The organism is Nocardioides sediminis, from assembly GCF_003047295.1.
In the GTDB taxonomy this organism is placed as follows: domain Bacteria; phylum Actinomycetota; class Actinomycetes; order Propionibacteriales; family Nocardioidaceae; genus Nocardioides; species Nocardioides sediminis.
This window is the reverse complement of sequence record NZ_PZYZ01000003.1, coordinates 1-57,671: the sequence shown is the minus strand read 5'-3', so window position 1 is coordinate 57,671 and position 57,671 is coordinate 1. Positions and strand designations below refer to the sequence as shown.

48 protein-coding genes (1 of these 48 running past the window's edge) are annotated in these 57,671 nt (G+C 72.8%); 27 read left to right on the top strand and 21 right to left on the bottom strand.

The annotated features are described in order from the left end of the window. On the top strand, nt 1–2,629 hold the 3' portion of the coding sequence (gene polA, locus DAI17_RS09170) for a DNA polymerase I (protein ID WP_107772630.1). It extends 68 nt beyond the left edge of the window; only the last 2,629 of its 2,697 coding nucleotides appear in the window; its start codon lies beyond the left edge, outside the window; the stop codon is at nt 2,627–2,629. A 31-nt stretch (nt 2,630–2,660) separates the two neighbouring features. Here polA and DAI17_RS09165 read toward each other — a convergent pair whose 3' ends face one another. Continuing rightward, complete coding sequence (locus DAI17_RS09165; protein ID WP_234412422.1) at nt 2,661–3,914, bottom strand: lipopolysaccharide biosynthesis protein; 1,254 nt, start codon at nt 3,912–3,914, stop codon at nt 2,661–2,663. A 108-nt stretch (nt 3,915–4,022) separates the two neighbouring features. Between DAI17_RS09165 and DAI17_RS09160 the strand changes: the two genes are divergently transcribed. After that, on the top strand, nt 4,023–5,753 hold the full coding sequence (locus DAI17_RS09160; protein ID WP_107772629.1) for a hypothetical protein: 1,731 nt from the start codon (nt 4,023–4,025) through the stop codon (nt 5,751–5,753). A gap of 58 nt (nt 5,754–5,811) precedes the next feature. Further along, nucleotides 5,812–5,970: a DUF2613 family protein gene (locus DAI17_RS09155; protein ID WP_107772628.1), complete on the top strand. Its 159-nt coding sequence runs from the start codon at nt 5,812–5,814 to the stop codon at nt 5,968–5,970. Nucleotides 5,971–6,004: 34 nt separating this feature from the next. Here DAI17_RS09155 and DAI17_RS09150 read toward each other — a convergent pair whose 3' ends face one another. Beyond that, nucleotides 6,005–7,162 carry a glycosyltransferase family 4 protein gene (locus DAI17_RS09150; protein WP_107772627.1) on the bottom strand — a complete coding sequence of 386 codons (1,158 nt, stop codon included), beginning with the start codon at nt 7,160–7,162 and terminating at the stop codon, nt 6,005–6,007. A gap of 40 nt (nt 7,163–7,202) precedes the next feature. On the opposite strand from DAI17_RS09150, the gene DAI17_RS09145 reads away from it, so the two are divergent. Further along, nucleotides 7,203–7,979, top strand: a complete 777-nt coding sequence (locus tag DAI17_RS09145) for a class I SAM-dependent methyltransferase (RefSeq protein ID WP_234412421.1) — start codon at nt 7,203–7,205, stop codon at nt 7,977–7,979. Further along, nucleotides 7,976–12,049 (top strand): DUF3367 domain-containing protein, encoded by a 4,074-nt coding sequence (locus DAI17_RS09140; RefSeq protein WP_107772625.1) that lies wholly within the window; start codon nt 7,976–7,978, stop codon nt 12,047–12,049. The genes DAI17_RS09145 and DAI17_RS09140 overlap by 4 nt, the downstream gene beginning before the upstream one ends. Here the strand turns inward: DAI17_RS09140 and DAI17_RS09135 are convergent. Both DAI17_RS09135 and DAI17_RS09130 read right to left on the bottom strand, forming a co-directional pair. Then, nucleotides 11,947–13,131, bottom strand: a complete 1,185-nt coding sequence (locus DAI17_RS09135; protein ID WP_107772624.1) for an acyltransferase family protein — start codon at nt 13,129–13,131, stop codon at nt 11,947–11,949. The two genes, DAI17_RS09140 and DAI17_RS09135, sit on opposite strands and share 103 nt — an antisense overlap. Further along, nucleotides 13,128–14,936 (bottom strand): hypothetical protein, encoded by a 1,809-nt coding sequence (locus tag DAI17_RS09130; protein ID WP_159081446.1) that lies wholly within the window; start codon nt 14,934–14,936, stop codon nt 13,128–13,130. The genes DAI17_RS09135 and DAI17_RS09130 overlap by 4 nt, the downstream gene beginning before the upstream one ends. A 186-nt stretch (nt 14,937–15,122) precedes the next feature. Between DAI17_RS09130 and DAI17_RS09125 the strand changes: the two genes are divergently transcribed. Continuing rightward, nucleotides 15,123–16,013, top strand: a complete 891-nt coding sequence (locus tag DAI17_RS09125; protein WP_159081445.1) for a DUF3068 domain-containing protein — start codon at nt 15,123–15,125, stop codon at nt 16,011–16,013. A 71-nt stretch (nt 16,014–16,084) separates the two neighbouring features. Here DAI17_RS09125 and DAI17_RS09120 read toward each other — a convergent pair whose 3' ends face one another. Beyond that, complete coding sequence (locus DAI17_RS09120) at nt 16,085–16,900, bottom strand: class I SAM-dependent methyltransferase (RefSeq protein ID WP_234412420.1); 816 nt, start codon at nt 16,898–16,900, stop codon at nt 16,085–16,087. Between the two features lie 213 nt (nt 16,901–17,113). On the opposite strand from DAI17_RS09120, the gene rpsA reads away from it, so the two are divergent. Next, nucleotides 17,114–18,592 (top strand): 30S ribosomal protein S1, encoded by a 1,479-nt coding sequence (rpsA, locus tag DAI17_RS09115; RefSeq protein ID WP_107772620.1) that lies wholly within the window; start codon nt 17,114–17,116, stop codon nt 18,590–18,592. A 95-nt stretch (nt 18,593–18,687) separates the two neighbouring features. Here the strand turns inward: rpsA and DAI17_RS20935 are convergent, their stop codons facing one another. After that, entirely contained in the window at nt 18,688–18,858 is a 171-nt protein-coding gene (locus DAI17_RS20935) for a hypothetical protein (RefSeq protein WP_159081444.1), read from the bottom strand. A gap of 93 nt (nt 18,859–18,951) precedes the next feature. Between DAI17_RS20935 and DAI17_RS09110 the strand changes: the two genes are divergently transcribed. The 5 genes from DAI17_RS09110 to DAI17_RS09090 all read left to right on the top strand — a co-directional run bounded on the left by DAI17_RS09110 (nt 18,952) and on the right by DAI17_RS09090 (nt 24,033). Next, nucleotides 18,952–19,902 carry a GlxA family transcriptional regulator gene (locus DAI17_RS09110; RefSeq protein WP_107772619.1) on the top strand — a complete coding sequence of 317 codons (951 nt, stop codon included), beginning with the start codon at nt 18,952–18,954 and terminating at the stop codon, nt 19,900–19,902. A 62-nt stretch (nt 19,903–19,964) separates the two neighbouring features. Then, nucleotides 19,965–21,248 (top strand): aminotransferase class I/II-fold pyridoxal phosphate-dependent enzyme, encoded by a 1,284-nt coding sequence (locus tag DAI17_RS09105; RefSeq protein WP_107772618.1) that lies wholly within the window; start codon nt 19,965–19,967, stop codon nt 21,246–21,248. After that, nucleotides 21,241–22,131: a sulfotransferase family protein gene (locus tag DAI17_RS09100; RefSeq protein ID WP_107772617.1), complete on the top strand. Its 891-nt coding sequence runs from the start codon at nt 21,241–21,243 to the stop codon at nt 22,129–22,131. Before DAI17_RS09105 ends, DAI17_RS09100 begins: the two co-directional genes overlap by 8 nt. A gap of 2 nt (nt 22,132–22,133) precedes the next feature. Beyond that, nucleotides 22,134–22,718, top strand: a complete 585-nt coding sequence (coaE, locus tag DAI17_RS09095; protein WP_107772616.1) for a dephospho-CoA kinase — start codon at nt 22,134–22,136, stop codon at nt 22,716–22,718. A gap of 10 nt (nt 22,719–22,728) precedes the next feature. Continuing rightward, the gene (locus DAI17_RS09090) at nt 22,729–24,033 is read left to right on the top strand and encodes a glycoside hydrolase family 3 N-terminal domain-containing protein (protein ID WP_234412419.1); all 1,305 of its coding nucleotides are present in this window, start codon (nt 22,729–22,731) and stop codon (nt 24,031–24,033) included. An 83-nt stretch (nt 24,034–24,116) separates the two neighbouring features. On the opposite strand, the gene DAI17_RS09085 is transcribed toward DAI17_RS09090, so the two are convergent. Both DAI17_RS09085 and DAI17_RS09080 read right to left on the bottom strand, forming a co-directional pair. Next, nucleotides 24,117–25,103: a sigma-70 family RNA polymerase sigma factor gene (locus tag DAI17_RS09085; RefSeq protein ID WP_107772614.1), complete on the bottom strand. Its 987-nt coding sequence runs from the start codon at nt 25,101–25,103 to the stop codon at nt 24,117–24,119. 280 nt (nt 25,104–25,383) lie between these two features. Then, nucleotides 25,384–26,688: a DNA polymerase IV gene (locus DAI17_RS09080; protein ID WP_107772613.1), complete on the bottom strand. Its 1,305-nt coding sequence runs from the start codon at nt 26,686–26,688 to the stop codon at nt 25,384–25,386. Between the two features lie 159 nt (nt 26,689–26,847). On the opposite strand from DAI17_RS09080, the gene DAI17_RS09075 reads away from it, so the two are divergent. Next, nucleotides 26,848–27,804, top strand: coding sequence for a DUF4192 domain-containing protein (locus tag DAI17_RS09075; RefSeq protein WP_159081443.1), 957 nt, complete (start codon nt 26,848–26,850; stop codon nt 27,802–27,804). A 71-nt stretch (nt 27,805–27,875) separates the two neighbouring features. Beyond that, nucleotides 27,876–29,342, top strand: coding sequence for a glutamate--cysteine ligase family protein (locus DAI17_RS09070; protein ID WP_107772612.1), 1,467 nt, complete (start codon nt 27,876–27,878; stop codon nt 29,340–29,342). 24 nt (nt 29,343–29,366) lie between these two features. Here the strand turns inward: DAI17_RS09070 and DAI17_RS09065 are convergent, their stop codons facing one another. Next, entirely contained in the window at nt 29,367–29,846 is a 480-nt protein-coding gene (locus DAI17_RS09065) for a hypothetical protein (RefSeq protein ID WP_107772904.1), read from the bottom strand. 134 nt (nt 29,847–29,980) lie between these two features. Here DAI17_RS09065 and DAI17_RS09060 point away from each other — a divergent pair, with 134 nt between their 5' ends. Continuing rightward, on the top strand, nt 29,981–30,382 hold the full coding sequence (locus DAI17_RS09060; protein WP_107772611.1) for a universal stress protein: 402 nt from the start codon (nt 29,981–29,983) through the stop codon (nt 30,380–30,382). On the opposite strand, the gene DAI17_RS09055 is transcribed toward DAI17_RS09060, so the two are convergent. The 7 genes from DAI17_RS09055 to DAI17_RS09025 form a co-directional block, all read right to left on the bottom strand. Next, nucleotides 30,369–31,406: a zinc-dependent alcohol dehydrogenase family protein gene (locus tag DAI17_RS09055; RefSeq protein WP_107772610.1), complete on the bottom strand. Its 1,038-nt coding sequence runs from the start codon at nt 31,404–31,406 to the stop codon at nt 30,369–30,371. The genes DAI17_RS09060 and DAI17_RS09055 overlap by 14 nt on opposite strands. A gap of 1 nt (nt 31,407) precedes the next feature. Then, nucleotides 31,408–32,943, bottom strand: coding sequence for a bifunctional aminoglycoside phosphotransferase/ATP-binding protein (locus DAI17_RS09050; protein WP_107772609.1), 1,536 nt, complete (start codon nt 32,941–32,943; stop codon nt 31,408–31,410). A gap of 111 nt (nt 32,944–33,054) precedes the next feature. Next, nucleotides 33,055–33,708: a phosphoribosyltransferase gene (locus DAI17_RS09045; RefSeq protein ID WP_107772608.1), complete on the bottom strand. Its 654-nt coding sequence runs from the start codon at nt 33,706–33,708 to the stop codon at nt 33,055–33,057. A gap of 3 nt (nt 33,709–33,711) precedes the next feature. After that, the gene (locus DAI17_RS09040) at nt 33,712–34,212 is read right to left on the bottom strand and encodes a GyrI-like domain-containing protein (protein ID WP_107772607.1); all 501 of its coding nucleotides are present in this window, start codon (nt 34,210–34,212) and stop codon (nt 33,712–33,714) included. Further along, nucleotides 34,187–34,453 carry a DUF1876 domain-containing protein gene (locus DAI17_RS09035; protein ID WP_107772606.1) on the bottom strand — a complete coding sequence of 89 codons (267 nt, stop codon included), beginning with the start codon at nt 34,451–34,453 and terminating at the stop codon, nt 34,187–34,189. The genes DAI17_RS09040 and DAI17_RS09035 overlap by 26 nt, the downstream gene beginning before the upstream one ends. Next, on the bottom strand, nt 34,417–36,888 hold the full coding sequence (ppsA, locus tag DAI17_RS09030; protein WP_107772605.1) for a phosphoenolpyruvate synthase: 2,472 nt from the start codon (nt 36,886–36,888) through the stop codon (nt 34,417–34,419). The genes DAI17_RS09035 and ppsA overlap by 37 nt, the downstream gene beginning before the upstream one ends. A gap of 33 nt (nt 36,889–36,921) precedes the next feature. Then, nucleotides 36,922–39,561 carry a cation-translocating P-type ATPase gene (locus tag DAI17_RS09025; protein ID WP_107772604.1) on the bottom strand — a complete coding sequence of 880 codons (2,640 nt, stop codon included), beginning with the start codon at nt 39,559–39,561 and terminating at the stop codon, nt 36,922–36,924. A gap of 197 nt (nt 39,562–39,758) precedes the next feature. Between DAI17_RS09025 and DAI17_RS09020 the strand changes: the two genes are divergently transcribed. The 5 genes from DAI17_RS09020 to DAI17_RS09000 all read left to right on the top strand — a co-directional run bounded on the left by DAI17_RS09020 (nt 39,759) and on the right by DAI17_RS09000 (nt 43,989). Further along, on the top strand, nt 39,759–42,266 hold the full coding sequence (locus tag DAI17_RS09020; protein ID WP_107772603.1) for a cation-translocating P-type ATPase: 2,508 nt from the start codon (nt 39,759–39,761) through the stop codon (nt 42,264–42,266). A gap of 121 nt (nt 42,267–42,387) precedes the next feature. Beyond that, nucleotides 42,388–42,798: an Hsp20/alpha crystallin family protein gene (locus DAI17_RS09015; RefSeq protein ID WP_107772602.1), complete on the top strand. Its 411-nt coding sequence runs from the start codon at nt 42,388–42,390 to the stop codon at nt 42,796–42,798. Between the two features lie 7 nt (nt 42,799–42,805). Further along, nucleotides 42,806–43,003 (top strand): DUF1918 domain-containing protein, encoded by a 198-nt coding sequence (locus DAI17_RS09010; protein WP_107772601.1) that lies wholly within the window; start codon nt 42,806–42,808, stop codon nt 43,001–43,003. Next, complete coding sequence (locus DAI17_RS09005; protein WP_199905036.1) at nt 43,000–43,404, top strand: hypothetical protein; 405 nt, start codon at nt 43,000–43,002, stop codon at nt 43,402–43,404. Before DAI17_RS09010 ends, DAI17_RS09005 begins: the two co-directional genes overlap by 4 nt. A 12-nt stretch (nt 43,405–43,416) precedes the next feature. Further along, entirely contained in the window at nt 43,417–43,989 is a 573-nt protein-coding gene (locus DAI17_RS09000) for an HhH-GPD-type base excision DNA repair protein (RefSeq protein WP_107772600.1), read from the top strand. 793 nt (nt 43,990–44,782) lie between these two features. On the opposite strand, the gene DAI17_RS08995 is transcribed toward DAI17_RS09000, so the two are convergent. Beyond that, nucleotides 44,783–45,793, bottom strand: a complete 1,011-nt coding sequence (locus DAI17_RS08995) for a TerC family protein (RefSeq protein ID WP_107772599.1) — start codon at nt 45,791–45,793, stop codon at nt 44,783–44,785. 308 nt (nt 45,794–46,101) lie between these two features. Between DAI17_RS08995 and DAI17_RS08990 the strand changes: the two genes are divergently transcribed. From DAI17_RS08990 to DAI17_RS08975, 4 genes are all read left to right on the top strand, one after another. Further along, complete coding sequence (locus DAI17_RS08990; RefSeq protein ID WP_107772598.1) at nt 46,102–47,583, top strand: RNA polymerase sigma factor; 1,482 nt, start codon at nt 46,102–46,104, stop codon at nt 47,581–47,583. A 197-nt stretch (nt 47,584–47,780) separates the two neighbouring features. After that, nucleotides 47,781–48,572: a M28 family metallopeptidase gene (locus DAI17_RS08985; protein WP_234412418.1), complete on the top strand. Its 792-nt coding sequence runs from the start codon at nt 47,781–47,783 to the stop codon at nt 48,570–48,572. A gap of 4 nt (nt 48,573–48,576) precedes the next feature. Next, nucleotides 48,577–50,121, top strand: coding sequence for an HD domain-containing phosphohydrolase (locus DAI17_RS08980; RefSeq protein WP_159081442.1), 1,545 nt, complete (start codon nt 48,577–48,579; stop codon nt 50,119–50,121). A 44-nt stretch (nt 50,122–50,165) separates the two neighbouring features. Further along, nucleotides 50,166–51,350 (top strand): MFS transporter, encoded by a 1,185-nt coding sequence (locus DAI17_RS08975; protein WP_159081441.1) that lies wholly within the window; start codon nt 50,166–50,168, stop codon nt 51,348–51,350. A gap of 5 nt (nt 51,351–51,355) precedes the next feature. On the opposite strand, the gene DAI17_RS08970 is transcribed toward DAI17_RS08975, so the two are convergent. Continuing rightward, nucleotides 51,356–52,462 (bottom strand): CapA family protein, encoded by a 1,107-nt coding sequence (locus DAI17_RS08970; protein ID WP_107772594.1) that lies wholly within the window; start codon nt 52,460–52,462, stop codon nt 51,356–51,358. A 109-nt stretch (nt 52,463–52,571) separates the two neighbouring features. On the opposite strand from DAI17_RS08970, the gene DAI17_RS08965 reads away from it, so the two are divergent. Further along, nucleotides 52,572–53,111 (top strand): hypothetical protein, encoded by a 540-nt coding sequence (locus DAI17_RS08965; protein WP_107772593.1) that lies wholly within the window; start codon nt 52,572–52,574, stop codon nt 53,109–53,111. A gap of 30 nt (nt 53,112–53,141) precedes the next feature. On the opposite strand, the gene DAI17_RS08960 is transcribed toward DAI17_RS08965, so the two are convergent. The 3 genes from DAI17_RS08960 to DAI17_RS08950 form a co-directional block, all read right to left on the bottom strand. Next, entirely contained in the window at nt 53,142–53,969 is an 828-nt protein-coding gene (locus DAI17_RS08960; protein ID WP_107772592.1) for a DMT family transporter, read from the bottom strand. Further along, nucleotides 53,969–54,448 carry a DUF456 domain-containing protein gene (locus DAI17_RS08955; RefSeq protein WP_107772591.1) on the bottom strand — a complete coding sequence of 160 codons (480 nt, stop codon included), beginning with the start codon at nt 54,446–54,448 and terminating at the stop codon, nt 53,969–53,971. Before DAI17_RS08955 ends, DAI17_RS08960 begins: the two co-directional genes overlap by 1 nt. 118 nt (nt 54,449–54,566) lie before the next feature. Then, the gene (locus DAI17_RS08950) at nt 54,567–54,809 is read right to left on the bottom strand and encodes a DUF7455 domain-containing protein (RefSeq protein ID WP_107772590.1); all 243 of its coding nucleotides are present in this window, start codon (nt 54,807–54,809) and stop codon (nt 54,567–54,569) included. Nucleotides 54,810–54,975: 166 nt separating this feature from the next. Between DAI17_RS08950 and DAI17_RS08945 the strand changes: the two genes are divergently transcribed. Beyond that, nucleotides 54,976–57,138: a DNA gyrase/topoisomerase IV subunit B gene (locus tag DAI17_RS08945; protein WP_407669707.1), complete on the top strand. Its 2,163-nt coding sequence runs from the start codon at nt 54,976–54,978 to the stop codon at nt 57,136–57,138. Then, nucleotides 57,135–57,515 carry a hypothetical protein gene (locus DAI17_RS08940; RefSeq protein WP_107772588.1) on the top strand — a complete coding sequence of 127 codons (381 nt, stop codon included), beginning with the start codon at nt 57,135–57,137 and terminating at the stop codon, nt 57,513–57,515. Before DAI17_RS08945 ends, DAI17_RS08940 begins: the two co-directional genes overlap by 4 nt. Nucleotides 57,516–57,671 lie beyond the last annotated feature (156 nt).

Below are 57,671 nucleotides of genomic sequence, written 5' to 3'. Positions count from 1 at the left end.
GTTCTTCGCCCTGCCGGTGGAGAACTTCGCCACCGCCGCCGGCCAGCACACCAACGCCGTCTACGGCTTCACCTCGATGCTGGTCAACGTGCTGCGTGACGAGCAGCCGACCCACGTCGGAGTCGCGTTCGACAAGTCTCGGCAGACCTTCCGCCTGGAGGAGTACTCCGAGTACAAGGCCAAGCGCAACAAGACCCCGGGCGAGTTCAGCAGCCAGCTGCCGTTGATCCGACGCGTGCTGGACGCGCTGCACATCCCGCACCTCGAGCTCGAGGGCTACGAGGCCGACGACATCATCGCCACGCTGACCACGCAGGCGGTGGCCGAGGGGATGGAGGTGCTGATCCTCACGGGCGACCGCGACTCCATCCAGCTGGTCACCGACACCTCCACGGTGCTCTACCCGATGCGGGGCGTCAGCGACCTGGCCCGGCTGACCCCCTCCTACGTGGAGGACAAGTACGGCGTCCCGCCGTACCGCTACCCCGAGCTGGCCGCGATCGTCGGCGAGACCTCCGACAACCTGCCCGGTGTTCCCGGGGTCGGCCAGGGCTACGCCGCGAAGTGGATCAACCAGTTCGACGGCCTCGACAACGTGATCGCCCGGGCCGACGAGATCACGGGCAAGAAGGGCGAGGCGCTGCGCGCGCACCTCGGCGACGTGATCCGCAACCGGCGCCTCAACGAGCTGGTCCGCGACCTCACGCTGCCCGTGCGTCCCGGCGAGCTGGCGCGCCAGCCGTGGGACCGCACGGCCGGGCTCGAGCTGCTCGACGAGCTGGAGTTCCGCGGGGAGCTGCGCACCCGCCTGATGGACACCATCGACCCCGACCCGGGCGCCGAGGTGTCCGAGGAGGGCTTCGAGCTCGAGGGCGAGCGCCTGGGCCCCGGCTCCGTCGCCGCCTGGCTCGACAGCCATGCCCCGAGAGGGGAGCGGGTCGGCGTGGCGGTGCAGGGGTCGTGGCGGGCCGGGACCGGCGAGGTGGTCTCCCTCGCCGTCGCGACGGCGGAAGGCGCAGCCGCCTGGATCGACGTGGCCGAGGCGTCACCCGAGGACGACGCGGCGCTGGCGGCCTGGCTCGCCGACCCCGAGCGGCCCAAGGTGCTCCACGACGCGAAGGGCCCGATCCTGGCCCTGGCCGCCCGAGGGTGGCAGCTCGACGGGCTCGCCGTCGACACCGCCCTCGCGGCGTACCTCGTCCAGCCCGACCAGCGCTCCTACGACCTCGCCGACCTCACCCTGCGCTACCTCAAGCGCGAGCTGCGCCAGGACACCGGGGACAGCGACCAGCTGACCCTCGACGCGATCGGTGACAACACCGCGAGCGACGTCGCGATGCTCACCGCCCGGGCGGTGCTCGACCTGGCCGGAGCCCTCGACGTCGCGGTCGAGGAGCACGGCGGCACCCAGCTGCTGGCCGACGTCGAGCTGCCGCTGATCGGCACGCTGGTCCGGATGGAGCAGACCGGCATCGCGGTCAACACCGACTACCTCGAGGGACTGGAGTCGGAGTTCGGCGACCAGGTCCGCGCGGCCGCCCAGGACGCTTACGACGTGATCGGCAAGGAGATCAACCTCGGCTCGCCCAAGCAGCTGCAGGTGGTGCTCTTCGACGAGCTCGACATGCCGAAGACCAAGCGCACCAAGACGGGCTACACCACTGACGCCGACGCGCTGCAGCAGCTCTTCGAGAAGACCGAGCACCCCTTCCTCCAGCACCTGCTGCGGCACCGTGACGTGATCCGGCTGCGACAGACCGTCGAGGGGCTGCTCAAGACCGTGGCCCCGGACGGTCGCATCCACACGACCTACAACCAGATCATCGCGGCGACCGGACGGCTCTCCAGCACCGACCCCAACCTCCAGAACATCCCGATCCGCACCGAGGCCGGTCGCCGGATCCGGGAGGGCTTCGTGGTGGGGGAGGACTACGAGTGCCTGATGACGGCCGACTACAGCCAGGTCGAGATGCGGATCATGGCCCACCTGTCCGAGGACGCACTCCTCATCGAGGCGTTCCGGTCGGGCCAGGACTTCCACTCCATGACCGCGGCCCGCGTGTTCGGCGTCGACGCCGACGCCGTCACCACCGAGCAGCGGGCCAAGATCAAGGCGATGAACTACGGCCTGGCCTACGGGTTGTCCGCCTTCGGCCTCTCCCAGCAGCTGCGCATCGACACCGGCGAGGCCCGGGGGCTGATGGACGAGTACTTCGAGACCTTCGGCGGGGTCCGCGACTACCTCGGCGGGATCGTCGACGAGGCGCGTCGCTCGGGCTTCACCGAGACCATCCTGGGCCGTCGCCGCTACCTGCCCGACCTGACCAGCGACAACCGCCAGCGCCGGGAGATGGCCGAGCGGATGGCGCTGAACGCGCCCATCCAGGGCTCGGCCGCCGACCTGGTCAAGGTCGCCATGCTCGGGGTCGAGCGGGCGCTGGGGGAGCAGGGGCTGCGGTCCCGGATGCTCCTGCAGGTCCACGACGAGCTCGTCTTCGAGGTGGCCACCGGCGAGCGCGACGCGCTGGCGGCGCTCGTGCGCGAGCAGATGGGTGCGGCAGCCGACCTCGCGGTCCCGCTCGACGTCTCCGTCGGCACGGGGCGCAGCTGGCACGAGGCCGCGCACTGAGGGACGGTCAGCGTGCCGGGCGGTCGACCGCTCAGGCGCGGGCTTCGACCGGGGCCGGTGGGTCCTGCACCGGTTCACGGACGAAGTACGCACTCACGCCGAGCAGCACGAGGAACAGCGCCAGGTCGACCAGCACCACCACGGTCACCAGGCCGACCAGGGACGTCGTGGCGAGGCCCAGTCCCACGACCAGGGCCAGCGCCACCCACACGACGTACACGGAGCGGCGTCCCTGCCGTGCCAGGACCGAGTAGACGAGCAGCTGGATCAGGGACAGCAGCGTGCCGAGCACGGCGAACATCCAGAGCAGGGGCTCGACCTCCCCGAACGCCTCCCCGCCGGTGAACCGCATGGCCAGGCCCGACAGCAGCCACGCCGCCAGGCTCCCCATGACGCCCAGGGCGGTCACGAGACTCAGGCTCAGGACGAGCGCGCGACGCCGCTCGCGTCCCGTGGACATGGACGGGAAGGCCACCACGACCACGAACTGCGGGAGGAAGAGCATGGCCTTGGTGAGGATCAGGCCTGCCGCGTAGAGGCCGGCATCGTGGTCGGAGAGCACGTTGCGGGCCAGGATGATGTCGACGTTCGTCAGGGCGAAGAACGCGAGCAGGGCCTGCCCGTTGTGCACGCTCTCCTTGAGGATGGCCCGTCCACTGTGCTCGGCGCTGGTGCGACCGGCCTTCCGCTTGTGCCGCAGGGCCCACCAGCCGACCGCGACCGGCACGCACATGCCCAGCACGACGCCCACCAGTGCCGAGAACGCGGTCGGACGCAGGAGGATGAGGGCCGTCCCCAGGACGAGGCGCGGCACCCCTGCCGCCACGTACACCAGGCCGAGCGCTGCCCAGCGCCGTTCGCCCTGCAGGATGCCGGCCTGCCCACCCATGATGGTGAGCGGGACGGCGGCCAACGGCACCATGAGGGCGGTGGCGAGGCTGTCGAGTCGGAGGACCGTGTTGATGAGCGGTGCGCAGACCAGGAGCACCAGGCCGAGGGCGAGCGCAGCGCGGTAGGTGACCCCCAGGATCGCCCGTTCGATCTGGGCGGTGTGCTCGGGTGTGGTGGAGATCCGGCGCGCAGCGGTGGCCTGGAGCCCCAGGGAACCGACGCTGACCACCATCAACACGTTGAGCACCGCGATGAGGGCGCCGTAGTTGCTGGTTCCCAGCCGGGGGGCGGCGAGGATCGTGAAGCCGTAGGTGGCGACGTTCATGATCCCCATCGACACGGCCATGCCGGTACTGCTGTCGAAGAGGGTGCGAACGCGCTGCTTGACTGCCACGGGGGCGAGCCTAAGGGGTGGTCAGCCAGTAGGGTCTCAACGCCCGTGCGCTCCGCGCCAGCGTCGCGAGGCGGCGCCGTCGGGCAGCGAGGAGGGGAGGTGCCAGGAGTGACCCGAGCCACCGACGTGCGTCGCACCCCTCTCGTCGCCGCGCTGCCCGCCGTGTGGACCTTCCTCTTCTCGGTGGTGCTGCTCGGGCCCGCTCTCGGCTGGGGCTACGTGCTCACCTACGACATGGTGTGGGTGCCGCAGCTGGACCTCCGCGCCGACACCCTCGGGCTGGGGAGCGCCTTGCCCCGGGCGGTGCCGTCGGACGCTGTCGTCGCCGTCCTGGACGAGGTGGTCCCCGCGGTGCTGCTGCAGAAGGTGGTGCTGCTCGGCAGCCTGCTGGCGGCCGGCACGGGGGCGGCGGCCCTGGTGGCCGAGCGGTCGACGGCGGCCCGCCTCGTCGCGGCCACCGTCGCGGTCTGGAACCCGTTCGTCGTCGAGCGCCTGCTGATCGGCCACTGGCCGCTGCTGGTCGGGTACGCCGTGCTGCCCTGGCTCGTCGTGTCGCTGCGACGTGGCCGGAGGGAGGACCGGTTGCCTCTCGTGCTGCCGCTCCTGCTCGTCCTCGGCAGCCTGAGCGCGAGCGCCGGACTGGCGACGGCGGTCGCGACCCTGGCCTGCGGGGCCGACCGCGACCGTCCACGGCGCACCCTCGCGCTCCTGGCCCTGGTCCTGGCCGCCAACGCCCCCTGGCTGGTGGCCGGCCTGGTGCAGTCCGGGGGCGGCACCTCCGACCCCGTCGGCGCCACCCTGTTCGCCACGGGGGACGAGGGGCTGCTGCCGGCGCCCTGGGCCGCGCTGTCCCTGGGCGGCATCTGGAACGCCGAGCTCGTCCCGGTGTCGCGCACCGGCTGGGCGGGCGTGGCCACGACGGTCCTGGTCGTCGTCGCCGCGGCCGTGGCGCTGGTCCGGGTCGGCCGTGGGCGGGCGCGGGTGGATGGTCTCGGGGGCCTCGTCGTGTGCTGGGGGGTCGGGTTCGGGCTGGCGCTGGTCAGCTGGGCAGCGCCCGACACGCTGGGCCGGCTGGCCGCCACGGTGCCCGGCGGGGGTCTGGTCCGGGACGGCTCGCGGCTGCTCGGCCTGACCGTCCCGCTCGTGGTGGTGCTCGTGGCCGTCTCTGTGGACGCGTTGCTCGCCCGCCTGCCGGACCTCGCGGGTCGCGTGATGGTCGGCGGCGTGCTCGCGCTCGTGCCGGTCAGCCTGATGCCGGACGCGCTGTGGGGCGTCGGTGGACGGCTGGCCGCGGTCGCCTACCCCGCGTCGTACGACGAGGCCCGGACCGCGGTGGCGTCCGCGCCTGCCGGGGACGCGGTGTCGTTGCCGTTCGTGAGCTACCGCGCTCCGGAGTGGAACAACGGCGGGCGCCGGGTGCTGGACCCGCTCGGGCGCTACCTCGACCGGCCGGTCGTGGTCAACGACGAGCTGGTCGTGTCGGGGACCCGGATAGCGGGGGAGGACCCCCGTGCCGCGCGGGTCTCCGAGGCACTGGCGGCAGGCTCGCCCGGCGAGCGGGCCGCGGAGCTGCATGCCGTGGGTGTCTCCGTGGTGGTGGTCGAGGAGATCGAGGGCTACCCCGTGCCGGCGGTCTCCGGCACCACCACGCTGGACGGCGACCTGACGGTCGTCGAACTGGGTCCCGCGGAACCCCGGTCGGCCTCAGCGGTCCGCCGCGGCGCCGTGGGCGCCGCGTGGGCGGGGTGGCTGGCGCTCGCCGCGGCCCCCTTCGTGGCAGCCGTACGGCGCCGTCGATCGGGCTCGTCCGCCACGTCGGGGATGGACCGTCAGAAATGACGCGCCGCGGCGTACCGGCTGGTAAGGTCCGCCCCGAACCTGAGGGAGGTCACCCACCATGGGCACTGTCATCGCCCCGCTCGTGAGCATCGTCGCCGGTGCTGTTCTCGGAGTCACCACGCTGATGGGCGTCATCTCGTCCCAGACCGGTGCTCCCAGCCAGTCCCCGGCCAACGCCGAGGCGCCGACCCTGGAGTACGGCACCGTCTCCGAGTGACCCGCGGGCGCCCGTCGCGCCCGCCACGCGGCCGTCACTCCTCGTCGGGGTCCTGGCTGTCGATCATCTCGCCGCGCAACGCGCTCGCCACCACGTGGGCGAACGACTCCTGCGCGTGCCCCCAGGTGAACTGGTGGCTCATCGCGTGCGCACCCTCGCCGAGGCGCGCCCGCTCCTCGTGGTCCCGGACGAGTCGGCCGAGCGCCTCGGTGAAGGCGGCCTCGTCCTCGACCAGCAGTCCTGACCTGCCGTCGGCGACCGACTCCCGGGTCCCGCCGGCGGACCGGTAGGCCACGGTCGGGGTGCGGTGCATGCCGGCCTCGCCGATCACCAGTCCCCACCCCTCCTTGAGGGAGGGGAGGGCCAGCAGCCAGGCCTGCTCGTAGACCTCGTGCTTGCGCTTCTCGTCGACGTGGCCCTCGAAGACGACCGTGTCGCCGGCGCCGCGCCGTGCGGCGTACTCGTGGAGCTCGGCCTCCCACCAGCCGCTCCCGACGACGTGCAGCCGCAGGTCGGGGTGGTGGGCGCGGAGCGCCAGGGCCGCGTCGATGGCGTGCTCGACCTGCTTGTGCGGGACGAGGCGCCCGACCACGGCGATCATCGGGTACGCCGCCTTGCCGACGCCGACCGGGACGACCGGGTCGGTGCCGTTGTGCACCACGGCGATGCGCTCGCGGTCGACCCCGAGGTCGACGAGCTCGCCGCGGGTGGCCCGCGACACGGCGACGTACTGGCAGGACCGGTAGAGGCGGGGTGCCAGGCTGTGCTCGATCCACCAGCCGACGCGGCCGCTGAGCCCGGGGTAGACGACCGGCCACTGCTCGCGGTGCACGTGGTGGACGAGGACGATGACCGGCTTGCGGGTGACCGCGCGGGTGAAGAACGGCAGGCCGTTCTGCACGTCCACCACGGCGTCCACGTGTCCCAGCTCGCGCCGCAGCAGCGCCGAGACGCCCTCCTTGTAGACGCTCAGCTTGGTGCCGCGACGCAGGAAACGGACACCGTCCACGGTCTCGTCGGGCGGGGCGGCGGCGTGCGCCGCGCACAGGATCGTGACCCTCGCGCCTCGGTCCACGAGGCCTGCCGCCATCTTCTCCAGGAAGCGCTCGGCGCCTCCGCCCTCGGGGTTGTGCGTGTCACGCCAGCTGAAGAAGGCGATGTGCCGGCCGGAGAGGTCGTGGACGTCGGACATGGGCGCACACCGTACATCTACTGCGGGGTAGGGTCTGCGCGTGCCGAGCCGGACCCGCCCCCCGAAGGTGCCTCCAGCCCCGCCCGCGGGGCGTCGCTGGCGCGCCGACCTGAGGCGGTCGCTGCACCTGTTCAACGAGTTCCGCTACGAGCAGCCGGACCCCGCACGCTTCTACACCGCCCTGGCGCAGGACTCCGCCGCGCAGGTGGGGGAGTACGCCGACCTCGACGGCGCGCTGCTGCTCGACGTGGGTGGTGGCCCCGGCTACTTCCGGGACGCCTTCCGCGCCGCGGGGGCGACCTACGTCGCGCTGGACTCCGACGTGGGCGAGCTCGCCGGGGCGGGTGAGATCGGCGCCGGGACCGTCATCGGCAGCGGGATGCAGCTGCCGTTCGCGGACGACTCGGTGGACGTCTGCTACTCCTCCAACGTCCTCGAGCACGTGCCGGAACCGTGGCGGATGGCTGAGGAGATGGTGCGCGTCACGCGTCCCGGCGGCCTCGCCTTCATCAGCTACACGACGTGGTTCGGGCCGTGGGGCGGCCACGAGACCGCACCGTGGCACTTCCTCGGCGGGCGCCGCGCCCGACGCCGGTACGCCGCGAAGCACGGCCACGAGCCCAAGAACAAGTACGGCGAGTCGCTCTTCGCCGTCACCGTCGCGGACGGCCTGCGCTGGGCGCGGACCCAGCAGCACGCCGAGGTCGTCCACCTGCTCCCGCGCTACAACCCCTGGTGGACCCGCTGGCTTCTGCGCGTGCCGGTGGTGCGAGAGGTGGTGACGTGGAACCTCGTGCTCGTGCTGCGGAAGAAGTGACGCAGGACGTCCCACGGTTCCGTTGGCGGCTCCTCGCCGTCTGCATGGTGCTGACCGGCCTGGCCATGACGCAGTCGCCCGGACTGCTCGTCGCCGACACCAAGCTCGACCTCGCCATCGCACCGCTGGAGTTCCTCGCCCGGGCCGCCCACCTGTGGGACGGCGAGGGCGCGTTCGGCCAGCTGCAGAACCAGGCCTACGGCTACCTGTGGCCGATGGGACCGTTCTTCGCCCTCGGCTTCCTCCTGGACCTGCCGGGCTGGGTCGTGCAGAGACTGTGGACGGCGCTCGTCCTGTGCGTGGCCTTCACCGGAGCGGCCAAGGTCACGCGTGCCCTCGGCGTGCGCTCCGACCTGGGGTGCATCCTTGCCGGGCTCACGTACGCACTGACGCCGCGGATGCTCACCGTGATCGGACCCAGCTCCATCGAGGTCTGGCCGATGGCCCTGGCGCCGTGGGTCCTCCTGCCGTTGGTGATCGGCGCCGAACGCGGCTCACCGCGGCGCGCGGCCGCCCTCTCCGCGATGGCGATCGCCATGGTGGGCGGGGTCAACGCCGCGGCCACCAGCGCCGTGCTGCCGCTGGGTGCGCTGTGGCTGCTCACCCGGTCGGCGGGTCCACGACGCCGTCAGATGATGATCTGGTGGCCGGTCTTCACGCTGCTGGGCACGCTGTGGTGGCTGGTGCCCCTGTTCCTCCTGGGGAGCTACAGCCCTCCCTTCCTCGACTTCATCGAGTCCGCCGCGGTCACCACCTTCCCGACGACCATCTTCGACACGCTCCGCGGCACGTCGAACTGGGTGCCGTACGTCGACGCGATCTCGCCCGCAGGCCTCGACCTGCTCCGCGAGGAGTACCTCGTCCTCAACACGGGGCTGCTCGTCGTCGCAGGCCTCGCCGGACTGATGCTGGGCAGGAACCCCCACCGCCGCTTCCTGGTCGCGGGCCTCCTCACCGGCGTGTTCCTGGTGACCATGGGTCACACGGGAGCCGTCCAGGGCATCTTCGCCGGGCAGCTCAAGGAGGCGCTCGACCTCGCGCTGGCACCGCTGCGCAACGTCCACAAGTTCGATCCGGTGCTCCGGCTGCCGCTGGTGGTCGGTCTGGCCTTCTGCGTCGAGGAGGCCCTGGCCCGGTACCGCACCAGGCGCACCCGCCGCGGTGACCGTGCCGACGGCGTGACCGCCGCGGTGCTCGTCGGCTCGGTGGTGCTGGCCCTCACCGCGGGTGCTGCTCCGGTCCTCGCTGGCGACCTCGCCGTGGACGACGGCTTCGAGGACGTCCCCGACTACTGGCGCGACGCAGCCCGGTGGCTGGGCGACTCCCAGGAGGACGGCCAGGCCCTGCTCGTCCCGGGCTCCTCGTTCGGCACCTACGTGTGGGGCCAGGCACGCGACGAGCCCATGCAGTCCCTGGCCTCGTCGTCGTGGGCGGTCCGGAACGCCGTGCCACTCGTCCCGGCCGGCAACATCCGCATGCTCGACCGGATCGAGCAGGAGCTGGCGCGCGGTGAGGGGGGAACCGGACTGAGCGACTACCTGGCTCGGGCCGGGATCACCCACCTGGTCGTGCGCAACGACCTCGTCCGGTCGGCCGCGGTCACCGACCCCGTGCTGGTCCACCAGGCCATCGAGAACTCCCCGGGGCTCCGCCGGGTGGCCGACTTCGGCCCGGAGGTCGGCGGTGCCCCGTTCATCGTCGGCGACCTGGCGCGGGCGCTCGTCAGCGGCGGGTGGCAGTCCACCTACCCGGCGATCGAGGTCTACGAGGTTCCGGACCCGGTGGGTCGGGCGTCCGGTGCGGACCAGCCGCCGACGGTGGTCGGGGGTCCCGAGGACCTGCTCGACGTCCAGGAGGCCGGCCTCGTCGGCAGCGGCGCGACCGTGCTCGCGGCCGATGTGGCGCCGGGCGAGCGGCCCGCGGGGCCGCTGGTCCTCACGGACGGGCTGCGGGACGTCGAGCGCAACTTCGGACGGATCACGGACGCGACCTCGGCCACCCTCGGTGGCGGCAGCGAGCCGTCGTTGGGCGCACGCGTGCTCGACTACCGGCTGCCTCGTCACGACCGGTGGACCACCACCGCACGGTTGCGCGGCGCCTCGGCGATCACGGCGTCGTCCTCCGCCGCAGGCGCGGCGACGCCGGGAGGAAGTCGTCCGGGCACGCTGCCCTACGCCGCCATGGACGGCGACGCCTCGACGTCGTGGATCTCGGCGCCGCTGCAGCGCGACCGGCAGTCCTGGCGGGTCGAGTTCGCCGAGCCGGTCGACGCCACCGACATCTCGGTGACGCTCGGCACGTCGAGCGGCAGCGAGCAGCTCAGGGTGAGGTCGGGGTCGTGGCAGAGCCCGGACCTCGAGTTCAACCCCGGCGAGACGCGTCGGATCACCGGTCCGGGAACGGTGACCCACCTCGTCGTCGAGGACGCCTCCGGCAAGAACAGCAACCAGCTGGACGTCGCCGAGGTGGAGGTCGGGAACACCCGGGTGCGCCGCGACCTCGTGCTTCCGGCCCTGCCGGAGCAGTGGGGGGCTCCGGACGCCATCCTGCTGCGCCGGCTGGGCGACGCGCGGACGGGATGCGCGGAGGTCGACGGCGGGGTCCGGTGCCGACCGGGCGAGGTCGGCTCGCCGGAGGAGCCGCGCGACTTCAGCCGGGTCGTGACGCTCGGCGAGGCCCAGGAGCTGGAGGCGACGCTCACGGTGCGTCCGCGTGGCGGGCCGGCGTTGTCCGCCCTCGTCCAGGCCGGTCAGGCGGTCGGCGTCGATGCCTCCTCCACGGCCCTGGCCGACCCACGAGCGTCGGCCACGGCGATGGTCGACGGGGACCCGCAGACCACCTGGATCGCCCCCGTCACCGACGTCCGACCGACGGTCGCGCTGCGCTTCCTGGCGCCACAGCGTCTCCGCGGGGTGGCCATGTCCGTCGACCAGAGCACGGCTGCCCGCCGACCCGAGTCGCTCCTGATGACGTGGCCCGGCGGCGAACGGGAGGTCGTGCTCGACGAGGACGGCGCCGCCACGTTCCCGCCGATCCGGACCAAGCGACTATCCCTGCAGGTGCTGGAGGCCGAGCCGGCCAGCGACTTCGACTTCGACGCCTCCTCGTCCGCCGTGCCCGTGGGCGTGAGCGAGATGGTCGTCCGCGGCGTGCCCTACCTGCCGCTGAACCCGTCGACGCGTGCCACCGGACTCGGTTGCGGTTCGGGCCCCGACCTCGTGGTGAACGGCCGGACGGTGAGGACCGCGGTGACCGCGAGTCCCCGCGACCTCCTCGACGGCGACCCGGTGCCGGCGCGCCTGTGCGGCACGAAGGTCGTGACCTTGCCGGCGGGCGAGTCGACGGTGACCCTCGAGGCCTCGGAGGCGTTCGTCGCGGACGAGCTCGTGCTCGGTTCCACGCCCGAGGAGGCGGACGCCGAGGCGGTGCCGGTGACCGAAGAGTCGCCGACGCAGGCGGAGGTGGAGGTGTCGACCGACTACGTAGCCATGCGCGGCAACGCGAACCCGGGGTGGGAGGCGGCGTCCGGCGGTTCCCGGCTCGAGGCCCAGGTGTTCGACGGCTATCGACAGGGCTGGCGCACGACGGGCCACGACGCGGTGTCCGAGCGCTTCGCCCCGGACAGCACCTATCGTGCGGGCCTCGCCCTGGGACTCGTGGCCCTCCTGGCCCTGGTGGCCCTGCTCGTGGCGCCGACGAGGAGGACGGCGCCATCGCCGCCCCCGGTGCCGGAGGCGACGAGCTGGCCCCGCCTGGTCCTCCTGGGGTGTGCGGCGCTCGTGCTGCTGGTCTCGGGATGGGTCGGCCTGCTCGTGGGGCTCCTGGGTTGGGGGGTCGCCGCGCTCGCGCGTCGGTTGCGTCCGGCCTGGGAGGGGTGGGCCATCGCTATCTGCCTGACGCCCGCAGTGCTGGCCTACGTGTTCAACCCCTGGCAGTCGTCGTGGGCCGGCAGCTGGGCGTGGCCGCACTACGTCGTGGTCTTCACCCTGGGAGCGGTGTCGTGCTGGGCCGTGGCCGCGCGTCGGCCCCGACGAGCCAGGGACATGCCCGGCCGCTCGACCAGCCAGTAGGTCAGCTCGCTCACGGCCAGGGTGAGGACCAGCGTCAGCACCCACATCAACGGGAAGCGTCCCGAGAACAGCTCGTAGTCCATGCGCTCCTGGAGGAGCGCCAGGACGATGAGGTGGGTGCAGAAGATCGAGTAGGAGACGTGGCCGAGGTGGCGGAGCAGGCGCGCGGACGCCGTACGCCGGAAGGTGCCGGAGGCAGGTGACCAGACCCCCGCGGCGACGACGAGCAGGCCGATCGTCGCGTAGAGCAGCGTCTTGGTGACCGACTGGCCGATGGTGCCGGGCTCGAGGAGCACGGGTCCGGCCACGGGAGTGGCAGCCACCAGCAGCAGGCCGATCGCCGCCGTCCAGCACGCGCCGGGCTGCGCTCCCAGGCCCACGATCCACGGCGTGCGACGCCCGCGTGCGTGCTGCCGGGCGTGCGTCCGGGCGAGCCACATCCCCGCGGCGAACCAGGAGAGGTAGCCGGGCAGCCACAGCCCGGGTGCCCACTCCCGCAGGCCGTCGAGAGCCGGCGCCAGCGACACGATCCACGCCATGCTGAGGACGACCATGCCGACCAGCAGCACCACGTCGGGACGCAGCCTCGAGCGCCGGGTCGCGACCCACATCAGGGCCGGCAGCGCGACGTAGAAGGCCACCTCGACCGACAGGCTCCACATCTGCGTGAGGCCGTACGGGAGGGTGTCGTCCACGTAGGTGTCGAGGAGCAGCGCGCTGACGACCCAGTCCGACACACTCGTGTCCTCGTTGCCGGGCACCACGGCCAGCGCGACGCACACGGTGACGAGGTAGACGGGCCAGATCCGCAGCACCCTCTTGAGCGCGTAGCGCCCGACCCGCGGGGGAGGCGTCCCGGACTCGGCGCTGGCCCACCACGGACGGGACAGCAGGAAGCCCGACAGGACGAAGAAGATCGCGACCCCGATGTCCATCCGTGCCAGCAGGGTCCCGAGCAGGCCGTGCCGGAAGTACTCGCCCGTCTGGAAGGCGACATGAGTCGTCAGCACTGCCAGGGCACCCACCAGGCGCAGGACGTCGAGCGCGGGGAAGTCGATGGTGGGGCTCCTGCGCTCACTCATGCCGAATCACGCGCGCGCACGCCTCCCACCTCGACCGTGTCGATGCAGAGTGACACCCCGGATTCCAGACCATCGACGCGAATCGAGTCGAAGGTGTCCTCGACCCGGAGGAACAGGTCGTTGAGCCCGGAACGAAGAGAGACGTCCATCGTGGTGTCACCGACCTTGATTGAGGCGGTGGAAGGCCCCGTGGACAAGTACCCGATCCGTATCCACCAGTCGTACTCGATGGCTCGACCCATCAGCGGGATCGACTTGCCCGCCTCAGTCACCTGCCACCCGCATCCGTCCACCTTGCCGGGTCGCGATGCCAGCACGACCTTGATGTCGGCCTGTCTCAGCCTTCCATCGTCATCGACGACGTGGAGCGAGGTGGAGAGATCGGGAAAGTCCGCACCGGAGTCGACGAGAGGTGCGAGAAAGGAGAGCTTGTTGTTGGGCGCGAAGAAGCGTGAGATGACCGGCTCGGGAAGGACGCGATCGGCGAGGTCGACCTGCCCGCGCGCATGCACTTCGCGATCGAACTGAGCGAAGAAGTCGCGGGCGGCGTTGTCGTGCCAAGGGCGCACGTACCCGACCGAGCTGTAGGCGCTGCCGATGGCGACTGATGCCAACAGTGCCACGCCGAGCCACGCCGGCGCTCGCGCCACGACGGCAGGATCGCGGAGCTCGGAACTGCCTGGCGCACCCGTCAACGTCGTGCTGGCCAGTCCGAGACAGAGACACAGCACGATGGGTATGTCAGAGAGGTAGCGAGTGTCCACCCCGAGTGTCGCCCCGAACTCGGCTCCTCGCGCAGTCAGGACGAGGAGGTAGGTGCCGGCCGCGTATGCCGCGAAGAGCAAGACGGCATACCACGCCCGGCGCCGGCGCAGCACCACGTACGCGACTGTGAGGCCCAGCGCCACCCAGGCTGCGCTCACCGCCCAGCTGGGCGGGTCGGCGAAGGAGTTCTGGGACGCGGAGGTGTCCCAGCGCCACGGGCCGCCGACGAGGCCCGTGGGCAAGGTCGATCCCAGGAGAGTGCCGGCAAGATCCGCAGCGACCTGGAGCGTGGCCGGCGAGGCTTGACCACGGGCTCCGTCCAGATAGATGAAGACGTACGTGGCGCTCAGCACGACGATCATCAGGAGTCCGGGACCCTGTCGCCGGAGTCCCGCCAGCCGGGCGCGCACCCCGCCCGAGGTGAAGTAGAAGAGGGAGATGAAGAGCAGGATCGGCACCACCAGGAGGGCCTTCTCCCGGAACACCATGCCGCCGGTGAGGGCGACGGCCGTCGCGACGGCCCATCCGCGCCCCTCACCGCGCAGGTACCGGACCCAGGTCGCGACCGAGACGCTGAGGACGATCTGCAGGGGCAGCTGCTGAGTTGCAGCGACGAACCACATGAAGGCCGGCATCGACAGGGGCAGGCAGAGGTACAGGACGAACGGCGGCAGGATCGCTCGTCGCCGACCGAACAGCGTGACGAGCATCCAGAGGCACGCCGCACTTGCCATGGCTTGGCCGACGACCAGGTAGAGCACAGCCGGCCACCATGCGGCGGTGTCCACAGCTCCAATGCCCCAGAACACCAGCTTGCCTCCGGGCATCAGATGTCCGTTGTACCTCTCCATCAGGTAGGACAACTGGTTACCGCGGTCCGACTCACGAAGGAATCCGAGGTCATCGGTCGAGTACCAGCTCGACCAGGCCGCCCACGCCCGAAAGGCCAGCTGCACGAGGAGCAGGGCGACGGCAGTGGGGACGACCCACTCGGTGGCCGCCCGGACCCGCTCGGTCCGGGTCCCCACATGTTGATTCACTGTCCTCACCTCGGCGGCGAATCATGCCACGATCCACGGGCCGCACCCGAGCCTCCGACAGGTCGGAGCGGAGCCGTTCCTGCCCTCCGCGACACCTCCCGCGAGGCAATGCGCCGTTCCGCCGCGATCCTTGCTACTTGCTGGTACTGTTCGGCGACTCATCGGCTCCTGGGAGGGATTCTCGTCGTGCGGAAGATCATTGGTTGGGTGCTCCTGGCCCTCGGCGCCTTCCTGCTGGTCGTCGGCCTGATGGCGTCGATCTGGGCACCGGGCCAGGTGAAGCGGACGCCGCTCGACACCGACAGCACGACCCGCCTCGCGGGCACGGCCGACAAGCTCAACCCCGCCAGCGGTGACATCGAGAGCCTCGACGTCAAGGCCACCAGCATCACGAAGGCCGACTCCAAGCGCTCCGACGACGACGTCATCGTCTTCGTCAACACCCTGTGCCTGGTCATCGACGAGGGCGACGTCCCGGACTGCGTCGACGCCGATGATCCTCAGGGGCGCCTCATCTCCGCCTCGACCGACGTCTTCGCCACCGACCGCTCCGACGCGATGGCCGTCAACGGCGAGTACCTCCCCGCCGGCGCCGAGGAGAAGGAGGGCCTCATCAACAAGTGGCCCTTCGACGCCGAGAAGAAGGACTACCCCTACTGGGACGGGCTCCTCGGCGCCCCGGTCGACGCGGTCTACGAGAGCACCGAGACGATCGACGGCCTGGAGACCTACAAGTACAACGTCAGCGTCGACGAGCAGCCGGCCGAGGTCGTCGACGGCGTCCAGGGCGTTTACACCCAGGACAAGGACCTGTGGATCGACCCGGTCACGGGCTCGATCATCCGGCAGGCGCAGCAGGAGGTCCGTGCGCTGGAGGACGGCAGCGTGCTGCTCGACCTCGACCTCGCGTTCACCGACGAGCAGGTCGCGGACAACGTCGAGTCGGCCAAGGACTCGGGCGGCCAGATCGAACTCATCACCCGGACCGTGCCCCTCATCGGCTTCATCGGCGGCGCCGTCGCGCTGCTGGTCGGCGCGTTCCTCGTCTTCGCCGGCCGTCGGCGCGAGACCGCCTGAGCACTGACGACCAGCTCGCCAACGATCCGCCCCGGCCCGCCGGGGCGGGTCGCTGCGTCTGCAGGGATCGGTCAGCCGAGGTCGGCGACGAAGATGGCGGTGCCCGGCGTGAGCAGCCCGCGGGTTCGTGACCAGCCACCCCAGACGCGGTCGTGGTGGGCGGGCCACTCCGGCTCGACCAGGTCGACGAGGCGGAAGCCGTGGCCCGCGAGCAGCCGGACCCAGTCGCCCAGGGTGCGGTGGTGCTCGACGTACGACACGCGCCCGGTCGCGTCGTCCACCTCGACGTACGGCGTGCGGTCCCAGTAGGACTGGGAGGCGACGAGCCCTCCCTCGCCGGGGTCGTCGGGGAACATCCAGCGCGTCGGGTGGGTGATGGAGAAGGCGTAGCGGCCTCCGGGCCGCAGCACCCGCGCGGTCTCCGCGACGGCGTCCGCGATGTCGTGCACGAACTGGAGCGCCCCGAAGGAGCAGAAGACGACGTCGAACGTGTCGTCCGCGAAGGGCAGGTGCGTGGCGGTGGCGCGCACGGAGGGAACGCGCACGCCGGTGAGCTCGTCGATCCGCCGGCTGTGCTGCAGCTGCCGGTGGGAGAGGTCCAGGCCGATGGCCCGGCCGCCGTGCGTGCGCACCCAGCGGGAGCACTGCCCGGCGCCGCTGCCGACCTCGAGCACGTCGCGGTCGGTGACGTCGCCGAGGATCCCGAGGTCGTCCTCGGTCTGCCCCTCGGGTCCCCACACGAAGCCCGCGTCGCCGAGGAACTCGCCGTGGGTCGCCTGGTACTCGTCGGCGTAGCGGTCCCAGTCGGGCCCGTTGGCGCCGCGGGACTCGGTCTCGTCCACCGGGCGGCGCTCGACCCGGACGGCCTGGGGAAGGTGGTCCTGCACGACGTCACGGTATCGAGGTGTCGGCCACCGGCCCACGCTCGGCGTCCTGGTTGGACGGTGCGGGTCGCCGCCGCGTAGGCTGGAGGGTGCGCCAGAGGTCTGCCTGGGTTCCATACGGAGCGGACCCTCGCTCGTCATCTCTCCACGGTGGTGAAAAGAGGGCTTCTGCGCGTGCCCGCACGACATCTGACCATCCAAGGAATCACTTCCCTTATGACGAGCACCATCTCCACTCTTCCGGACTACGACGCGCCCCAGGTGGCGGTCAACGACATCGGGTCCGAAGAGGACTTCCTCGCGGCGATCGACGCGACCATCAAGTACTTCAACGACGGTGACATCGTCGACGGCACCATCGTCAAGGTGGACCGCGACGAGGTCCTGCTCGACATCGGCTACAAGACCGAGGGCGTCATCCCCTCGCGCGAGCTGTCGATCAAGCACGACGTCGACCCCAACGAGGTCGTCAACGTCGGCGACAAGGTCGAGGCCCTGGTCCTCCAGAAGGAGGACAAGGAAGGTCGCCTGATCCTGTCCAAGAAGCGCGCCCAGTACGAGCGCGCCTGGGGCACCATCGAGCAGGTCAAGGAGGAGGACGGCGTCGTCGAGGGCACCGTCATCGAGGTCGTCAAGGGCGGCCTGATCCTCGACATCGGCCTGCGCGGCTTCCTGCCGGCCTCCCTGGTGGAGATGCGTCGCGTGCGCGACCTGCAGCCCTACGTCGGTCAGACCCTCGAGGCCAAGATCATCGAGCTCGACAAGAACCGCAACAACGTGGTCCTGTCGCGCCGTGCCTGGCTCGAGCAGACCCAGTCCGAGGTCCGCCACGGCTTCCTCACCCAGCTCCAGAAGGGCCAGATCCGCAAGGGTGTCGTGTCCTCGATCGTCAACTTCGGCGCCTTCGTGGACCTCGGTGGCGTCGACGGCCTCGTGCACGTCTCGGAGCTGTCCTGGAAGCACATCGACCACCCGTCCGAGGTCGTCACCGTCGGTGACGAGGTCACCGTCGAGGTCCTCGACGTGGACATGGACCGCGAGCGTGTCTCCCTGTCGCTGAAGGCGACGCAGGAGGACCCGTGGCAGCACTTCGCCCGCACCCACCAGATCGGCCAGATCGTCCCGGGCAAGGTCACCAAGCTGGTGCCCTTCGGTTCGTTCGTCCGCGTCGAGGAGGGCATCGAGGGCCTGGTGCACATCTCCGAGCTGGCCGAGCGCCACGTGGAGATCCCCGAGCAGGTCGTCCAGGTCAACGACGACGTCATGGTCAAGATCATCGACATCGACCTCGAGCGTCGCCGCATCTCGCTGTCGCTCAAGCAGGCCAACGAGACGGCTGCGGCCGCTGACGTGGAGGAGTTCGACCCGACCCTCTACGGCATGACCGCGACCTACGACGAGCAGGGCAACTACGTCTACCCCGAGGGCTTCGACCCCGAGACGGGCGAGTGGCTCGAGGGCTTCGACGAGCAGCGCGCCCTCTGGGAGGACCAGTACGCCAAGGCGCACGCCCGCTGGGAGCAGCACGTCAAGCAGCAGGCCGAGGCCAAGCAGGCCGAGGTCGAGGCCGGCGAGGCCACGTCCTACTCCTCCGACGGTGGCGACACCGCCGCCCAGGAGCAGACCGGCGGTTCGCTGGCGTCCGACGAGGCGCTCCAGGCGCTTCGCGAGAAGCTGACCGGCGGGGGCAACTGACCCGCTGACCCCACGGGGTCACCAGCAGCACGACAGGAGGTCCGCCGGTTCGCCGGCGGGCCTCCTGTCATGTTCTGGCACGCGCGTGCCTCACGTCAGGCCGGGCGGACCCAGCGGGCGACCACGTGCCGCCGGGGGTCCGCCGGGCCGAGGTCGTCGTGGTCGTCGGCCCGGGTTGCGGTGCCGGCGAAGAGGTCGTGGCGCGCGTACCGGACGAGCAGCGCGACGAGGGCGGTCAGGGCGAGGGCGAAGAGGAAAGTGGTCATGGCAGTAATCATGCGCTCGTCTTGTTCCGGCCACGAGTGGCAGTAATGCCGACGTGCGTTGATTTCCTGCCACGGCTGCGGCATGCTGGCGGGATGCTCACCAACGTGGCCGTCCTGGTCTGGGACGACGTCGCCCTGTTCGAGCTCGGAGTGCTTTGCGAGGCCTTCGGTGTCGACCGCAGCGACGACGGGCTGCCGGTGCCCGACTTCGCGGTGTGCGGGGTGGAGCCGGGGCAGGTGCGCACCTCGCTCGGCCTCGGGCTCGAGGTGCACCACGGCCTCGACCGGGTGGCCGAGGCCGACCTCGTGTGCGTGGCGGCGATGGACCGCCACCGACCGGTCCCCGCCCCCGTGATCCGCGCCCTGCAGGACGCCGTCGACCGGGGGGCCCGGGTGCTCTCGGTGTGCACGGGCGCCTTCGCGCTCGGCGAGGCGGGACTGCTCGACGGTCGTGAGGCGACCACGCACTGGAAGCACACCGACGAGCTCGCGGCCCGGTTCCCCCTCGCCCGCGTCGTCCCCGAGGTCCTGTACGTCGACTCGGGGCAGGTGATCACCAGCGCCGGCTCCGCGGCCGGCCTCGACGCCGCCCTGCACCTGTGGCGTGAGGAGCACGGCGCGGCCACGGCAAGCGTCGTCGCCCGCCGGATGGTGGTGCCGCCGCAACGTCCCGGCGGCCAGGCGCAGTTCATCTCGCGCCCCGTGCCGGAGTGCACCTCCGACTCGCTGGCGCCGCTGCTGGAGTGGATCCAGGCCAACCTGGGCGAGGAGCTCAGCGTCGAGGTGCTGGCGCGCCAGAGCCACATGTCCTCCCGCACGTTCGCCCGCAGGTTCAAGGACGAGACCGGCACCACGCCGTACGGCTGGATCCTGGCCCAACGGGTGCAGGCGGCCCAGGTGCTGCTCGAGCAGTCGGACCGCTCGATCGAGTGGATCGCCTCCGAGGTCGGCTTCGGCAACGCCGCGACCCTGCGGCACCACTTCACGCGCGTGCGCGGGGTCAGCCCGCAGCAGTACCGGCGCACGTTCTCCTGCACGGCCTGAGGTCCACCCGACCTCGTGGACGCCGTCGCTCGCCGGACGCCGCCTCTCGGTAGCCTTGCCGCGTGACCCACACGCCGCTCTCCGACCTGTCCCGCGACGACCTCGCCGCCCTGCGCGACCAGCTGCAGGCGACGTACGACGAGCTGAAGACGCGCGGGCTCGCGCTCGACCTCACCCGGGGCAAGCCGTCGTCGGCCCAGCTCGACCTGGCCGACGAGCTGCTCTCCCTGCCCCGCGGCTGCACCGACCGCAGCGGCACCGACGTGCGCAACTACGGGGGGCTCGCCGGCCTGCCCGAGCTGCGCGAGATGTTCGCCGAACTGCTGGGGGTCGAGGCCGAGCAGGTGGTCGCCGGCGGCAACTCCAGCCTGTCGATGATGCGCGACGTGCTGGTCTACCTGATGCTCTTCGGCGGCGTCGACAGCGACCGCCCCTGGAGCAAGGAGGGCGTGGTCAAGTTCATCTGTCCCGTCCCCGGCTACGACCGGCACTTCACCCTGCTCGAGTCGATGGGCATCGAGATGGTCACGGTCCCCATGCGGGAGGACGGCCCGGACGCCGAGGAGGTCGCGCGGCTCGTCGCCGAGGACCGGTCGATCAAGGGCATGTGGATCGTGCCCACCTACGCCAACCCGGCCGGCTCGGTGTGCAGCCAGGAGGTGGCCGCGCGGCTGGCGTCGATGGAGACCGCCGCGCGCGACTTCAAGATCTTCTGGGACAACGCCTACGCGCTGCACCACCTGACCGAGGAGGAGACCAAGAGCGCCGACATCCTGAGCCTGGCCGCCGCGAGCGGGCACCCGCACCGGCCCGTGATGTTCGCCTCGACCTCCAAGATCACCTTCGCGGGCGCGGGCGTCGCCTTCCTGGCCGCCTCGGTCGAGAACGTCCGGTGGTACCTCGGCCACCTGGGCCACGGCTCCATCGGGCCCGACAAGGTCAACCAGCTCCGCCACGTGCAGTTCTTCGGCTCCGCGCAGGGCGTGCGCGACCACATGGCCAAGCACCGCGAGATCATCGCCCCCAAGTTCGCCGAGGTCGACCGGGTGCTCACCGAGCGCCTCGACGGCTACGGGGTGGCGCGCTGGAACAAGCCCCGCGGTGGCTACTTCGTCAACCTCGATGTCATGCCCGGCACCGCGTCCCGCGTGGTGCAGCTGGCCAAGGAGGCCGGCATCGCCCTCACGCCCGCCGGCTCGTCCTTCCCCCACGGCCAGGACCCCCACGACGAGAACATCCGCCTCGCGCCGACCATGCCACCGCTGGACGAGGTCTCCGAGGCCATGGACGGCGTGGCCACGGCCGTGCTGCTGGCCGCGGTGGAGAAGCTCCTCGACCGTGGCTGAGGCGCCGACCGGGCAGGACTTCCTGCCCTTCACCTTCTCGATCGTGGGAGTGCAGAAGGCCGGCACGTCCACGCTCCAGTGGATGCTCAACCAGCACCCCCAGGTCGCGCGACCGCCGCGCAAGGAGATGGGCTGGTTCGACGTCGACGAGTCGACGTGGCTCGAGGCCGACCACGCGTCGTACGGCGTGCGGCGGACGTCGCCGGGGCAACGCGCGCTCGGGGACGCGACGCCCCGCTACCTGCTGATGCCGGGCACGCTGGAGCGGATGCGGGACCAGCTGCCCGACCTGAGGCTCGTCGCGATCTTCCGCGACCCCATCGACCGGCTGGTGTCGCAGTGGGTGATGGTGCGCGGGCGGCAGCCGCACAAGGCGCCGGACTGGCCGGAGATGATGGCCTGGCGGCCGCCGTCCTTCCCGACGATCCTGCCCGAGGAGTTCACCGGCCGGGGAGGGCGCGCACGCTTCCTGCGTGCCTCGGGGGTGGTGCGCGGCTACTACGGCGGACAGGTCGAGCACGGCCTGACCGTCTTCCCGCGCGACCAGTGGCTCTTCCTCGACTTCGCCTCGCTCCTGGCCGACCACGCCAAGCACCTCGACGCCGTCACCGACCACATCGGGGTCGACCGGTTCCGCACGTACCCGCCGCTGCGCAAGCTGATGGCGGGCTCCCCGTCCATCACCGGCACCGCACCGACCGGCGAGGACCTGATGACGCTGGCGCGCACCCTCGAGCCCGAGCTGGCGCAGTACGTCGCCCTGACCGGGCTGCCGGTCGAGCACTGGACCACCGAGCGGCTGCTGCGCGGGGAGCTCGACGCCGACGAGCAGGCGGCGACGTACGCACGCAAGGCCGGGCTGCGCGCGGAGGGGCCGTCGTGACCATGCGTGTCGGCCTGACCGGGGGAGTGGCCTCGGGCAAGAGCACCGTCTCGGCGATCCTCGCCGAGCTGGGAGCCGTCGTCATCGACGCCGACGCGCTGGCGCGGGAGGTGGTCGCGCGCGGCACCCCCGGGCTGGACGCCGTGGTGGCCGAGTTCGGACCCGACGTGCTGACCCCCGAGGGCGACCTCGACCGACCCGCGATGGGACGGCTCGTCTTCGGGGACGACGCGGCCCGCCGGCGCCTGGAGGCGATCATCCACCCGCTGGTGATCGAGCGGATGGCCGAGATCGAGGCGACCGCCGGCGAGGACGACGTGGTCGTGCACGACATACCGCTGCTCGCCGAGGGCGGCCGCGCGGACACCTTCGACGCCGTCGTCGTGGTCGACGCCCCGCGAGACCTCCAGGTCGAGCGGATGCTCGGCGACCGGGGCTGGACCCGCGAGGACGCCGAGTCCCGGATCGCCGCCCAGGCCACCCGGGAGGAGCGTCGGGCCATCGCCACGCACGTGATCGACAACAACGGCACGCTCGAGGAGCTGCGGGCCCGCGTCGAAGCGGTCCTCGACGAGCTCCGCGGGTAACCTGCGGGCCGTGCGACTGCCTCTCCTGACCACCGCCGCCGCCGTCACGGCGGGGGTCCTGCTGATCGGTGGCTGTGCGGGCTCGCCCGAGGGGGAGCCGGCGCCGGCCACCGACGGGACCAGCAGCACGACGGCGGAGGCCGAGACCCCGGAGGCCCCCGAGGAGCCCGACCCGGACGCCGCGCTCGGCTGGGGACCCACGGTGGGGGAGCTGGCGCAGGCGCAGGAGCTGGTCGAGGGGTGGACGTCGGAGCAGCTGGCCGGGCAGGTCATCGTCGGCCGCTACCACGGGACCGACCCGGCGACCGTGGCGACGATGGTGCGCGACCACCACCTCGCGGGCATGTCGGTGACCAACGGCAACATCCTCGACGAGGCGCAGGTGCGCGCCACCACGGCCGCCATCAGCAAGGCCGTCGCCGCGGACGGACGCGACTTCCCGGCGGTCATCGGCGTCGACCAGGAGGGCGGCTACGTCTCCCACCTGCGCGGCATCGCCACCGAGTTCCCCGCCTTCGACGCGGCCGGGGCCGCCATCACCGCGGACGGGAAGGCCGGCCGCGAGGCGGTCCGACAGGCGGCGTACGCCACCGGGCTCGAGGTCCGCGACCTCGGCTTCACCTGGGTCTTCGCCCCTGTCGCGGACGTGACCATCGGCGCCGCGGACCCCACCATCGGCACCCGGTCGGCCAGCGAGGACCCCGCCGTGGCCGCCAAGGCCACGGCCACCGCCGTCCGGGGGTACGACGCCGCGGGCGTCGTCTCGACCGTCAAGCACTTCCCGGGCCACGGTGCCGCCACCAGCGACAGCCACGACACCCTGCCGGTGCTCGACTCGAGCCTGGCCGAGATCCGCGCCCACGACCTGCCGCCGTTCGAGGCGGCCATCGCCAGCCACGCCCCCGCGGTGATGACCAGCCACCTCGACCTGACGGCGATCGCGCCCGGGGTCCCGGCGTCGCTGGCCCCCGAGGTCTACGACCTGCTGCGCGACGACCTCGGCTTCGAGGGCGTCACCATCACCGACTCCCTGGGCATGGGTGCGGTCGCGGCCAGCTGGAAGCCGGCGGTCGCCGCCCTCAACGCCGGTGCCGACCTGCTGCTGATGCCCGTCGACACCGTGGAGACCCACCGGGTGCTCACCAAGGCGATCGACGAGGGCGACGTCACCCGCGAGCGCGCGGAGGAGGCCGCCGCCCGGGTCGTCGCGCTGCAGATGTGGCAGGGGCGGGCCGCCGCCGAGGTCCCGGTGCCGGACGACGTCACGACGCTGGCGGGCGAGGCGGCCGCCGCGCTCAGCTCCGCGGCGTACTGACGCTGTCCTGGCCGGCGCACATGACGAGGCCCGCCCCGATGCGTGATCGGAGCGGGCCTTGCGTCACTCGCCGGGACGAACCGTCAGGCGGCGGTCCCGGTTGCGAGGTCGGGGTCGCCGATGCGGCGGAGCTTCTGCAGCGCCTCCCGCTCCAGCTGGCGGACCCGCTCGGCCGAGATGCCGTGCTTGGCGCCGATGTCGGCCAGCTTGTGCTGGCGCCCGTCGGTGAGGCCGTAGCGCGCCCGGATGATGTCGGCCGCCCGGTCGTCGAGGTGGCTGACGAGGTCGTCGAGCCGCTGGCGCGCCTCCACGTCCAGGAACTCCAGGTCGGGACCGGGGGCCGTCTCCTGGGCCATCAGGTCACCGAGCGAGGTGTCGCCGTCCTCGTCCACCGGGGTGTCGAGGGAGACGTGGTCCCGGCCCCACGACAGGAGGTCGAGGACCCGGTCGACGTCCATGCCGAGCTCCTGGGCGATCTCCTGCGGCTCGGGGTCGCGGCCGAGCTGGCGCTCCAGCGTGCGGCGGGCACCGCTGACCTGGTTGAGCTCCTCCACCACGTGCACGGGGAGGCGGACGACGCGCGCCTGCTGGGCGATGCCGCGGGTGATGGCCTGGCGGACCCACCACGTGGCGTACGTCGAGAACTTGTAGCCCTTGGTGTAGTCGAACTTCTCCACGGCGCGGATGAGACCGGTGTTGCCCTCCTGGATCAGGTCGAGCATGGGCATCTGCGAGCGGCCGTACTTGCGGGCGATGGAGACGACGAGACGCAGGTTGGCGGAGATGAACTGGTCGACGGCGCGGCGGCCCTCCTCGGCCAGCCACTCGAGCTCCTCCTGGCTGGCGCGCATCGGCGCGCCGCCCTTGCGGCGGCCGACCCGGCCCTCCTCGAGGAGCTTCTCGGCCAGCAGGCCGGCCTCGATGGTCTTGGAGAGCTCGACCTCCATGGCGGCGTCGAGAAGAGGAGTGCGGGCGATCTCGTCGAGGTAGAGGCCGACGCTGTCGCGACCCTCGATCTCACGCGTGGTGCTCGTGCGGGTGCTCCGGGCGGTGCTCTGTGCGGTGCTCATCGTCGTCTCCTCCTTCGTGGCGGTGCGCCGAATACGCCGCCACGTCTTCTCCAACGGCCTGCGCGGACGAGAGATTCCCCGGCCCCACCTTGGTCGGCCCTTCATCTGACTCGACGTCCCACCCCGCGTGAGAGTTGCCTCCCTCTGCAACTCTCAGGGACTTCTCAGGGGTGCTTCGTGCCGGTGCCCCGAACGGATGGGTCCCATGAGCGTCGGAGTCCGTCGCCCACGCCCTCACCCCATCTCGTCGCTGTTCCCGTCCGTGACGCAGACGGTCGGCTCAGTCCTCCGCCGGACGGGCGACCGGGGCCAGCGCGGGGTCGTCGACCGAGTAGGAGCGGACCGGGCCGGGAGGGCTGTCGGCGGTCTCGAAGCGCACCGTGACGACGCCCTTGCCGGACCCCCACACCCAGCCGGCGCCCATCTCCTCGTGGACGACGTCCATCCCGGGGGAGAAGTGGCGCACGGACGGTGCCGGCTCCGGCACGACGACGTCCTCCGGCTCGGGCTCCGTCTCGCCGAAGAGGTCCTCCTGGATCCAGTCGGCGAGCCCGGACACCCCGACGCCCAGGAGCCGGACGCCGCCGGAGGTGTCGAGGTCGGCGAGCAGGAGCCGGGCCAGGCGCGCGATCGTCGTCCCGCTGTCGGTCGGGCTGGGCAACGTGGTGGAGCGGCTGAGCGTCGTGAAGTCGTGCAGACGCACCTTGATGGTCACGGTGCGCCCGGACAGGCCGTGCTTGCGCAACCGGGTGCCGACCTGCGCGGCCTGGCGGGTCAGGAGGCCCTCCATCAGGCTCCGGTCGGTCAGGTCGGTGTCGTAGGTGCCCTCGCTGCTGACCGACTTGGTCTCGCGGTCGGCCACGACCGGACGGTCGTCCTCGGCGCGGGCCAGGCGGTGGAGCCCGTGCCCGTGGGCCTTGCCGAGGAGGCGGACCATCTCGTCCTCGCTCACCGCCTCGAGGTCGGCCACGGTGTGGATGCCCGCGCGCCGGAGCCGCTCGGCGGTGGCGGGTCCCACGCCGGGGATGACCGTGACCTTCATGGGCCGCAGCAGGTCGCGCTCGGTCCCGGGCGGCACGACCGTGAGCCCGTCCGGCTTGTCGAGCTCGCTGGCGACCTTGGCGATGAACTTGGACGTGCCGATGCCGACGGTGCCGGTGAGCCCGCCGCTGACCTCGCGCACGCGCGCCCGCAGCTCTTCCCCGAACGCCGTGACGGTGCCGACCTCGAGGTCGGGCAGGTCCGCCCGCTCGAGGTCGACGAAGGCCTCGTCCAGCGACAGCGGCTCCACGAGCGGGGACGCCGCGCGCAGCACGTCCATCACCCGTGCGCTGGTCTCGCGGTAGGCGTGGAAGCGCCCGGACAGGTACGCGGCGTGCGGGCACCGCGCCCGGGCCTCGCGCGTCGACATGGCCGAGCGCACGCCGTACACCCGTGCCTCGTACGACGCCGTCGCGACGACTCCCCGGCCGCTGGTGCCGCCCACGACCACGGGACGTCCCCGCAACGACGGCTTGTCGCGCTGCTCGACGGCAGCGAAGAAGGCGTCCATGTCCAGGTGGAGGACCGAGGCGGTACGACGCATCAGGCGTGGAGCCGGCCCGGGACCGGGATCGGCACGGAGCGGCTCATGCCGTCATTGTCGCAGGCCACTTCCCGTCCACAGGGGACCGGCGGACGGTCGTCGTCCACAGCGACGGACCGTCGAGGTGGGACGGTCGGTCGGGCCGGGAAGCGTGCCGGCATGACTTCCACACCGACACCCACACCGCTGGTCGCCCGCACCCCCGAGGACATCCTGGCGTTCGTGCCGATCGCCATCGGGTTCAACCCCGAGACGTCCGTCGCCATGCTCACCTTCGGCGACCGACCCTCCTTCCACGCGCGGGTCGACCTGCCGGACCACCCCGACGACGTCGACGACCTCGTCGACGCCCTCCTCCGCCCGAGCCTTCGCCACCACGTGCGGCAGGTGATCTTCGTGGTCTACGACGACGACACCACCGTGGCCGACGAGTCGGCCTGGTCCCTGCTGGAGGCCTTCACCGAACGAGGCATCGAGGTGATCGACGTGCTCCGTGTCCACGACGGACGGTGGTTCGCGGTGCTCCCCGGCCGCGACCCGGCCTCCTACCGTGGCGTGCCCTTCGACTGCGGGGCGCACCCGTTCACGGCGCGTGCGGTCTTCGACGGCCGCGTCACCCGGGGTTCCCGTGCCGAGCTGCGGGCGACCCTGGATCCGGCTGCGGACGGCGTGGCCGAGTCCTCTGCCCTCCTCGCGACCGCGCCCGCACCCCTCTCGCCCGCGCAGGTGCGGGACCTGGTGGCCGGGGACGCGGACCGGTTCGAGCCGTGGCCGGTGGAGGTGCTGGTGCCCCTCGCGCTGGCGCTCCGGGACCCGGCGGCACGCGACCAGGCGTGGAGCGGGCTGTCGCGGGGGACGGCGACCCGCTGGGTCGCGACGTGTAGCGACGCGGTGCGGCGGCTCCCCGACGAGCTGGTGGCCGGCCCCGCCTCGGTGCTGGCCGTCGCCGCGTGGCTCGCCGGCGAGGGGGCGCTCGCCTGGTGCGCGGTCGAGCGGTGCCGGGCCGTCGAGCCCGACCACTCGCTGGCGCGCCTGGTGGCCGACCTGCTGGACGAGGCGTGCTCGCCCGACCTCTGGGACCGGTTCCGTGCCGGCCCGGGCCTCGGGGCCGCATGACGAGCGCGGCCGGTCCATCCCGCGGGGGGTGACGGCTGTCCGTGGAGGCTCGGCGTGACTAGGGTCGGGCCATGGGAGAAGAAGTCGAGCAGCAGGAGTTCTCGCGCGCCGACAGGACACGCCACCGCGAGAAGGTCCGACGCAACCTGGACGTCTTCGCCCGGATGCTGCGGGAGGCGAGGTTCGACACGGACGACCCGATGACCGGGCTGGAGGTCGAGCTCAACCTTGTCGACGACCGGGGTGACCCCGCTCTGAAGAACAGCGAGGTCCTCGAGGCCATCGCCAAGCCCGACTTCCAGACCGAGCTGGGCCAGTTCAACATCGAGATCAACGTCCCTCCCGCGACCCTGCGCGCGGGCGGACTGACGACGTTCGAGGAGAGCCTGCGGCGCTCGCTCAACGACGCCGAGGCGGCGGCCAGCGAGGTCGGCGCGCACCAGGTGATGATCGGGATCCTGCCGACCCTCGCCGAGGGGCACATGTCCCAGGCCAGCCTCAGCCCCAACCCCCGCTACAAGCTGCTGAGCGAGCAGATCCTCGACGCCCGGGGCGAGGACATCACCATCAACATCTCGGGGCGGGACCGCCTGTCCACGACGGCGGACTCGATCGTCCCCGAGGCGGCGTGCACGAGCACCCAGTTCCACGTGCAGACCAGCCCCGACGACTTCGCTGCCTACTGGAACGCCTCGCAGGCCATCGCCGGCGTGCAGCTCGCCGTCGCCGCCAACTCGCCGTACCTGCTCGGCAAGGAGCTGTGGCGCGAGACCCGGATCCCGCTCTTCGAGCAGGCGACCGACACCCGCAGCGAGGAGCTCAAGGTGCAGGGCGTCCGCCCGCGGGTGTGGTTCGGCGAGCGCTGGGTGACCTCGGTCTTCGACCTCTTCGAGGAGAACGTCCGCTACTTCCCGGCGCTGCTGCCGATCACCGACGACGAGGACCCGCTGCAGGTGCTCGAGGAGGGCGGCACCCCCGAGCTGTCGGAGCTGCGGCTGCACAACGGCACCATCTACCGCTGGAACCGGCCCGTCTACGACATCGCGGGGGGCGTGCCGCACCTGCGCGTGGAGAACCGCCTCCTCGCCGCGGGGCCGACGGTCGCCGACACGATCGCCAACGCGGCCTTCTACTTCGGCCTGGTCCGCCAGCTCGCGGAGAGCGAGCGGCCGCTGTGGTCGCAGATGTCCTTCTCCGCGGCGGAGGAGAACTTCCACGTGGCCGCGCAGCAGGGTCTCGACGCCCAGATCTACTGGCCGGGCATCGGTCAGGTGCGGGCCACCGAGCTGGTGCTGCGTCGGCTGCTGCCGATGGCGGCCGAGGGCCTCGACGCCCGGGGCGTGGAGGCAGACGTGCGCGACCGGCTCCTCGGCATCATCGAGCAGCGCTGCCTGCTCGGCGTCAACGGCGCCGAGTGGTTCGTGGACCAGATGGGACGGCGCACGGACATGGAGACCTACGACGCGCTGCGGGCCACGCTGCAGGACTACCGCGCACGGATGCACACCAACGAGCCGGTGCACACCTGGACCGACTGACAGGTCCTCCGGGAGGGGCGGGCGTCAGGTCCGCGAGGGAGGCGTGCCCGACCGGCGCCGCAGCCGGCGCCACTCGCGCCGCACCCCGGTGGTGGGGTCGACCCAGCCGTCGCGGGTGACCACGACGAAGGTGCACGGCACTTCCGCCTCGGCGTAGGCCGTCCGGGTCGCGGAGGACCACGTCACGTCGGCGTCGTGCACCGCCAGCGACCCGGCGCGTGTCAGCCACGCGAGCGGCACCGGGGGAGGTCCGCCCAGTACTGCACCGAGCTCACGTCGCGCCCGTTGGAGCAGTGCACCCACCACGTCGGCCGCCAGCGCCTGGTCCGGCCACCGGTCCAGCGTCCCGCCGGCATCGTGCACGAAGCGTGCGGCGTACCGGGCCGGGAGGCCCACGTGCATCGTCGGCGGAGGACGGCGCCGCCGCTCGTTCTCCCTGAGGTCGAGCACCGCCGCCCGCAGCGCCACGTGGGTGGAGCGGGTGATGGGGGCGAGCACCGGCATGGCCACAGCCTGCCCGCTCGGAGCGACCGGCGCGCCTCGTCGTCCACAGCCTCCCGCTGGGGCCCCGGATTGGGTACGGTGCCAAGCACCGGCACGCACCACTGCGGCCGGTCTGCTCTGCACAAGGAGGCGCCATGGGCACCGTCGTCGTCGGATACGTCCCCAAGCCGGAGGGTGAGGCCGCGCTCGCGACCGCCATCTCCGAGGCCAGGTTGCGGGGCAGCAAGCTCGTGGTGGTCAACTCCCACCGCGGCGGGCACGACTACGACCAGGAGCGGGCCCAGGCCGCCGAGAGCGAGATGGACGCCGTGCGCAAGACGCTCGACGAGTCGGGTCTCGAGTACGACATCCGCCAGCTCGTGCGGGGCTTCGAGCCCGCCGAGGACCTCATCAGCCTCGCCGAGGCCAACTCGGCCGAGCTCCTCGTGATCGGCCTGCGCCGGCGGTCGCCCGTCGGCAAGCTGATCCTGGGCAGCAACGCACAGCGCATCCTGCTCGACGCCCACTGCCCGGTGCTGGCGGTCAAGGCCGACTGACCCCGTCGCCGCGGCGCACCACCGCGGCTCCGGTGACCGCACCGCGGGCGAGGTCCTCCAGCGCCTGGTCGACCCGGTCGAAGGAGTAGCTCGTGACGCGGGGCCGGATCCCGAGCGCCGCGGCCAGGTGCAGGAGCTCCTCGCCGTCGGCGCGGGTGTTGGCGGTGACGCTGGTGAGCGTCCTCTCCCGGAACAGGTGCTGCTGGTAGTCCAGCCGCGGGACGTCGGTCAGGTGGATGCCGGCGACCGCGAGGGTGCCGCCCTGCTCGAGGGCGGCCAGGGCCACCGGCACCAGGTCGCCCACCGGGGCGAAGAGGATGGCCGCGTCGAGCGGCACCGGGGGAGAGCCGTGGGCGGGACCGGCCGACGCCGCCCCGAGCTCGAGGGCGAGCTCGCGCGCCGACTCCTCGCGCGTGAGCACGTGCACCTCCGCCCCCTGGGCCAGGGCCAGCTGGGCGGTGATGTGCGCGCTGGCGCCGAACCCGTAGATGCCCAGCCGCCCTCCGGGCGGCAGCTGGGCCCGCTTGAGGGCCCGCCAGCCGATGATGCCCGAGCACAGCAGCGGGGCGGCCTCCTCGTCCCCGAGGTGGCCGGGCAGCGCGTAGGCGAAGGCCTCCGGCACGAGCGCGAGCTCGGCGAAGCCGCCGTCGGCGTCCCAGCCGGTGTAGAGCGAGGACCGGCACAGGTTCTCCCGCCCGGTCCGGCACGGACCGCAGCGCCCGCACGTCCGGCGCAGCCAGGCGATGCCCACCCGGTCGCCGAGCCCGAACCGACCCGCTGCGGATCCCGCCGCGACGACGGTGCCCACGACCTCGTGGCCCGGGACGACCTGCGGCGCACGCGGCGGGAGGTCGTGGTCGGCGAGGTGCAGGTCGGTCCGGCAGACCCCGCAGGCGCTGACCCGGACCAGGACCTCGTCCGGTCCCGGACGCGGGACCTCGCGCTCGACCGGGAGGACCCGCGTCGGACCGCCGGGGCGTCCGCTGACCGCCCAGGCCCGCATCGTGTCCGGCCCGACGGTCATCTCAGTCGGCGGGCAGGCGCGGCAGGGCGAGGTGGGGGGTGGTGCGCCACGGCTGGAGCCGGTGCCGGAGCCGGGCGACGACGGACTCCGGCGGCGGCAGCGTGTCGGCGCGCCACGCCTGCGGCCAGGGTTCGAAGCACGCACCCAGCCCGCGGGCGATCTCCCCGTCGGCGTCGGAGGGGTCGCGGCCGCCCTGCCGCTCGGTCAGCCGGGCGGTGGCCACGTCCGACGGCAGGTCGCACCGCACCTGCGTGAGCTCGCTCGACGTGCGGGACGCGACGGCCGCGGCCGCCGTACGCCTGCGCTCCTCGCCCCACGTCGCGTCGAGGACGACGCACTCGCCCAGCGCCAGCAGGGACTCGGCGCGGTGCAGCATCTCGGCGTAGGTCCGCTCGGTCCACTCCGGGGTGTAGATCCCCTGGCCCATGGCCGCGGGGGCGTGCTCCTCGGCGGGGATCCCGGCGAGCTCCTTGCGGATCCGGTCGCTGCTCAGCACGGTCCAGCCGAGCTCGTCGGCCAGTCCGGCGGCCACGGTGGACTTGCCGGTCCCGGGCGGGCCGCCCACCAGGACGAGCGACACCCGGGACTCCTCCAGGTGCTGGTGGGCCAGGCTGAGGAGTCGCGCCGGAGCCGCGGTGCGGTGCTCGGGGCCGTGCGGCAGGCACGCGACCATCGCCCGCATGAAGGCGCGGTAGGCGACGTAGTGGTGGACCAGGGTGGCCGGGGCGGGGTCGCCCGCCAGGCTGGCGTAGGCGCCGAGGAGCCGTGTCGCCGCCTCGGGGGAGCCGAGGCGTTCGAGGTCCATGGCCAGGCAGGCCATGTCGTCCATCTGGTCGAGGTGGCGCAGGGAGTCGTCGAACTCGATGCAGTCCAGGATGCGTGGGCCGTCGTCGAGGCAGAAGATGTCCTCGGCCAGCAGGTCACCGTGGCCGTCGACGACGGCACCGCGCCGGATCCGGTCGTCGAAGAGGGCCTCCCGGCCGGCCAGGTAGCGCTCGACGAGCCGCTGGACCGCTTCGAAGAGGGTGGCGTCGAACCGGGTGCCGACGAAGGGCCGCGCGCGAGCGGTGTTGGCCTGCCACCGCGCCCACAGCGCGTCCCGGGTGCCGCTGCTGTCGATGTGCGGACCCCGGGCGCAGCGCCCGTGGAACGTGGCCATGGTGCGCGCCAGGTCGTCGACGACCTCGTCCACGTCGGCGCCGGTGCGCACGAGGTGGGCCAGCCTGCGCAGGACGGGCATCCGGCGCATCACCAGCAGGTGGTCGCCCGGTCCGCCGTCGACGTCCAGCACGTCGCTGACCCCGAGGTAGACGTCCGGGGCCAGGCGCCGGTTGAGCTCGAGCTCGCGGTGCAGCACCTCCCGCCGAGCGGTCCGGGTGGAGAAGTCGAGGAAGCCGAGGTCCACGGGCTTCTTGAGCTTGTAGGCGCGGTCACCGACGAGGAAGACCACCGCCGAGTGGGTCTCGCGGACCTCGGCGTACGGCGTGCTCGTGCCGAGGTCGACGGTCGCTTCCAGGGACGCGGTCTCGGGGACCATCGGTGCTGCCTCCACTGACTCGGGTGCGGGGGGTGTCCGGGGCGTCCCGGTGGCTCCAGTCAAGCCCGTGGCCGGGTCCGCCGACAGGGACCTTCGGCCCGCGTGGGCGGGTCACTGGGGCGCGGGCGCGCTGTCGTGCCGAGCCCCCAGCAGGCGCAGCACCTCGTCGTCCGAGACCTGCTCGAAGCGGCGGTACGCCTGCCCGACCGCGAGGAGGCCGGGCGCCCTCTCGAGGCAGACCAGGTCGTCGACGTCGGCGGCCAGGTCCTCGGCCGCCCGGGTCGACGCGACCGGTACGGCGAGCACGACGCGCGCCGCGCCCTGCTCCCGGGCCGACAGGCAGGCGACGCGGGCGCTGGCGCCGGTCACGACGCCGTCGTCGACGACGACGACCGTCCGGCCACGCAGCGGCCGTCGCGGCTGGTGCTCCCGCAGCAGGGTGACCCGTCGGTGCAGCTCGGCTCGCGCCGGTACCTCCACGGCGGACAGCTCGGTGGGGGTGGTGCCGGTGCTGCGGACCACGTCGTCGTCGAGGAACCGGGTGCCGTCCTCGCAGATGGCACCCACCGCCAGCTCCGGCTGCCACGGGAGGGCCAGCCGGCGCACGACCACGACGTCGAGGGGCGCGCCCAGCGCCCGGGCCACCTCGGCGGCCACCGGGACGCCGCCGTGCGGCAGGCCGAGGACGACCGGGGCCTGGTCGCCGAGCCCCGCCAGGGCGGCCGCGAGGCGACGTCCCGCGTCGGCGCGGTCGGCGAACACCATGGCTCAGGACCCCTCCGGCGTGCGCGGCGAGCAGGGGACGCACACCCGGGTCCGCGGCTGGGCCACCTCGGGTCCGTCGAGGTAGCTCTCCCACGGCTCGCCGGAGACCTGGAGCGCGTGCCCGGCCAGCCACTCGAAGGTGGCGGCGTAGGCGGCGCCGACACCGTCGTAGGGGCCGGTGTACAGCGTCCGCGCGACCGTGCCGCCGGGGAGCTCGTCCGCCTCCACGCGTCCCCGTTCCTGGACCCTGCCCGAGACCGGGAAGCCGACGGCGGCGTCGAAGCCGCCGTCGCGGGGCGTCCACCGGCCGAAGGGCGGCCCCACCACCTCGAGGCCCTGCTCGCCGGCCGTGGTCGCCACCTCCTCGAAGGCGCCGCCCAGGAAGGACTCGATGTCCTCGAGCCCGACGTGCGCCCTCACCACGGCGACGGGTTGCGGCGCGAGGTCCTCGACCTCGACGTCGTACGCCGTGGCCGGGTCAGGACCGGAAGGTGGGGGAGGCATGGACGTTGTCCTCCACGTCGGTCAACGAGGCCTCGAACAGGTCCTGGGCGAGACCGGTGAGCGCGCGGCAGACGGCCAGCTCGTCGCCGATCTCCGGGACGTCGCGGTCGTCGGGGTTGCGGCGCGCCACTCCCGAGTGCCGCAGCTCCGTGCCGGCACTGGTGCGCAGCACCGCCTCGGCCCGGGTCGTGCGCCCGTCCTCGGTCAGGTAGAGCTCGATGTGCCAACGCTTGCTCTCCATGATCCTTCTCCTTCTTCTGCGAGTCGTTGCTGGTCGGGTGCTGCGTCGGGTGCTGCCAGGCGTGCTTCGAGGTCGAGGACCACCTGGGTCGTGCGGACGAGGCTGTCGGGGTTGAGGCTGATCGAGTCGATGCCGAGCTCGACGAGGAACTCGGCCATGTCCGGGTAGTCCGAGGGCGCCTGGCCGCACAGGCCCGAGTGGATGCCGTTGCGACGGCAGCCCTCGACGGCGAGCCGGATCATCTGCTTGACGCCCGGGTCGCGCTCGTCGTAGTCGAAGGCCACCAGGTCGCTGTCGCGGTCGACGCCCAGGGTCAGCTGGGTGAGGTCGTTGGACCCGATCGAGAACCCGTCGAAGCGGCTGGCGAACTCGTCGACGAGCACCACGTTGTTGGGGATCTCGCACATGGCGTAGACCTGCAGGCCGTCGACGCCGCGTCCGAGGCCGTGCTCGGCCATCGCCGCCAGCACGAGGTCCGCCTCGGCCACGCGACGTACGAAGGGGATCATCACGACGACGTTGTCCAGCCCCATGTCCGAGCGCACGCGCCGGATGGCGCGGCACTCCAGCGCGAAGCCCTCGGCGTAGGCCGGGTGCGCGTAGCGGGAGGCCCCACGGAAGCCGATCATCGGGTTGTCCTCGACGGGCTCGAAGGCGGATCCGCCGACCAGGCTGGCGTACTCGTTGCTCTTGAAGTCCGACATCCTCACGACCACCGGCTTGGGGTGGAAGGCGGCCGCGATGGTGGCGATCCCCTCGGAGAGGCGCTCGACGACGTAGGCGCCGCCGTCCGCGTGCCCGCGGACCAGCTCCTCGACCCGGCGACGGTCCTCGTCGGGGAGGCGCTCGGGGTGCAGCGCCGCCATCGGGTGCACCTTGACGGACTCGGTGATGACGAACTCGAGCCGCGCGAGGCCGACGCCGTCGTTGGGCAGGAACGAGGTCTTGAAGGCCAGCCCGGGGTCGCCGAGGTTCACCATGATGCGGGTGCGGGGACGCGGCATGGCCGCGACGTCGACCTCCTCGACGCGGTAGGCCGCCTCGCCGTCGTAGACGCGTCCGACCTCGCCCTCGGCGCAGGACACGGTGACCGTCTCGCCGTCCCGGATCCGGGTCGACCCGTCGCCGGTGCCGACGACGGCGGGGAGTCCCTGCTCGCGGGCGATGATGGCGGCGTGGCAGGTGCGACCGCCGCGGTCGGTGACGACGGCCGCGGCCCGCTTCATCACCGGCTCCCAGTCCGGGGAGGTCGTGCGGGACACCAGCACGTCACCGGGGCGTACGTCGCGCAGCTGCTCGAGCTCGTGGACGACCCGCGCGCGCCCGGTGGCCACCCGCTCGCCCACGGCACGACCGCGGACGACCACGTCGCCGTGCGACCCGACCACGTAGCGCTGGACGGTGGTGCTCCGCTGGCGGCTCGCGACCGTCTCGGGCCGCGCCTGCACGACGTACAGCAGCCCGTCGACCCCGTCCTTGGCCCACTCGATGTCCATCGGCCGCCCGTAGTGGTCCTCGATCGTCATCGCGGTGCCGGCGAGCTCGAGGACCTCGTCGTCGGTGAGGCAGAACCGTCCGCGCTCCGCCTCGGGCGTCACCTCGTCGCGGGTCGCCGAGCCGGCGCCCCGGTCCTCCAGCACCATCCGGACGCCCTTCTCGCCGAGGCGGCGGCGCAGGACCGCGCGGTGCCCGTCCCGGAAGGTGGGCTTGTGGACGTAGAACTCGTCCGGGTCGACCGTCCCCTTGACGATGTTCTCGCCCAGCCCGTACGACGCGGTGAGGAAGACGACGTCGCGGAAACCGCTCTCGGTGTCGAGCGTGAACACGACCCCGGCGGAGGCCAGGTCGGAGCGCACGAGCTTCATCACGCCCACCGAGAGGGACACGGCGAGCTGGTCGAAGCCGTGGCGGTGCCGGTAGTGGACGCCCCGGTCGGTGAAGGCGCTGGCGAAGCAGCGACGCACGGCCTCCAGCAGCTCGTCCTCGCCGCTGACGTCCAGGAAGCTGTCGTGCTGGCCCGCGAAGCTGGCCTCGGGGAGGTCCTCGGCCGTCGCGGAGCTGCGCACGGCGACGCCGACGTGCTCGCCGTACTCCTCCTCCAGGCTCCGGTAGCCGGCGCGGATCGCCGCCACCAGGTCGTCGGGCAGAGGTGCCGCCGCGACGATCTCCCTGGCCCGCGCGGCCCGCCGGTGAAGGTCGGCGACGTCGTCGGGGTCCATCCCGGCGAAGACCTCCCGGAGACGGGGCACGGCGCCGGCGTCCTCGAGGACGTGCCGGTACGCCGCCGCGGTGACCGCGAACCCCCGAGGCACGCGGACGCCATGCGGGCGCAGCCGTTGGTACATCTCGCCGAGGGACGCGTTCTTGCCGCCGACGAGCGCGACGTCGTCGTTGCCGACCTCGTCGAAGTCCAGGACGTAGGGGTGTGCCGCCATGGGACCGGTCTACGCCCCGGACGAGGCCGCCCCCTAGGGCCGAACGGCCCGTCCCGGTGCCGGAGGGAGGGACCTTCGACCCCGGCCCAGGGTCTTGACCACGCCGTCGACCGCGAGCAGGGCGACCGGGCACGCCGCTGCGGCGAGCCAGCCGAACGTCGTGGGCCACGACCCGCCGAGGAGGTCGGCCAGCCACGGCACGCCCAGGAAGGTCACGAGCAGCACGGCCTCGGCGGCCACCGCCACGAGGACCGACGGGTTGCCCAGGAGGCGCATCCGCCACACGGGACGGACCGAGCTGCGGCACGCGAAGGCGTTGGCCATCTGGCCGAGGGCGATGGCCGCGAACGCGGTGCCGGACGCGACGGCCAGCAGCTCCGTGGACGGGTCCTCCCCCCAGGACCAGCCGCCCGACGACAGCACCATCGAGAACGCCGTCATCGCCAGCACCGCCTCCGTGAGGCCCAGCACGAGGAACGCCCGCAGGAGCAGGGCACGGTCGACGACCTTGCGGGTGGAGCGGCCGCGCATGATCCCCTCCCGGGGCGGCTCGACGCCCAGCGCGATGGCCGGGAGCATGTCGGTGCCGATGTCGAGCGCGAGGACCTGCAGCACGCTGATGGCGAGCGGGAAGCTGCCTCCGGAGAGGGCCCACACCGCGAACGGCGTCAGCTCCGCGACGTTGTCGGTGAGGTGGTAGGTCAGGAAGCGGCGCACGTTGCGGAAGGTCGCCCGGCCGAGCTCCACGGCGGTGACGATGGTCCCGAACCGGTCGTCGAGGAGGACCAGGTCCGCGCTCTCCCGGGCGACGTCGCTGCCGCTGGCGCCCATCGCGACCCCCACGTCGGCCTCGCGCAGCGCCGGGGCGTCGTTGACCCCGTCGCCGGTCATCGCCACGACGTGCCCCCGGGACCGCAGCGCGGAGGCGATGTGCAGCTTGTCGGCGGGGGAGACCCGGGCGACCACCGCCCCCTCCGGGCGGTCGAGCAGGGCGGCGAGCTCGCTCTCGGCCTCCGGGAGCTCGCTGCCGAGGACGACGGTGCCGCCGTCCTGCAGCAGTCCGACCTCGCGGGCGATCGCCTCGGCGGTCCGGGGGTGGTCACCGGTGATCATCGCCACCCGGATGTCGGCGTGCCGGCAAGCCTGGATCGCCTCGTCCACGTCCTCGCGGGGCGGGTCCTCGAGGCCGAGGAGGCCGAGGAGGTCGAGGTCGTGCTCCATCGCGTCGGCGGCGGCCTCCGTGGGCGCACCGGTCCACCGCCGACGGGCCACGGCGACCACGCGCCGCCCGTCGCGGGTGAGACGCCCCAGCTCCGAGGTCACGTGCTCGGGGACCGCACGGCAGCGCGGAAGCACCGCCTCGGGGGCGCCGAGCACCGACACCTCGCCGGCGGACCATGCGGAGCTGAGCATCCGGTCCGGGCTGTAGGGACGCCGGGTCGGCACCGACGGCTCCTCGACGTCCGCCCCGGACCGCAGGGCCAGGCAGTGCAACGCTGCCTCCATCGGGTCGCCCTCGGCGTGCCAGTCGTCGTCACGCTCCACCACCCGCCCGGTCACGCACCGGGTGGCGGCCGTGGCGACCGCGGGCACCAGTGCGGTCGCCCCCGGCTCGCCGGCCAGCGTCCCGTCCGGGTGGTAGCCCTCGCCCTCGACCCGCACCCGGCCGCGCGACGTCACGACGTCGACGACGTTCATCCGGTTCTGCGTGATCGTGCCGGTCTTGTCGGTGCAGATGAAGGTGGTGGCACCCAGCGTCTCGACCGCGTCGAGGCGGCGTACGAGCGCCTGCCGCTCTGCCATCGTCTGGGCACCCCGCGCGAGGGAGAGCGTCACCGTCGGCAGGAGTCCCTCCGGGACCAGGGCCACCGCCACGCCCACCCCGAAGAGGAACGCGTTGGTGGGGTCGGTGCCCAGCAGCAGCGCGGCCGAGCCGAGCCCGAGCCCGGTCAGGGCGGCCATGACGGCCACGATGCGCACGACCCGGTCCAGCTGGCGGGTCAGCGGGCTGCGCGGCCGTGTCGCGGTGGAGGCCAGGGCGGAGATGCCTGCCAGGGTGGTGTCGGCGCCCGTCGCCACGACGACGCCGGTCCCCTCACCCTGGACGACGAACGTGCCGGCGAGCAGGGCCTCACCGGGCCCGTGCGGGACCGCTCCGCTCTCGCCCGTCACCATCGACTCGTCCTGGGTGAGGCCACGCGCGGCGACCAGCCGGAGGTCGGCGCCCACCCGGTCGCCGGCCTGCAGCAGCACGACGTCGCCGACGACGAGCCCGGTGACGTCCACGACCTGCGCGGCCCCGTCCCGCACGACCCGCGCCCCCGTCGGCAGCAGGGCCCGGAGCCGCTGGGTCGAGCGGTCCGCCCGGTGCTCCTGCCAGAACGCGAAGAACCCGTTGAGGAGCACGATCACGACGATGGCCACCGACAGCGACGGCATGCCGGCGAGGAGGGCCAGCACGGCGGCGATCCACAGGAGCACCGCCAGGAGGTGGGTGAGCTGGCGGGCCAGCTCGGTCAGCGGGCCCGGCCTCGGTGGCTCGGGCAGGGTGTTGGGGCCGTCGGCAGCCAGCCGTCGCCCCGCCTCGTCCCGCGTCAGGCCGCGCGGCGGGACCTCGGCCGGCGGGGGCGGTCGCTCGCCCCGTCGTCCCGGGGCCGGTCCGGCTCGCGCCACGGCACCCTCCTCTCCCTCCTCTCCACGCTAGGAACGCCACCCGGCCCGGATCAGGGGCCAACGCCACGCGCGAACGGGTCCAACGGTCCCGGGGCCTCGGCCCGGTGCGTGCGGGACCTTGGGCCGTTCCCAGGCGGACGGCGGCGGCGTTGCATGGAGGTGCCCGGCCGCCGGGGCGCGGGTCGACGGGAGGGACGGTGACTGCAGGGGCACGCTCCTCCCCGGGGGGACTGACCGCGGCCGAGGCGCGCGAGCGCCTGCTCGAGGAGGGGCCCAACGAGCTGCCGCGGCCCGCGGGGGAGGGACTCCTCACGCGCGTGGGGGAGCAGCTGCGCGACCCGATGATCCTGCTCCTGCTCGCGGCGGCCGCCCTGACGCTGGTGCTGCGCGACTGGTCCAACACGCTCATCATCGCGGCCGTCGTGGTCTTCAACACCGCCGCGGGCGTCGTGCAGCAGGTCCGCGCCGAGCAGGCCATGGCGGCCCTCGACGAGCTCGTCGCTCCCGTGGCCCGGGTCCGCCGCGAGGGCGTCGTCGTCGAGGTGCCGGCGGCGGACGTCGTGCGTGGCGACCTCGTCGAGGTGTCCGCCGGGGACGTCGTGCCCGCGGACGGGGACCTGGTCGCCGGGTCGATGCTGCAGGTCGACGAGTCCCAGCTCACGGGCGAGTCGGTCCCGGTGGAGGTCGCGGACGGCGGCGAGGTGGTGGGCGGCACCAGGGTCACGCGGGGCCGGGGCACCTTCGTGGTCACGCGGACGGGCGAGCACAGCGGCATCGGTCGCATCGCCGCCCTCACGCTGGGGGCGGTCAGCCGCCGCACGCCACTGCAGGAGCGGCTCCGACGGCTGAGCAGGGCGCTCGTCGTCGGTGTCGGCAGCCTCACCCTCGTGGTGGTGGCCATGGGCGTCCTGGGCGGGCGCGACGGGGCCGAGATGCTCGTCGTCGGCCTCAGCCTCGCCGTGGCGGCGGTGCCCGAGTCGCTTCCGGCGGTCGTCACCGTGGCCCTCGCGCTGGGGGCCCGGCGGATGGCGAGGCGCAACGCGGTCGTCCGGTCGCTGCCCGCGGTCGAGACGCTGGGCTCCGTCTCGGTCGTCGCGACCGACAAGACGGGCACCCTCACCGAGGGACGGATGCTCGCGGAGCACGTCTGGACGCCGGAGGCCACCCACGAGGTGTCGGGCACCGGGTACGCGCCCGTCGGGACGATCGAGGGTGCCGGGGACGACCCCCTGCTCCCACGGCTCCTGCGTGCCGTCGTGCTGTGCAACGACGCCCGTCTGCACCGGGACGGCGAGCTGTGGGCCGTGGCGGGCGACCCTCTGGAGGGTGCGCTGCTCGCCCTGGGCGCCAAGGGCGGGCACCCGCAGGACGCGACCGCCGCGACGTGGACCCGCGTGGGCGAGCAGCCGTTCGACCACGCGTCCCGGCACATGCTGACCTGGCACCGGGACGCCTCCGGGCGCCGGCTGACGGCCTGCAAGGGAGCACCCGAGGCCGTGCTCGCGCTCGTCCGCCCGGGCCCGGAGGTGGAGCGGGCCGCCGAGCAGGCGACCGCGCTGGCCGCGGCCGGCCACCGCGTCATCGCCGTCGCGGACGACGACGCGCGGGGCGGGGAGCTGGAGCTGCTGGGCCTCGTGGCCGTCGGCGACCCTCCCCGCGCCGAGGCGAGCAGGGTCGTGCAGGCGTTGCGGTCCGCGGGGGTCCGCCTGGTGCTCGTCACCGGCGACCACGCCGGCACCGCCGAGTCCGTGGCCCGCCGCGTCGGGCTCGCCGGCGCGGGGGACAGGGCCGTGGAGGGCCGCGAGCTCGAGGAGGGCACGGTGCCGCACCACGGGCTCACCGTGGTGTCCCGCGTCAAGCCGGAGCAGAAGGTGGGCATCGTCCGCGCGCTGCAGGACGACGACGCGGTGGTGGCGATGCTGGGCGACGGGGTCAACGACGCACCGGCGCTGCGCGCAGCCGACATCGGGGTCGCCGCGGGCCGCGGCGGGACCGAGGTCGCCCGGCAGGCCTCCGACCTCGTCCTCATGGACGACGACCTGGCCACGGTGGTCGCCGCGGTCGAGGAAGGGCGGAGGATCTTCGCCAACGTGCGGGTGTTCCTCGTCTACGCGATCTCCGGCGGGCTGGCCGAGGTGGCGGTGATGATGGCCGGGCCGCTGATCGGCCTCGCGCTGCCCCTGCTCCCCGCGCAGATCCTGTGGATCAACCTGCTCACCCACGGCCTGACCGGCGTCGCCTTCGGCGCGGAGCCCGCCGACCCCCGCGACATGTCCCGCCCGCCACGCCCGCGGACCGAGTCCGTGCTCGACGGTCCGTCCCGGGTGGCCCTGGTCGTGGCGACCGTCGCTCTCGCCGTCACGGCACTGGTGGTCGGGGCGACCGCGGCAGGCGGAGTGGCCGACCGACGGACGGCGATCTTCCTCACCCTGGGGCTCGGGCAGCTGGGGGTGGCGCTCGCCCTGCGTGCGCGCGGCCCACGCCGGTGGCGCGAGCGTCGGCTCGAGCTGGCCGTGGCGGCGGCGGCCGCACTCCAGCTCGCCGGGGTCTACCTGCCCGGCGCGGAGGCGCTGCTCGACACGACGAGGCTGCCCTGGACGACGGCCGCTGCGGCCTGCGCCGTCGCCGTGGTGCCCGGGATCGTGGTGGCGCTCCTGCTGGGCGTCGTACGCCGCCGTCGGGGCGCTCGTCCCCGCCGGATGTGACCTCCGGCCCTGCACCCCCGCACCGGTCGGGCGTTGACTCGGGAGTGGCCGGGACTCGACGGGTCCGCGGCCCAGGCACCAGCCAGACCACCACCCAGCCCACCCGTCCAGAGGAGTCGACATGAGCACGCCGATGCGCCACCGCGCCAACCCGATCGCCGAGCTGTTGAGCCGGTTCGACCTCGAGCCCGGCATGGGGCTTGCCCCGTCGGTCCGCGTCGAGGACTACGTCGAGGGCGACACCTACGTGCTGCGGGCGGAGCTGCCGGGCATCGACCCGGACAAGGACGTCGAGATCACCGTCGACCGCGACGTCCTCACGATCTCGGGCGAGCGCCGCGAGGAGGTCAAGGAGCGCAACCGCCAGGAGATGCACTACGGGTCGTTCATGCGCAGCGTCACGCTGCCGGGCGACGCCCGGGAGAAGGACATCAGCGCGTCGTACGCCGACGGCGTCCTGGAGGTGCGCGTCCCGTTCGACGAGGACCAGGACCGCACCCGCCGTATCCCCGTCCGCCGCGCCGAGAGCTGAGGCCGTCGTGTTCGCCTCTGTCGGGGACCGACTGGTCGTCCACGGGCTGCACGTCGGGGACCACGTCCGGGACGCGGAGATCCTGGAGGTGCGCCACGAGGACGGCAGCCCGCCCTACCTCGTGCGGTGGTCCGACACCGGCCACGTGAGCCTGGTGTTCCCCGGGCCCGACGCCGAGGTCCAGCACTTCCAGCACGAGCAGTGACCGCGAGCGGGGCGGGGACGGGGGCACCGCCCCGCCCGCTCGTGCTGGCTGCCGTCAAGGGCGTCCACACGCTGGCCTGGCTCACGGTCGAGGCCTGCGTCGTGCACCTGCTCGTGGCCGGGCTGACCGGGCGGTCGGGGCCGCGGGTGACGGCGTCCGCCGTCGTGGTCGCGGCCGAGACGGCGGTGTTCGCGGGCAACGGGTTCCGGTGCCCGCTGACCGACGTCGCGGAGCGGTACGGCGCGGCCGACGGCTCGGTCACCGACATCTTCCTGCCGGAGTGGTTCGCCCACCGGCTGCCCGCGATCCACGCCCCGCTCCTGGTGCTGATCGCCGCCCTCCACCTGCGGAACCTCCGGGACCGCCGGCAGCGGCCGGCCCTCCGGCGGGCGCCGGGTTGAGATACTGCTCCCATGGCAGTGCACATCACCGGCGACGCGGCCGCCGACAAGGTCCTCGACGAGTCCCCGTTCGCCCTCCTGGTCGGCATGATGCTCGACCAGCAGTACCCCATGGAGCATGCCTTCCGTGGCCCGGCCAAGGTCCTGGACCGGTTCGGGAGCCTCGACCCCGAGGCGATCGCCCACGCCGACCCGGAGGAGTTCGCGGCGATGGCGGCCACCACCCCGGCCATCCACCGGTTCCCGGGGTCGATGTCCGCCAAGCTGCAGGAGCTGGCGCGGATCGTCACCGAGGAGTACGACGGCGACGCCTCCCGCATCTGGACCGGGGCCGCCGACGCCAAGGACCTGCTGAAGCGGATGATGGCGCTGCCCGGCTTCGGCAAGCAGAAGGCCCAGATCTTCATCGCCCTGCTGGCCAAGCAGCGCGGGGTGCGCCCCGAGGGCTGGGAGGCCGTCGTCGGCGACTACGCCCTCGAGGGACACCGCTCGGTGGCCGACGTCGTCGACGGTGCCTCCCTGCAGAAGGTGCGGGACTTCAAGAAGCAGAAGAAGGCCGCCGCCAAGGCGGCCGGCTCCGCCTGAGCGCGCGGTATCCAGCCGCGCCGTACTCCTCGGTGAGGACTCGCAGACGTTCGCGCGGCTCAGGTCACCTGCGCATGCCACTCGTCCTCGCGTTCCTGCCACATGCGGACCTCCGTAGCCCCCCCAGCGACCCTCGAACCGAGCTCGCAGTCGGGGCGCCCGGTCGGGGAGTAGAGGTGTGTCGTCATGTCGCGAGGGCGCATCGCACCGAGGACAGGCCGCGAGCCGCCGGGGCACGGGGGATGGGTCCCAACGGCTCGCGGTGTCGCGCGCGGGCGGGCGGTGGGCGCCCACCTCGCAAGCTAGCTCGACCGTAGACGTCAAGACGATTCTCCTGAAAGGCACTCCGCGGGTGATGTCATGGACGACCTGGAGGACTAGAGAGCCGCCATGGCCGACGAGAATCCGCCGTGGCCGGATGGTCCGGACCGTCCACGCACCCGCTAGCCCCGGGACGCTCACCGACCGGCATCGTCTCTGGCCGACAGGTGAGACTCTGCCTGCGTCTGGCGCTTTCCCCGGCAGGAGCCCGCACACTGACAGCGAAAGCGGCGTTGCTCGGGATATCAGGGGGCGTGGCTTTCGCGACTGGACCGCCTATGGGTCACGCACCCCTAGGCGGTTCCGTCGATTCGGACCCGGATCAGGTCCGATGACGACGAGTTCCGCACGCGACCGACAGTCACCGGTAGCCACTGCTGCGGACCCACTGGAGCAGAACAAGGCCGCCGCCAAGGCGGCCGGCTCCGCCTGAGCGGGGCCGGCCACCCGGCGACGGCCGGGCCACACGCGGTCAGGCGTTGGTCCTCGCCGACTCGGACCGCTCGGTGGCGGCCTGCTCGTTGCGGGCGTCGGTGCGGCGGGACGCGACCAGGCTGGTCGTCGTCGTGACGGCCAGGATCGCCAGGATCACGCCGAGGGACGCGAGCGTCGGCACCGAGGGGACCTCCGGCCAGACCTCGTGGGCCCAGTGCAGCACCAGCTTGACGCCGATGAAGCCGAGGATCGCCGCCAGGCCGTAGGACAGGTGCACCAGCTTGGTCAGCGCCCCCTGGAGCACGAAGTAGAGCGCGCGGAGGCCGAGCAGGGCGAAGGCGTTGGTGGCGAACACCAGGTAGGGGTCGCCCGTGATCCCGTAGACCGCGGGCACCGAGTCGACGGCGAACACCACGTCGGTGGCGAAGACGGCGATCACGACGAGGGCGAGCGGGGTCAGCCAGCGCCGACCGTCGCGGCGTACGACGAGCTTGGTGCCCTCGTAGTCGTCGGTCACCGGCATCACCCGGCGGGTGAGGCGCACGATCCGCATGTCGTCCACGTCGACCTCGTGGTCGTGGCCGGACACCGCGTCGCGGAGCAGCTTGAGGCCGGTGAGCAGCAGGATCGCGCCGAAGACGAGGAACACCCAGTCGAAGCGGTCCAGGGCGGCGGCGCCGAGGGCGATGAAGATGCCGCGCAGCACCAGGGCGCCCACGATCCCGTAGAGCAGGACCCGCTGCTGGAGCACCTTGGGGACCGCGAACGCGGAGAGCAGGAGCATGAAGACGAAGAGGTTGTCCACGCTCAGCGTCTTCTCGACGAGGTAGCCGGTGTAGTACTCCAGGCCGCGGTCGGAGCCGTGGGCGCTCCAGACGTAGACACCGAACATCAGGGGCAGGGCGACGTAGAACGCGGACCAGCCGATGGCCTCGCGCATGGAGACCTCGTGGGGGCGGCGGGTGGCCACGAAGTCGACGACGAGCAGCGCGACGACGGCGCCGATGGTGAGCCACCACAGGGTCGGGGACGCGATGGATTGCAGCACGGGGTTTCTCCTCGAGCACTCAGGGACGCAGGGACTGCTGGACCTGAGGTCTCCCTCGCCGGTGCCCGCCCGGAGGATCCGCTGCGGAGATCGGCGTCCACCCGGGGCGCGATGCGCCGTAGTGACCGGATGGCCTTGGTGAGGTACTCCCCTCGGGGGAGACTGTACGTACCCGCACAAGGTCTTGTCGCTCCGTGGGGGGCGATCTCGACGCAGGTTCTCCGCCGTGGGGAGTGCCGTGGCAGAATGGCGAGAGCGGCTCTTGACTTAACCGGGCCTTGCCGCGCCCCGAAGTCTTCTGACGAGAGGTGTTCGTGTCCTCGCACGCACGCAAGTTGCTCCCCGCAGAGGTGCTGGCGCACCCGGCCATCGTCGCGCTCATCGAGCGTGGCACTCCCGCCGGCAGCGTCACCACCGTCGACCTCCGGCAGGCCAGTGACGACGCCCAGGTCGAGCCCCGCCATCTCAAGGCCCTGCTCGGCCACCTGAGCGGGCTCGGGATCTCCGTGGAGATCGGTGTCGACACCTCCCGCGCGGTCGCGGCGACCTCGGGCGCCCGCAAGACGACCACCGCGGCGACGGCCAAGAAGACCGCCACCAAGGCCGCCGCCAAGCCGGCCGCCAAGAAGGCCCCCGCCAAGAAGGCGGCGGCCGCCAAGGCCGCCGCCGAGCCGGCGCCGGCCGCGGTCGACCTCGAGACCGAGCTGGAGCCGGCGACCATCGGCCCGGACGGCAAGAAGGTCCTGCCCGACCTGCCCGACGCGCAGTTCGAGAAGGACGTCAAGGTCGACCCGACCATCAAGGAGGACGAGAAGCAGGCCTTCACGGTCTCCGCGTCCGACGACACCGACGAGCCCGAGCAGCAGGTCATGGTCGCGGGCGCGACCGCCGACCCGGTCAAGGACTACCTCAAGCAGATCGGCAAGGTGCCCCTCCTCAACGCGGAGATGGAGGTCGAGCTCGCCAAGCGGATCGAGGCCGGCCTCTTCAGCGAGGAGAAGCTCGCCAAGGGCGGCAAGATCAGCCCGAAGATGCTCGAGGAGCTCGAGTGGATCTCCGAGGACGGCCGCCGCGCCAAGAACCACCTCCTCGAGGCCAACCTGCGACTCGTCGTCTCGCTGGCCAAGCGCTACACCGGCCGCGGCATGCTCTTCCTCGACCTGATCCAGGAGGGCAACCTCGGCCTCATCCGCGCCGTGGAGAAGTTCGACTACACCAAGGGCTACAAGTTCTCGACCTACGCCACGTGGTGGATCCGCCAGGCGATCACCCGCGCGATGGCCGACCAGGCGCGCACCATCCGCATCCCGGTCCACATGGTCGAGGTCATCAACAAGCTCGCACGCGTGCAGCGGCAGATGCTCCAGGACCTGGGCCGCGAGCCCACGCCCGAGGAGCTCGCCAAGGAGCTCGACATGACCCCGGAGAAGGTCATCGAGGTCCAGAAGTACGGTCGCGAGCCGATCTCGCTGCACACCCCGCTCGGCGAGGACGGCGACTCCGAGTTCGGTGACCTCATCGAGGACTCCGAGGCCATCGTCCCGGCGGACGCGGTCTCGTTCACCCTCCTCCAGGAGCAGCTGCACGCCGTCCTCGACACGCTCTCCGAGCGCGAGGCAGGCGTGGTCAGCATGCGCTTCGGCCTCACCGACGGCCAGCCCAAGACCCTGGACGAGATCGGCAAGGTCTACGGCGTGACCCGCGAGCGGATCCGCCAGATCGAGTCCAAGACGATGTCCAAGCTGCGGCACCCCAGCCGCTCGCAGGTCCTGCGCGACTACCTGGACTGACCACTCCTTCCGTGCGCACCGCGGCCGCCCTGCTCTCTGCGGGGTTGGCCGCGGTCGCATGTACGGCGCCCGGTGCCGACCGGGAGCCCGACGCGGCCGCGAACGCCTCGCCGTCGCCGTCGGCGTCGGTACCCGCAGAGTCGTCCTCGCCACCGCCGCCTCGGCGGTCCCCGGCCGTGCGGCCCGGCGACCTCCCCGTGTCGGTGGCCGTCGACGCGGTGCGCCACCTCGCCGGCACCGTCGGGCCCCGGCCCGCCACCGGCGCGGCGTACGCACGTGCCGCCCGGTGGGCCACCCGTCAGCTGGAACGGTCCGGCTACGGCGTCCGCCCCCAGGTCGTGGACGTCCCCGGCGGCGTCTCGTGGGGGGTGCCGGTGCCGGCCGGCAGGTCGGTCAACCTCGTGGCGGAGCCGGCCGGCCTCGAGCCCGAGGAGCCGCACCTGGTCGTCGGCGCCCACCTCGACACCGTTCCGCAGGCGCCGGGGGCGGAGGACAACGCCTCGGGCGTCGGCGTCCTGCTGGCGGTGGCCGACGCGGTCGCCACCCGACGGACCCGGCTGCCCGTCGTCTTCGTGCTGTTCGGTGCGGAGGAGCCCCGGGGACCCAGCGACGCCGACCACCACTACGGTTCGCGGCGCTACGTGCGGTCCCTGCCGCCGCGGCAGCGCGCGGCCGTGCGGGGCATGGTGTCGCTGGACCGGGTGGGGGTCGGGACCGTGGTGCCGATCGGCTCGGCGCAGGCCGGCCCGGACCCGGTGGCCGACTCGCTGCAGGCGGCGGCCCGCCGGACCGGGGTCCCGGTGGTCCGCGGCTACGACCGCTCCAGCGACCACTGGCAGTTCGTCCTCGCGGGCCTTCCCGCCGCCCGGATCGGCAGCACGCCGTACGCCGGCTACCACTCGCCGCAGGACACCCCCGACGTCGTCGACCCCGCCCAGCTGGAGCGTGTCGGCCGGCTGGTGCTGGCCTGGCTGGCGGGTGCACGCTGAGGGAGTGTTCCGTCTCTTCGGGCTGTTCGCCGGGCTCGCCGGTGTCACCGACCTCGGCACGGGAGGTCTCGCCGACGAGTCGCTGCGCCGGTGCGTGGTCGCGACGCGTCTCGCGCGCGCCGTCGGCAGTCCCGAGGCCGAGGTCCGGGACGTCATGGCGGTCTCCCTGCTCGAGCATCTCGGGTGCACTGCGTACGCCTGGGAGACGGCCTCGGTCTGGGGGGACGACGTGCCCGTCACGAGGGCGTTGCTGCGCTCGGACGGCGCGTCGGCCACCGACCTGGTCACCTCCGTCGTGCCGGCCGTCGCCACGGCCACCGGCCGGTCGCGGGGCAGCGTGGCGGCCACCATGCTGCGCACGATGCCGCGGCTGGCCCGCGACGCCCCCGTCGCGACCTGCGAGGTGGCCGCCGAGGCCGGCCGGGCCCTGGGGCTGAGCCCGACGGCGGTCGCCTCCCTGGCGCACATGACGGCCATGTGGAACGGCCGCGGGGTCCCGCGGGTGGACGGCGAGCGGATCCCGTTCCCGGCCCGCGCGATGCACGTGGCAGGGGTCGTCGCGATGTTCCTCGACCCCGACGGACCCCCGGGCGTCGCCCGCCAGCTTCGCCGTCGACGCGGTGGCGAGCTGGACCCGCGGCTGGTCGACGTCGCGCTCGCCGAGCTGCCGGCGCTCGTCGGGGGCCTCGACACCACCGACCCGCTCGACCTCGTGCTGGACCTCGAGCCCGACCCGGTCGTCCGGGTGGATGCTGCGCGCCGCCTCGAGGTCGCCCGGGTCTGCGGCGACCTCGTCGACCTCAAGAGCCCCTGGCTCACCGGGCACTCGTCGGCCGTCGCCGACCTCGCCGGCACCGCGGCCGGAGTGCTGGGGCTGGACGACCCCGAGGAGCTCCGCATGGCGGGACACCTGCACGACGTGGGCCGGGTCGGGCTGCCCGGGCGGATCTGGGACTGCCCGAGGCCGTGGACCGCGGCGGAGCGGGACCAGATCAGGCTGCACCCCTACTACTCCGAGCGTGCCCTCCTGCGGGTCCCCGAGCTGGCCGGGGTCGCGGAGCTGGTGGGCGCGCACCACGAGAGGTGCGACGGCAGCGGCTACCACCGCGGCCGGCGCGCGGACCAGCTCCCCATGGCCGCGCGCGTGCTGGCGACGGCCGACGCCCTGAGGCTGCTGGTCGAGCCGCGTCCCCACCGTGCGGGTCTCGGTGCCGGGGAGGCCACCGCCCGGCTGGACGCCGAGGTCAGGGCGGGGCGGCTGGACGCCGACGCGGTCGCCGCCGTCCTCTCGGCGGCCGGTGGCGCGGGGAGCCCGAGGCGGGCCGGTGCGGCCGGACTCACGCCCCGCCAGGTCGAGGTGCTGCGCCTGCTCTGCCACGGGCTGTCCAACCGGGAGATCGCACAGCGGCTGGTCCTGTCCCCGCGCACGGTGGACCGCCACGTCGCGGACATCTACGAGCGGATCGGCGCCTCGAGCCGCGCGGCGGCCGCCCTGTTCGCCATGGAGCACGGACTGGTCGGCACCCTCGCGGACGACGGACCTGGGTAGAACCGCACATGTGGCGGTCCCTCGCCGGCCGCACGCTGGACCACATGACCGCAACAGCGAACGTCCTCGACAGCCAGCGACTGGTGACGCGACGCTTCGTCGCCCTCGCGACGGCGGAGCTCGCCTACTTCACGGCGGACGGCGTCGCGATCCTGGCCCTGCCGCTGCACGTCACGGGCCCCCTGGGGTCGTCCGAGCGCGGGGCGGGGCTGGCCTTCGGCGCCTTCGCCGTGACGGCGCTCCTCCTGCGACCTCTCGCCGGCCGTCTGGCGGACTTGCGGGGCCGGCGGCCCCTGATGACCGGCGGCGCCGCGCTGGCCGCCCTGGCGTACGCCGCCACGGCGTACGCCGACTCGCTGGCGCTGGTGGTCCTCCTGCGCCTGGTGCTCGGGGTCGCCGAGGCGGCGTTCTTCGTGGCCGCGATGGCGGCCCTCGCCGACCTCACCCCGGAGGGCAGGCTGGGGGAGGCGCTGAGCTACAACTCGCTGGGCCTCTACGTCGGTCTCGCGGCCGGTCCGCCGCTCGCTGAGCTCCTCGTCGCCACCGGCGGCTTCCGGGTGGCCTGGCTGGGCGCCGCCCTGCTCAACGTGGCGGCCGTGGCGCTGCTGCGGCTCGTCGGCGAGACCCGGCCCCCCTCCGCCCACGAGGCCGACGGGACGCTCGTCCACCGGCCCGCGCTCGCGCCGGCCCTGGGCTTCCTGGTGTCGATCGTGGCGATGGGCACGTTCCTGGCGTTCATCACGCTCCACGCGCAGGACGTCGGCCTGGCGGGCACGAGCCTGCCGATGGTCGTCTACGGCACCACCGTGGTGTTCGGCCGGCTCGCCTGCGGCCGGTTCATCGACCGCGTGCGACCGCTCGTCCTCGCGTCGGGGGCACTCGCCGCGATGGGAGGCGGCCTGCTGGTGCTCGCCCTCGCCACCACCCCGACCGCGGTGCTGGTGGGGTCGGCGATGACCGCGGCCGGGGTCGTGTTCAGCACCCCGGCGTTCTTCTCGGCGATCTTCGCGACCGCAGCGCCCGAGCAGCGGGGGGCCGCGTCCGCGACGGCGAGCATGGCCCTCGACCTCGGTCTCGCCGGCGGTCCCGTCGCGGCCGGCCTGGTGGCCGAGAGGCACGGGATCGCCGGTGCCTTCGCCGCGGCCGCGATCGTCACCTGCGCGGGTGCCGGGTGGACGCTCTCCCTGGCCCGTCGCCGGGTGCGGCCGTCGCCGGCGCCACGGGCCTGACGCGGTCAGCCGCCGGAGCGGACGTCGGCGAGGACCTCCCGCGCGGCCGCGCCCCGCAGCGGCCGCGGGGTGAACGTCGCGTCCATGCGGTAGGGCGCCAGCGCCACGTCGACCACCCGGTCGCCGGTGATCGTCGCGGTCAGGACGACCCCCTCCATCGTCTGCTCCATGAAGTCCATGTCGAAGACGAAGTTGCCCAGGGAGTGCGCGATGGTCGCCCCACGGTGCCGCTCCACCGACTGGACCCAGTGGGGGTGGCCGCCGACCACCAGGTCGGCCCCGGCGTCCACCAGGCGGCGCCCCACGAGGCGCTGGACCGGCTCGGGCCGGTGCGTGTACTGGGTGCCCCAGTGGGGGAGCACCACCACCACGTCGACCCGCCGGTCCAGGCGTCGTACGGCAGCCAGCACGTGCCGCAGGTCGGCGGGCTGCAGGGGGCCCGTGCGTGGCGGCATCCGCACCGACAGGGCGCCGGGTGTCGTCGGCGTGGCTCGCGGGGTCTCACCGATGGCGTTGAAGCCCAGCAGTCCCACCCGTACGCCGTCCCGCTCGACGACGGCGGGCCGGGTGGCCGCCGCGAGGTCGCGGCCGGCGCCGAACCGCGCGATGCCCGAGCCGCGGAAGGCCTCGAGGGTGCGCAGGAGGGCGCGCTGCCCGTAGTCGCCGACGTGGTTGTTGGCCAGCGACAACGCGTCGAAGCCCGCCGCGGCCAGGCCGTCGAGGACGCCCGGGTCCGCCGCGAAGCTGTCGCCGCCCTGGGTGGGGGAGCCGTCGGTCGACAGGGTGCTCTCGAGGGTGCCGATGGTGATGTCGGCCCGCCGCAGCAGCGGGCGCATCGCCCGCATGGTCACGGTGGGGTCGGCGTGGGCGGCCGCGACGCCGCGGCCGAGCATCACGTCGCCGACGACGGCCAGCGTGACGGTGGGAGGCTCCTCGGCGGACGCGGCGACCTCGGGCGGAGGAGTCGTCGACGAGGCCTCCGGCGTGTCGGAGGCTGACGGCGTGGACCCGGGCGCGTCGGGCGTCGCCCCGGGGCCGGGGGAGCAGGCCGCGAGCGCCGCTGCCGCCAGGGCTGCCGCCAGCACGCGGCGTACGACGGGAGCGGCCCTCATGCCCTCACGCTACTCACGGCACCTCTCGGGATGGGGCTGCGTCGGCCGTGCCCGGTTAGCCTTCAGGTGGGCACGGGACGGGGCCGGGCCGTCGACGAGGGGAGCCGCCATGCAGCGCACGATGACGAGGTTCGTGACCGGGCTTGCCGCGGGACTGGCGCTGGCGCTCGTCCCGGTGGCCGCGGACGCGACGACGCAGACCCTCCAGGACGCCGCGGAGACGCCCGAGTCGCGCACCGACGTGCTGTCGACCACGGTGCGGCACTCGGAGTCGCAGGTGGTCGTGCGGGTGCGGTTCGCAGACCTGCGCCGTCGCAACGACGCGGGTCTGAGCGCCTACGTCGACGTCGACCGGGGCCGTCGTGGGCCGGAGTACGTCCTCAACACCGGGCTCTCCTCGGGCACCGACTACCAGCTCGCGGAGGTGCGCCGGTGGCGGGCGTCCGGGGCCCCCCTCCAGTGCGAGCACTCCGTGCGGCTGCGGTGGTTCAAGGACGTCGCCGTGCTCCGGGTGTCCCGGGACTGCCTCGACGACCCGTCGTCGGTGCGGGTGAGCGTCCTGATGACCGACGTGTACGACGGCGTCAACGCCGTCGTCGACTGGTCACCGGCGACGCGTCGCTTCGGCACCTGGCTCGCGCCCAGCTGAGGCCGGGACCGGGTCCGCGGCTGCGTGGCGTCAGCCGGCCGCGACCAGGGCGACGGCGACGCCGCAGAACGCCAGGCCGAGCCCCTGGAGCCCATGGACCCGTTCGTGCAGGAAGGCCGCGGCCAGCAGGATCGTGACCGCGGGGTAGAACGAGGTCACGACGGCCGCGACCGTCAGCAGTCCCGTCTGGGTGGCGAGCAGGAAGCACGCCACCCCCGCCGTGGCGAGCAGCCCGGCCACCAGGCCCCACAGCTCGCTGGCGTGCCGGGGGACCCAGCCAGCGCGCAGCACGGTGGCCGTGAGCGCCACCGCCACCAGCGCGACCGCCTGGGTGACCGCCGTGGGCCACCAGCCCGCCTCGTCCGGGATCTGGCCGGTGGCGGCGAACAGCAGCCCGAAACCGGCGCCGGCGAGCACGCCGTCCAGCAGCCCGGCGGCCAGCCCGCCAGCGCCGCCCGGCTCCCGGCTGACCAGCCAGATGCCGGGGAGCGCGGCGAGGATGCCCGCCCAGACCAGCGACGAGGGCCGCTCGCCGGTGGCGACGGCCACGACCACGGGCAGCAGCGCCGCCCCCACCGCGGAGACCGGCGCCACCACGCCCATGCGTCCGGCGGCGAAGCCGCGGTAGAGGAAGGCGCCGCCGGTGCCGCTGCCCACACCGGCCAAGGCGCCCCAGGCGAGGTCGGTGCCGGTGGCCTCCCCGGGCACGGCGACGGCGAGCACGAGGGCGCCGGCCAGGGACCCGCCGGCGCCGACGAAGGCGACCGGCCACGCCGACGTACGACGCGAGGCGAGACCGCCGATGAAGTCCGAGAGGCCGTAGGCCACGGCCGCCCCGAGCGCCAGCAGCACGCCCATCAGGGCGTCACCGCGACACCCACCACCCAGGTGAGCGCGGCGAGGACGGCCGCCACGGCCTCGATGAAGATCGACACGCCCACGGCCTTGAGGGCGTGCACGGTGGCCGGCCAGGCCGCAGCGCCGCCCACCCGGCGCCGCTCGGCGGCGTAGACCCCCAGCACGAAGCCGGCGAAGAGGCCCACGACCGGGACCACGAAGAAGCCGACGAACCCGAGGGCCCCGCCGAACAGCAGGGTCGAGCGGGGTACGCCGACCTCCTTGAGGCGCCGACCGGGCAGGGCGTACTTCACGACCGAGCCCAGCACGATGAACGTCGCCGCGACCGCGAACACCATCCAGGCGGTGGACGTGCCGACCTCGCTCGCCCAGACGAGGATCGCGCCCAGGACCAGGATCGAGCCGGGCAGGACGGGCACCACGATGCCGACGATGCCGACGGCGATGAGGACGGCGATCAGGACTTCGGTGAGGGTCACGCGGGGGAGCCTTCCACAGCGCTCGGCCGTCGGGTGCGGGGACGGGCCCTGCGCGAAATGACGAGCGGCCCCGGACGTGGAGTCCGGGGCCGCTGGAGTGGTCTGGGGTCGGGGGAGCTCAGTCCTCGGTGGCGGGGGTGGCCGCGAGCTTGTGGGTCTCGTCCTGCACGGACGAGGCCACCTCACGGAGCTTGTCGCCGTGCTCCCGGGCGTGGTGGGCGCAGAACAGCAGCTCGCCACCGGTCTGGAGCTCCACCCGCAGGTAGGCCTGGGCACCGCAGCGGTCGCAGCGGTCGCCTGCCGTCAGGGCGGCGGGCTGGGGGGCAATGGCAGTGGTCACATCGGCCTCATTTCTCTCCATCGGTGTCTGGCCCAACGTAGCCCCCGGGGAAAAGATTCCCCGCAGGTGGTTCGGTACTGACCTGTCCAGTCTTGCACTTCTTCCGGTACCCCGTGCTGGTTGTTCGTAACCGTGGGACAACTGGATCGGTGCTTGATCGAACGTTGCGTGCGTCCTGCCTGTTCCTGTGACCTACGACGCTAGACCCGACCCGGACGGTTCCGTGGCAGCGTGCCTTGCGTCGTCGTACGGCGTGTCGCGGGTAGGTTCTTCCCTTGTGGCAGCACCGGCAGACAACACCTACAACGCAGCGCACCTGCTCGTCCTCGAGGGGCTCGAGGCGGTCCGCAAGCGGCCCGGCATGTACATCGGGTCCACGGACACCCGCGGACTGATGCACTGCCTGTGGGAGATCATCGACAACGGCGTGGACGAGGCCCTCGCGGGCGTGGCGCACCGGGTCGAGGTGACCCTGCACCCCGACGGGTCCGTCGAGGTGCACGACGACGGCCGCGGCATCCCGACCGACAAGGAGCCCAAGACGGGGCTCCCCGGCGTCGAGGTGGTCGCCACCAAGCTGCACGCCGGCGGCAAGTTCGGCGGCGGCTCCTACGTCGCCACCGGCGGGCTGCACGGCGTCGGCTTGTCGGTCGTCAACGCCCTCTCCTCGCGGATGGACATCGACGTCGACCGCTCGCCCTCCCAACTGGGCATCTCCTTCCAGCGGGGCGTCCCGGGCACCTTCGACGGCGACGGGCCGGGTGCCACCTTCACCTCCGGCTCGGGGATGTCCCGCAAGGGCAAGCGGGTCGCCAAGGGCAAGACCGGCACCCGGATCCACTTCTGGCCCGACCGGCAGATCTTCACCAAGGACGCCACCTTCGAGTTCGAGGGGCTGCTGGGCCGCGCCCGCCAGACGTCGTACATCGTCCCGGGGCTCGAGCTGGTCATCCGCGACCTGCGGGGCCCCGAGCTGGTGGAGGAGAAGTTCCTCCACGAGGGCGGCATCTCGGAGTTCGCCGACTACCTCTCCGCGGGCGAGCCGGTCACCGAGATCCTGCGGCTGCAGGGCAGCGACACCTTCACCGAGACCGTCCCGCTGCTCGACGACCAGGGGCACATGACCCCCCAGGAGGTCGAGCGGGAGCTCGCCGTCGACGTGGCGCTGCGCTGGTCCAACACCTACGACACCCAGGTCCGCTCCTACGTCAACGTGATCGCCACCCCCAAGGGCGGCACCCACCTGAGCGGTTTCGAGCAGGCCGTCACCGCGACCTTCAACGACGTGATGCGCGCGGCCAAGGTGCTCAAGGTCAACGACGACAACGTCATCAAGGACGACGTCCTCGAGGGCATGACCGCCGTGGTGACCGTGCGGCTGGCCGAGCCGCAGTTCGAGGGCCAGACCAAGGAGATCCTCGGCACTCCGGCCGCGCGGACGGTCGTGCGCAAGGTGGTCGCCGCGGAGCTGAAGAAGTTCCTCACCTCGACCAAGCGTGCCGAGAAGGCGCAGGCCAAGCTGGTCATGGAGAAGGTCGTCGGCGCCTCGAAGACCCGGATCGCCGCCAAGCAGCACAAGGAGACCCAGCGTCGCAAGAACGCCCTGGAGTCCTCCGCGCTCCCGGCCAAGCTCGCCGACTGCCGGGCCGGCGACAACGAGCGCACCGAGCTGTTCATCGTCGAGGGTGACTCGGCGCTGGGCACGGCCAAGCTGGCCCGCAACTCCGAGTACCAGGCGCTGCTGCCGATCCGCGGCAAGATCCTCAACGTCCAGAAGGCCTCGGTCGGCGACATGCTCAAGAACGCCGAGTGCGCCGCGATCATCCAGGTCGTCGGCGCCGGCTCGGGACGCACGTTCGACCTCGACGCCGCCCGCTACGGCCGGATCATCTTCATGGCCGACGCCGACTCCGACGGCGCCCACATCCGCTGCCTGCTCGCCACGCTGTTCTTCAAGTACATGCCCGAGCTGATCACCGCGGGCCGCGTCTACACCGCGGTCCCGCCGCTGCACCGCATCGAGATCTCCAACCCCAAGAAGGGGATGGACAAGTACCTCTACACCTACTCCGACGACGAGCTGCAGAGGAAGCTGGCGGAGCTGAAGAAGAAGAACGTGCGCTGGAAGGACCCGGTGCAGCGCTACAAGGGCCTCGGCGAGATGGACGCCGACCAGCTGGCCGAGACCACCATGGACCCCCGCCACCGCACTCTGCGCCGCCTGACCGTCGACGACGCCGAGGTCTCCTCGCACGTCTTCGAGCTGCTCATGGGCTCCGACGTCGCGCCGCGCAAGGAGTTCATCGTCCAGGGCGCCTACGACGTGGACATGGAGACGCTGGACGCGTGAGCCGCTTCGTCCGGTTCCAGGCCGTGGAGCCGTCGGACCGGGGCATCCACGTCGGCGTCTTCGGGCTGGTCAACGTGCTCGGACGCGGGGGCTTGCTCAACGAGGCCGACGAGGCCTACCGAGTGCGGACGAACCGGTGGCTCGACGACGCCTACACCGACCCCTCGACCGTCGACCCGACGGTCTACGACCGCGCGGTCAACCCGCAGGCCGTGGCGTGGTTCAAGGTGCCCGCCGCCGACCACCTCGTTGACGCCACGCGCGGGCACCTCGAGATCCTGGACCGCCACGGCGTCGCCTGGGTGCGCGTCGAGTCCGACGACCCCGGGCTGGTCGTCTACGAGGACGAGCACCAGGTGGTCGTCGTACCGCGTTGAGGGACGGGCGCGCGTCGATGCACTTCCACGCGTGTGCGTGGAAGCTCACGCCCGGCACCCCTGAACCGCCCCGGGTTTGATGCTCACCGGGTGGTTGTCACGCCCTGTGGGGCGTGGGGCTGATCGTAGTAGTCGTTCTCGGCCTCGAGTGGTGGT

Excerpts from the sequence above, each read along its gene's own strand:
- DAI17_RS09155 (WP_107772628.1), top strand. The coding sequence starts at position 5,812 with ATGGGCACTGTCATCGCCCCGCTCGTGAGCATCGTCGCCGGTGCTGTT.
- DAI17_RS09150 (WP_107772627.1), bottom strand. The coding sequence starts at position 7,162 with ATGTCCGACGTCCACGACCTCTCCGGCCGGCACATCGCCTTCTTCAGC.
- DAI17_RS09135 (WP_107772624.1), bottom strand. The coding sequence starts at position 13,131 with ATGAGTGAGCGCAGGAGCCCCACCATCGACTTCCCCGCGCTCGACGTC.
- rpsA (WP_107772620.1), top strand. The coding sequence starts at position 17,114 with ATGACGAGCACCATCTCCACTCTTCCGGACTACGACGCGCCCCAGGTG.
- DAI17_RS20935 (WP_159081444.1), bottom strand. The coding sequence starts at position 18,858 with ATGACCACTTTCCTCTTCGCCCTCGCCCTGACCGCCCTCGTCGCGCTG.
- DAI17_RS09110 (WP_107772619.1), top strand. The coding sequence starts at position 18,952 with ATGCTCACCAACGTGGCCGTCCTGGTCTGGGACGACGTCGCCCTGTTC.
- coaE (WP_107772616.1), top strand. The coding sequence starts at position 22,134 with ATGCGTGTCGGCCTGACCGGGGGAGTGGCCTCGGGCAAGAGCACCGTC.
- DAI17_RS09085 (WP_107772614.1), bottom strand. The coding sequence starts at position 25,103 with ATGAGCACCGCACAGAGCACCGCCCGGAGCACCCGCACGAGCACCACG.
- DAI17_RS09080 (WP_107772613.1), bottom strand. The coding sequence starts at position 26,688 with ATGCGTCGTACCGCCTCGGTCCTCCACCTGGACATGGACGCCTTCTTC.
- DAI17_RS09075 (WP_159081443.1), top strand. The coding sequence starts at position 26,848 with ATGACTTCCACACCGACACCCACACCGCTGGTCGCCCGCACCCCCGAG.
- DAI17_RS09070 (WP_107772612.1), top strand. The coding sequence starts at position 27,876 with ATGGGAGAAGAAGTCGAGCAGCAGGAGTTCTCGCGCGCCGACAGGACA.
- DAI17_RS09065 (WP_107772904.1), bottom strand. The coding sequence starts at position 29,846 with ATGCCGGTGCTCGCCCCCATCACCCGCTCCACCCACGTGGCGCTGCGG.
- DAI17_RS09060 (WP_107772611.1), top strand. The coding sequence starts at position 29,981 with ATGGGCACCGTCGTCGTCGGATACGTCCCCAAGCCGGAGGGTGAGGCC.
- DAI17_RS09055 (WP_107772610.1), bottom strand. The coding sequence starts at position 31,406 with ATGACCGTCGGGCCGGACACGATGCGGGCCTGGGCGGTCAGCGGACGC.
- DAI17_RS09050 (WP_107772609.1), bottom strand. The coding sequence starts at position 32,943 with ATGGTCCCCGAGACCGCGTCCCTGGAAGCGACCGTCGACCTCGGCACG.
- DAI17_RS09045 (WP_107772608.1), bottom strand. The coding sequence starts at position 33,708 with ATGGTGTTCGCCGACCGCGCCGACGCGGGACGTCGCCTCGCGGCCGCC.
- DAI17_RS09040 (WP_107772607.1), bottom strand. The coding sequence starts at position 34,212 with ATGCCTCCCCCACCTTCCGGTCCTGACCCGGCCACGGCGTACGACGTC.
- DAI17_RS09035 (WP_107772606.1), bottom strand. The coding sequence starts at position 34,453 with ATGGAGAGCAAGCGTTGGCACATCGAGCTCTACCTGACCGAGGACGGG.
- ppsA (WP_107772605.1), bottom strand. The coding sequence starts at position 36,888 with ATGGCGGCACACCCCTACGTCCTGGACTTCGACGAGGTCGGCAACGAC.
- DAI17_RS09015 (WP_107772602.1), top strand. The coding sequence starts at position 42,388 with ATGAGCACGCCGATGCGCCACCGCGCCAACCCGATCGCCGAGCTGTTG.
- DAI17_RS09000 (WP_107772600.1), top strand. The coding sequence starts at position 43,417 with ATGGCAGTGCACATCACCGGCGACGCGGCCGCCGACAAGGTCCTCGAC.
- DAI17_RS08975 (WP_159081441.1), top strand. The coding sequence starts at position 50,166 with ATGACCGCAACAGCGAACGTCCTCGACAGCCAGCGACTGGTGACGCGA.
- DAI17_RS08970 (WP_107772594.1), bottom strand. The coding sequence starts at position 52,462 with ATGAGGGCCGCTCCCGTCGTACGCCGCGTGCTGGCGGCAGCCCTGGCG.
- DAI17_RS08965 (WP_107772593.1), top strand. The coding sequence starts at position 52,572 with ATGCAGCGCACGATGACGAGGTTCGTGACCGGGCTTGCCGCGGGACTG.
- DAI17_RS08960 (WP_107772592.1), bottom strand. The coding sequence starts at position 53,969 with ATGGGCGTGCTGCTGGCGCTCGGGGCGGCCGTGGCCTACGGCCTCTCG.
- DAI17_RS08950 (WP_107772590.1), bottom strand. The coding sequence starts at position 54,809 with ATGGAGAGAAATGAGGCCGATGTGACCACTGCCATTGCCCCCCAGCCC.